Origin of the sequence: Paenibacillus piscarius, from assembly GCF_022234545.1 — a bacterium.
Classification (GTDB): Bacteria; Bacillota; Bacilli; order Paenibacillales; family Paenibacillaceae; genus Paenibacillus_AQ; species Paenibacillus_AQ piscarius.
Window position 1 is genome coordinate 1 of sequence record NZ_JAIEUI010000017.1, and the last position, 57,671, is coordinate 57,671.

Annotated in this window: 42 protein-coding genes (1 of these 42 running past the window's edge); 32 read left to right on the plus strand and 10 right to left on the minus strand. The window is 56.9% G+C overall.

Going from position 1 to position 57,671, the window contains the following annotated elements; genetic code table 11:
- Positions 1-250: 250 nt before the first annotated feature.
- Positions 251-1,258 (plus strand): glycoside hydrolase family 130 protein, encoded by a 1,008-nt coding sequence (locus K1558_RS23045; protein WP_238654093.1) that lies wholly within the window; start codon positions 251-253, stop codon positions 1,256-1,258.
- Positions 1,259-1,472: 214 nt separating this feature from the next.
- Here the strand turns inward: K1558_RS23045 and K1558_RS23050 are convergent, their stop codons facing one another.
- On the minus strand, positions 1,473-1,889 hold the full coding sequence (locus K1558_RS23050) for a hypothetical protein (protein WP_238654095.1): 417 nt from the start codon (positions 1,887-1,889) through the stop codon (positions 1,473-1,475).
- A gap of 51 nt (positions 1,890-1,940) precedes the next feature.
- Here K1558_RS23050 and K1558_RS23055 point away from each other — a divergent pair, with 51 nt between their 5' ends.
- The 6 genes from K1558_RS23055 (at position 1,941) to K1558_RS23080 (ending at position 9,872) form a co-directional block, all read left to right on the plus strand.
- Positions 1,941-3,755, plus strand: a complete 1,815-nt coding sequence (locus tag K1558_RS23055) for a cache domain-containing sensor histidine kinase (RefSeq protein ID WP_238654097.1) — start codon at positions 1,941-1,943, stop codon at positions 3,753-3,755.
- Between the two features lie 3 nt (positions 3,756-3,758).
- A complete protein-coding gene (locus tag K1558_RS23060; protein ID WP_238654099.1) occupies positions 3,759-5,390 on the plus strand; it encodes a response regulator in 1,632 nt (543 codons plus the stop codon).
- A gap of 171 nt (positions 5,391-5,561) precedes the next feature.
- Positions 5,562-6,947: an ABC transporter substrate-binding protein gene (locus tag K1558_RS23065; protein ID WP_238654101.1), complete on the plus strand. Its 1,386-nt coding sequence runs from the start codon at positions 5,562-5,564 to the stop codon at positions 6,945-6,947.
- Between the two features lie 105 nt (positions 6,948-7,052).
- Positions 7,053-7,955, plus strand: a complete 903-nt coding sequence (locus K1558_RS23070) for a carbohydrate ABC transporter permease (RefSeq protein WP_238654104.1) — start codon at positions 7,053-7,055, stop codon at positions 7,953-7,955.
- Positions 7,956-7,969: 14 nt separating this feature from the next.
- Complete coding sequence (locus tag K1558_RS23075) at positions 7,970-8,806, plus strand: carbohydrate ABC transporter permease (RefSeq protein WP_238654106.1); 837 nt, start codon at positions 7,970-7,972, stop codon at positions 8,804-8,806.
- A gap of 70 nt (positions 8,807-8,876) precedes the next feature.
- A complete protein-coding gene (locus K1558_RS23080; RefSeq protein WP_238654108.1) occupies positions 8,877-9,872 on the plus strand; it encodes a glycoside hydrolase family 130 protein in 996 nt (331 codons plus the stop codon).
- Between the two features lie 343 nt (positions 9,873-10,215).
- Here K1558_RS23080 and K1558_RS23085 read toward each other — a convergent pair whose 3' ends face one another.
- Positions 10,216-11,415: an ROK family protein gene (locus K1558_RS23085; protein WP_238654110.1), complete on the minus strand. Its 1,200-nt coding sequence runs from the start codon at positions 11,413-11,415 to the stop codon at positions 10,216-10,218.
- A gap of 168 nt (positions 11,416-11,583) precedes the next feature.
- Positions 11,584-12,039 carry a CBS domain-containing protein gene (locus tag K1558_RS23090; protein ID WP_238654112.1) on the minus strand — a complete coding sequence of 152 codons (456 nt, stop codon included), beginning with the start codon at positions 12,037-12,039 and terminating at the stop codon, positions 11,584-11,586.
- Positions 12,040-12,131: 92 nt separating this feature from the next.
- On the opposite strand from K1558_RS23090, the gene K1558_RS23095 reads away from it, so the two are divergent.
- Entirely contained in the window at positions 12,132-12,596 is a 465-nt protein-coding gene (locus K1558_RS23095; RefSeq protein WP_338019725.1) for a MarR family winged helix-turn-helix transcriptional regulator, read from the plus strand.
- Between the two features lie 354 nt (positions 12,597-12,950).
- On the opposite strand, the gene K1558_RS23100 is transcribed toward K1558_RS23095, so the two are convergent.
- Together K1558_RS23100 and K1558_RS23105 are read right to left on the minus strand one after the other, a co-directional pair.
- On the minus strand, positions 12,951-14,456 hold the full coding sequence (locus K1558_RS23100; RefSeq protein WP_238654114.1) for an amidase: 1,506 nt from the start codon (positions 14,454-14,456) through the stop codon (positions 12,951-12,953).
- A gap of 108 nt (positions 14,457-14,564) precedes the next feature.
- Positions 14,565-15,146, minus strand: coding sequence for an LOG family protein (locus K1558_RS23105; protein ID WP_238654116.1), 582 nt, complete (start codon positions 15,144-15,146; stop codon positions 14,565-14,567).
- A gap of 142 nt (positions 15,147-15,288) precedes the next feature.
- Here K1558_RS23105 and K1558_RS23110 point away from each other — a divergent pair, with 142 nt between their 5' ends.
- Positions 15,289-15,966, plus strand: coding sequence for a YukJ family protein (locus tag K1558_RS23110; RefSeq protein ID WP_238654117.1), 678 nt, complete (start codon positions 15,289-15,291; stop codon positions 15,964-15,966).
- 456 nt (positions 15,967-16,422) lie between these two features.
- On the plus strand, positions 16,423-17,682 hold the full coding sequence (tyrS, locus tag K1558_RS23115; protein WP_238654293.1) for a tyrosine--tRNA ligase: 1,260 nt from the start codon (positions 16,423-16,425) through the stop codon (positions 17,680-17,682).
- Between the two features lie 775 nt (positions 17,683-18,457).
- Here the strand turns inward: tyrS and K1558_RS23120 are convergent.
- Positions 18,458-18,946, minus strand: a complete 489-nt coding sequence (locus K1558_RS23120; protein WP_238654118.1) for a YfbM family protein — start codon at positions 18,944-18,946, stop codon at positions 18,458-18,460.
- A gap of 81 nt (positions 18,947-19,027) precedes the next feature.
- A complete protein-coding gene (locus tag K1558_RS23125; protein ID WP_238654119.1) occupies positions 19,028-19,213 on the minus strand; it encodes a hypothetical protein in 186 nt (61 codons plus the stop codon).
- Positions 19,214-19,448: 235 nt separating this feature from the next.
- Here K1558_RS23125 and K1558_RS23130 point away from each other — a divergent pair, with 235 nt between their 5' ends.
- Positions 19,449-20,480: an FIST signal transduction protein gene (locus K1558_RS23130; protein ID WP_238654120.1), complete on the plus strand. Its 1,032-nt coding sequence runs from the start codon at positions 19,449-19,451 to the stop codon at positions 20,478-20,480.
- A 146-nt stretch (positions 20,481-20,626) separates the two neighbouring features.
- On the plus strand, positions 20,627-21,631 hold the full coding sequence (locus K1558_RS23135) for a methyl-accepting chemotaxis protein (protein WP_238654121.1): 1,005 nt from the start codon (positions 20,627-20,629) through the stop codon (positions 21,629-21,631).
- Positions 21,632-21,904: 273 nt separating this feature from the next.
- Here K1558_RS23135 and K1558_RS23140 read toward each other — a convergent pair whose 3' ends face one another.
- Positions 21,905-23,893 carry a beta-galactosidase gene (locus K1558_RS23140; RefSeq protein ID WP_238654122.1) on the minus strand — a complete coding sequence of 663 codons (1,989 nt, stop codon included), beginning with the start codon at positions 23,891-23,893 and terminating at the stop codon, positions 21,905-21,907.
- Between the two features lie 486 nt (positions 23,894-24,379).
- On the opposite strand from K1558_RS23140, the gene K1558_RS23145 reads away from it, so the two are divergent.
- The 9 genes from K1558_RS23145 to K1558_RS23185 all read left to right on the plus strand — a co-directional run bounded on the left by K1558_RS23145 (position 24,380) and on the right by K1558_RS23185 (position 38,558).
- On the plus strand, positions 24,380-25,351 hold the full coding sequence (locus K1558_RS23145) for an ABC transporter permease (protein WP_420800465.1): 972 nt from the start codon (positions 24,380-24,382) through the stop codon (positions 25,349-25,351).
- A gap of 17 nt (positions 25,352-25,368) precedes the next feature.
- Positions 25,369-26,253, plus strand: a complete 885-nt coding sequence (locus K1558_RS23150; RefSeq protein WP_238654123.1) for a carbohydrate ABC transporter permease — start codon at positions 25,369-25,371, stop codon at positions 26,251-26,253.
- A 43-nt stretch (positions 26,254-26,296) separates the two neighbouring features.
- Positions 26,297-27,904 (plus strand): extracellular solute-binding protein, encoded by a 1,608-nt coding sequence (locus tag K1558_RS23155; protein ID WP_238654297.1) that lies wholly within the window; start codon positions 26,297-26,299, stop codon positions 27,902-27,904.
- 90 nt (positions 27,905-27,994) lie between these two features.
- A complete protein-coding gene (locus K1558_RS23160) occupies positions 27,995-30,361 on the plus strand; it encodes a helix-turn-helix transcriptional regulator (protein ID WP_238654299.1) in 2,367 nt (788 codons plus the stop codon).
- Between the two features lie 118 nt (positions 30,362-30,479).
- Positions 30,480-33,278 carry an exo-rhamnogalacturonan lyase family protein gene (locus tag K1558_RS23165; protein ID WP_238654125.1) on the plus strand — a complete coding sequence of 933 codons (2,799 nt, stop codon included), beginning with the start codon at positions 30,480-30,482 and terminating at the stop codon, positions 33,276-33,278.
- Between the two features lie 147 nt (positions 33,279-33,425).
- Positions 33,426-34,121: a DUF1961 family protein gene (locus tag K1558_RS23170; RefSeq protein WP_238654126.1), complete on the plus strand. Its 696-nt coding sequence runs from the start codon at positions 33,426-33,428 to the stop codon at positions 34,119-34,121.
- A gap of 55 nt (positions 34,122-34,176) precedes the next feature.
- Entirely contained in the window at positions 34,177-34,977 is an 801-nt protein-coding gene (locus tag K1558_RS23175; protein WP_238654128.1) for a polysaccharide deacetylase family protein, read from the plus strand.
- Between the two features lie 111 nt (positions 34,978-35,088).
- Complete coding sequence (locus K1558_RS23180) at positions 35,089-36,285, plus strand: FG-GAP-like repeat-containing protein (protein WP_238654301.1); 1,197 nt, start codon at positions 35,089-35,091, stop codon at positions 36,283-36,285.
- Positions 36,285-38,558 (plus strand): glycoside hydrolase family 88/105 protein, encoded by a 2,274-nt coding sequence (locus tag K1558_RS23185; RefSeq protein WP_238654130.1) that lies wholly within the window; start codon positions 36,285-36,287, stop codon positions 38,556-38,558. The genes K1558_RS23180 and K1558_RS23185 overlap by 1 nt, the downstream gene beginning before the upstream one ends.
- 470 nt (positions 38,559-39,028) lie before the next feature.
- Here the strand turns inward: K1558_RS23185 and K1558_RS23190 are convergent, their stop codons facing one another.
- Positions 39,029-39,208 carry a hypothetical protein gene (locus tag K1558_RS23190; protein ID WP_238654132.1) on the minus strand — a complete coding sequence of 60 codons (180 nt, stop codon included), beginning with the start codon at positions 39,206-39,208 and terminating at the stop codon, positions 39,029-39,031.
- 64 nt (positions 39,209-39,272) lie between these two features.
- Complete coding sequence (locus K1558_RS23195; protein ID WP_238654134.1) at positions 39,273-41,765, minus strand: GH39 family glycosyl hydrolase; 2,493 nt, start codon at positions 41,763-41,765, stop codon at positions 39,273-39,275.
- 228 nt (positions 41,766-41,993) lie between these two features.
- Here K1558_RS23195 and K1558_RS23200 point away from each other — a divergent pair, with 228 nt between their 5' ends.
- The 11 genes from K1558_RS23200 to K1558_RS23250 all read left to right on the plus strand — a co-directional run.
- Positions 41,994-43,517, plus strand: coding sequence for a sugar ABC transporter ATP-binding protein (locus K1558_RS23200; protein WP_238654135.1), 1,524 nt, complete (start codon positions 41,994-41,996; stop codon positions 43,515-43,517).
- A gap of 19 nt (positions 43,518-43,536) precedes the next feature.
- Positions 43,537-44,490, plus strand: a complete 954-nt coding sequence (locus K1558_RS23205) for an ABC transporter permease (RefSeq protein ID WP_238654136.1) — start codon at positions 43,537-43,539, stop codon at positions 44,488-44,490.
- Positions 44,491-44,523: 33 nt separating this feature from the next.
- Positions 44,524-45,654, plus strand: coding sequence for a sugar ABC transporter substrate-binding protein (locus K1558_RS23210; RefSeq protein ID WP_238654138.1), 1,131 nt, complete (start codon positions 44,524-44,526; stop codon positions 45,652-45,654).
- A gap of 39 nt (positions 45,655-45,693) precedes the next feature.
- Positions 45,694-46,680: an ABC transporter permease gene (locus K1558_RS23215; RefSeq protein ID WP_238654140.1), complete on the plus strand. Its 987-nt coding sequence runs from the start codon at positions 45,694-45,696 to the stop codon at positions 46,678-46,680.
- A gap of 36 nt (positions 46,681-46,716) precedes the next feature.
- Positions 46,717-48,420, plus strand: coding sequence for a glycoside hydrolase family 3 protein (locus tag K1558_RS23220; RefSeq protein ID WP_238654142.1), 1,704 nt, complete (start codon positions 46,717-46,719; stop codon positions 48,418-48,420).
- 21 nt (positions 48,421-48,441) lie between these two features.
- Positions 48,442-49,323 carry an alpha/beta hydrolase gene (locus tag K1558_RS23225; RefSeq protein ID WP_238654144.1) on the plus strand — a complete coding sequence of 294 codons (882 nt, stop codon included), beginning with the start codon at positions 48,442-48,444 and terminating at the stop codon, positions 49,321-49,323.
- The gene (gene pgmB / locus K1558_RS23230) at positions 49,320-50,003 is read left to right on the plus strand and encodes a beta-phosphoglucomutase (RefSeq protein ID WP_238654147.1); all 684 of its coding nucleotides are present in this window, start codon (positions 49,320-49,322) and stop codon (positions 50,001-50,003) included. The genes K1558_RS23225 and pgmB overlap by 4 nt, the downstream gene beginning before the upstream one ends.
- 313 nt (positions 50,004-50,316) lie before the next feature.
- Complete coding sequence (locus tag K1558_RS23235) at positions 50,317-51,702, plus strand: MATE family efflux transporter (protein ID WP_238654148.1); 1,386 nt, start codon at positions 50,317-50,319, stop codon at positions 51,700-51,702.
- Between the two features lie 211 nt (positions 51,703-51,913).
- A complete protein-coding gene (locus K1558_RS23240; protein WP_238654150.1) occupies positions 51,914-55,870 on the plus strand; it encodes a glycoside hydrolase family 10 protein in 3,957 nt (1,318 codons plus the stop codon).
- 193 nt (positions 55,871-56,063) lie between these two features.
- A complete protein-coding gene (locus K1558_RS23245; RefSeq protein WP_238654152.1) occupies positions 56,064-56,942 on the plus strand; it encodes a response regulator in 879 nt (292 codons plus the stop codon).
- Positions 56,943-57,101: 159 nt separating this feature from the next.
- Positions 57,102-57,671, plus strand: the start of a protein-coding gene (locus K1558_RS23250) for an S-layer homology domain-containing protein (protein ID WP_238654153.1). It continues 5,097 nt past the right edge of the window; only the first 570 of its 5,667 coding nucleotides appear in the window; its start codon is at positions 57,102-57,104; its stop codon lies beyond the right edge, outside the window.

A 57,671-nucleotide genomic window follows, 5' to 3' on the forward strand; every position in this document is an offset into this window, starting at 1 on the left:
CGGATCTGTGAGGGGTAGGGGCACAATCCACGATGGAGAGGCCCCGCCTACTCGACCAGTTACTATCGTTCCAGCGCCTGCATACAACTATCGCCGAACACCCGGTTCAAAGCTCAGACACTCTACTAGCTGAAAAAGGAAGATTTCACCTGAACATTCTATAGATTAACTATGCAAGATGATGCATAATAGGGATGCAAAGACACTGGTTGCGCTTTCATTTATTAACTTACAGAGGGGAATCTGCACAATGAACGATCTGACGACAGGCACGCTGACTTCAAGTCCGGTGATGGTCCGGCACCCGCTTAACCCGATTCTGAAGCCTTCGGATGTACCCTATGGACCGGCGATGGTATTCAATGCCGGGGTGACGAAATTCAAGGGCAGATATGTCATGGTGTTCCGCAATGACTACGGCGATGAGAGCAAGGGAATCGTGGCTCCCCATAATACGACCAATCTGGGGCTTGCCTTCAGCGATGACGGTGTAAGCTGGGAGGTACAGCCGGAGCCCTGCTGGTCCTGGCATGATGAAGAGGTGGTCCGGGTATACGACCCGCGACTGAGCGTGATTGGGGACCGCTGCTATATGTGCTTCGCGGTTGATACGCGTCACGGGCTGCGCGGCGGGATTGCCGTCACTGACGATTTCCGGTCGTTTGAAGTGTTGAGCCTGTCGCTGCCGGACAACCGCAACATGGTACTCTTCCCGGAGATGATCGGAGGCAAGTATATAAGGCTGGAGCGTCCGCTTCCGGTATACAGCCGGGGCGGCCGCGACCGCTTCGATATGTGGATGAGCGATTCCCCCGATCTGAAGTACTGGGGAAATCATAAGCTGCTGCTGGCCGTGGAGCAAGTGGCCTATGCCAACGACAAGGTTGGTCCAGGTGCGCCGCCGGTGAAGACGGACAAGGGCTGGCTGACCACCTTCCATGCGGTGGATCTCGACCCTGCCCGGGGCAAGAACGGCTGGGAGGACACCTGGAAGAAGCGCTACACCGCCGGAATTATGCTGCTGGACCTCGAAGATCCCAGCAAGATTATCGGCCGGGCGGAAGCTCCGCTGCTGGTGCCGGAGGCGGTATATGAAACTTCGGGCGGCTTCCGCAACGATGTGATTTTCCCCGGCGGGATGATCTTGGAGGACACCGGAGAGGTTAAAATCTATTACGGTGCTGCCGATACGGTGGAATGTCTGGCGACGGCCCATGTGGACGATCTGCTCCGGCTCTGTCTGGAGCCGAAGGGTTGATAATTAGACCGGTTATATAGGCAAGGGGCCTTCCGTTATGCGGGGAGCCCCCTGCCTTTTTTGGTTATTGGTAAATTATGGTTTTTGTCCGATGTTGATAAGTTGTACATAAACTTGGGGATAAGTGTCCTGGGGCATCGCCAGTATGACTATATTCTGGATCAGTGATAGGAATGACTTTGCTGATTTCACCGGACACATGGATAGCGCGTGGTCATTCTGTGCCGGATGTGGTCGAAAAACCGACTACATTCGGTGCGGCGAAGGTGTGAGGGCCGGATGTGGTCGAAAAACCGACTACACTCGGTGCGGCGAAGGTGTGAGGGCCAGATGTGGTCGAAAAACCGACTACATTCGGTGCGGCAGAGGTGCGAGGGCCGGATGTGGTCGAAAAACCGACTACATTCGGTGCGGCGAAGGTGTGAGGGCCAGATGTGGTCGAAAAACCGACTACATTCGGTGCGGCGGAGGTGTGTGAGCCGAATGCGGTCGAAAAACCGACTACATTCGGTGCGGCGAAGGTGTGAGGGCCGGATATGGTCGAAAAACCGACTACATTCGTTGCGGCGAAGGTGCGAGGAATGGATGTACTTGACGCCGGGCCGGAGCAGCCGTATGTTACAAGGGACAAGAAGCGACAACCAAAGGGAGGTACAAGGTACATGCTTCAGAAGGAAAAGCTATGAATACATTCACAACCTATGGCCGGCAGCTCCGGCAGCGGATCGCCGGCAGGTATTACCGGATATCCATCAAACAGAGGATTCTGTTCTCGTTCATCGTGCTGATCACGCTGTCCATCGGTGCAATGGGCACGTTCTCGTATTGGATTGCTGCGCAGGAGATCGAGGATAATGCCTACGCCGGCAGCCGGGAGACCGTAAGCAAAACGGCCCAGCTCCTGGATTCCCGCCTGAATGATGTCTCGCTGTCTGTGCAGTCCCTGATGCTGAGTGATGCGTACCGCAAAATGATGCTTGATGTGTTCAGCCATGAGGTGTCGAATTACTATGTACATCTGTCCGATCTGCAATATGTCCTCTCGCAGGCCATGTTCAATCAGCCGATCATTGAGAGTGTGCTGATCGTTACTCCGATTGGCGATTTCTATCCCACTACGCAGATCCGGGCGCAGGACAACTCATTCTACGGCTCGGAATTATATGATCTGAGCAAAGAGCAGCCGGGCGGCTACTGGGCCAAAGGACATTATGACCGGTTGTTCACGGGCAGCCAGCGGGTGGTCTCCTTCGTAGTCCGGGGGATTTATGAATACCCTTACACGCCGATCAGCAATGTATTTATTGTGGTCAATATCCGGGAGAGCCGGATCGACGAGCTGCTGAATACCGGCGGAGAACAAGCGGGAAGAAATTATTATCTGGTGAACGGGGAAGGAGAGGCGGTGGTGGAGTCACGCTGGCCGTTCCGGGGCAGGTTCCCCTGGAAGCCGGTGCTTGCCGAAGCCGGGAAGGGGAAGGTGGCCAATCCGCAGGATCATTATTACAGCTATGGCGGCAAGGAATATCTGGTGAATTATACAAGCTCAGCGGTATCACCCGACTGGATCATCTCAGGTATGCAGTCGCGGGACCAGCTGCTGGGTAAGCTGCAGCGGGTGCAGCGCATTACCCTTTATGTAATCGTTATCTTTTTGCTGGCGACCTGGCTGATCTCCAATAAGCTGACCTCTGTGCTGCTGAAGCCCCTGTTCAAGCTGCGGCGGCTGATGCGCAGAGTCGAAGAGAATCAGCTCAGTGTGGTATATGAGAGCCGTTATGAGGACGAGATTGCCCAGGTCGGCTTTCAGTTCAACCGGATGATGTCGGAGATTAAGACACTGATCGCGGATGTGAAGACGAAGGAGAAGGACAAGCGTCATGCAGAGATCCGTGCGCTTACGGCGCAGATGGAGCCGCACTTTCTGTACAATACGCTCAATACCATCTATTGCAAGTCGGTCATGGGCGAGAATGACGATGTGAATGAGATGATTCTGTCATTGTCGCAGATGTTCCAGATCGGGCTCAGCGGCGGCAAGGATCTGATTACCCTTGCGGATGAGCTGTCCCACATGCGGCAGTATTTCGCCATTCAGCAGAGATGCTATGAAGGGCTGTTTGAATACACGGTGACGGTAGAGGAGGAAGCCTTGCTGTCCTGCCTGCTGCCGAAGATTATTCTGCAGCCGGTGGTGGAGAACAGCATTCAGCATGGCTTCAGCGACCGGACATTAGGAGGAAGGATAGACATCAGGGTCGGCCGGGAGCAGGGGCTGCTGCATATATGCATTACCGACAATGGACGGGGGCTTGACGCTGTACAGGTTAAGCAGGGGATGGCTGCGGCTCCGCAGTCGAAGAAAGGTTATGCCCTGTTCAACATCAGGCACCGGCTGGCGCTCTATTACGGGGACGAAGCCCGTATGGAGGTTAGCGGCGAGCCGGGTAAGGGATCGCGGACGGATCTGTGGATTCCGCCCAGGGAGGAGAGTTGAAGGATGGAACGGAAGCTGGAACCCGAAAGGTTCAAATTATGTGTAATCGACGATATCAAAAGTGTGGTGGAGATGGTCTCGCGCAAGCCGCCGTGGCCGGAGTACGGTATTGAGGTCGCCGGTACGGCGCTTGACGGCGAAGCGGGGCTGCAGATCATCCGCGAGACCCGGCCGGACATTGTGCTGACGGACATCCGGATGCCAAGAATGGACGGCCTGCAGATGACGCGGGCGATACTGGAGGTGCTGCCGGACTGCAAGATTATTATCCTCAGCGCCTACTCAGAGTTCTCTTATGCCCAGGAAGCGATCCGGCTGGGGGCGCTTGATTTCGTGAAGAAGCCTTTTTCCCTGGAGGAGATTGTGAATGCAGTGCTGAAGGCCAGGGAGCTGTGCCGGGAGGAGCGTCAGGAGACTGCCAGACTTGCTGTGATGGAGCTTAGAATCAGAGAGAGTCTGCCTATCCTCCGCCAGGAATACCTCACCTTCCTGCTGCACCACCAGACGACAGAGGCGGATGCCCGTTCCCGCTGGGCCTATCTGGATATCCCGCTGGACCAGCAGGATTTCTTCGTGTTTGTCGCCGAGATCGATCATTTCGCGGAGAAGCTGGGCGGCCAGCCTGTGCAGGAGGTCGAGCTGCTGAGGTTCAGCCTGCACAATATTCTCGAAGAGACAATATCCGCCTGGACCCGCGGCGTGATTATCCGGGAGGCGACAGACCGGTACATCTGCATTATGAACGGCTCGGACCCGGAGACCGCCGCGCTGATTACGGAGGCCTGCTGCACGAATGTAAGCCGCTTCTCGCGTCATACCATTTCAATTGGCGTGGGACTGGGCACGGCGGCGATTCAGGGGCTGGGCACGGCGTACAGACAGGCGCTTAGCGCGCTGGGGTATCATTTCTATACCGGGGGCAATGGGGTATATCATTACAGCAATATCGAGAATAAGCCGCTCTCGCTCCACAGCTATTCCGCCGCCGCCGAGCAGGAGCTGCTGTTCGCCCTGCGTTCAGGCAATGCCGCCAAAAGCCTGCAGGTGCTGGACCAGCTGTTCGCGGAGCTGCTGGACAGCGGGCTGTGGCCTGAGCCGCGTTATGTGGAAAGTGTCGGCTATGAGCTGAGCTCCCGGATCTGCCGGGTCCTGCTGGAGCAGTTCCCTTACGGGCAGGTGGAGCCGCTGGAGCTCCGGATTGCCGCTATGAAGAACCAGGTGCATCCTTCCCTTCAAGATATCCGGGACCTGCTGTCCTGGCTGTGCCGGGAGGCCTGTGCACTGGTTACAGAGGCCCGTTCCCAGGAGTCCACGCGGATTATCCGCCAGGCCGTCGATTATATCCATAGTCATCTGGATACGGGGCTGTCGCTGGAGCAGATGGCGAAGCAGATTAACCTTAGCCAGGGGTATTTCTCCAATCTGTTCAAGAAGGTGCAGGGAATTTCGTTCCAGCAGTATGTGATGCATGAGAAGATGGAGAAGGCCAAGGCGATGCTGATCAGCGGCCGGCAGGTTCAGGAGATCGCCCAGGATCTCGGGTATGAGCACAGGCGCTATTTCAGCGAGGTGTTCAAGAAATATACCGGCATGACCCCGTCCGAGTTCAAATTGTATTATCTTGGAAAAGAATAGCAATCAGCAGGGGAGGGAGTTCCGCAGGGCGGAGATTCCTCCCTTCTTTGTATAGAACTCCTGCAGAAATCTGCCCTTAATGTGGGCTTACCCGCCTTATCCGAAGGCGCCTATCAAACTATAATCAGGTTGTAAGTAAATACAGCAGGGATACATAAGGGGGCACTACTAATGATGAAGCGTACGCTAATGACATCTCTGAGCCTGGTCCTGGCACTTGGCTTGGCAGCCTGCGGCAACGGCAACAATGGCGGCAATGCAGCTGAAGGCAAGGGAGAAGGGGCGAAAGCCGGTTCGGGGGAAAAAACTAAAATCAGCTACTGGACAGGCGACCGCCACGATGCCGATTTTATAAAGGAGAAGGTAGCCGAGTTCAACGCATCCAATAAGGACGGGATTGAAGTAGAGCTGGTCGTCAAGGGCGATGACTTCGATACTGCGCTCGATCTGTCCTTCCAGACCTCCGATGCACCGGATGTGATCCGGGTGAAGGAGAATACCGTCCAGACCTTCTACAAAAAAGGCTTTCTCGCTCCGATTGACGAGTTCCTGAGCGATGAGATGAAGACGAAATTCCCGGCCATGCCGGATCTGAACGAGTTCGACGGCAAGCGTTACAGTCTGCCGAACTTTGGAACGACCATGCGTCTGGTGTACAACAAGGATCTGTTCGCCAAAGCAGGCATTGAGCATCCGCCGACTACGCTGCAGGAGCTGGTGGATACCGCCAAGAAACTGACCGCAGCCGGCAAAGCGGACGGCGCTTACGGCTTCGCCCTTAACTTCAAGAATCCCGGCAGTGCGTTCGCACGTTCGGCGCGGGTGGTGGCGGAGATGAGCGGCTATGGCGGCTTCGGGTATGATTTCAAGACGGCCCGCTTCGACTTCAGCGGCTTCGAGCCGATCATCAATGCCTTTAAGCAGATCAGGGACGACGGAAGTATGCTGCCGGGCGTAGAATCGCTGGATATTGATCCGCTGCGGGCGCAGTTTGCGGAAGGCAAGATCGGGATGTACATGTCCTACTCCTCAGAGCCGGGCGTCTACAAGAATCAGTTCCCGGCCAAAATTGACTGGGCGGCTGCTCCGGTTCCTACTATCGACGGCAATGTGAAGGGGGCTTCCGGCTTCCTCGGGGGCCAATGGCTGGCGCTCAGCTCGAAATCAGAGCATAAAGAAGCAGCCTGGAAGTTCATCGAGTTCATGTACGGCGATCAGGTGCTGACGGATTATCAGGAAAAAGGCTTCGGCATCTCCATGGTTCCATCCATCAGCGCAGCAGCCAAGACACCGGATGTGAACGGCATTGAAGGCTTCCTGCCGAACAAGAACGATGGGGTGTGGCCGGTCTATCCGTCTGTAGCACCGGAAGGCATGAAATCGGATGACGCCTTCTTCAAATATATGCTGAACGGCGGCGACCTGAAGGCAATTATCGCAGATCTGAACAAACGCTATAATGCTGCACTGGACAGTGTGATTGCGAATGACGGCGTGAAGGCCGAGCCGGATGCCGGCTTCGATCCCGCCGCTCTGGGCGGCAAGTTCGCCAAATAGACAGAAGGCTAGAGATAAGGATATAGGCCGGGTAACGGGGGATGAGGGAGCAGCTTCCTCATCCCTCTGCTCTGGCCGCAAGGGAGAGGAGCCGGAAGAAACCAGATGAACAAAACCAAACATGCCTTATTTTCATACAGCTTTATCTTTCCAAGTGCCTTGCTCACGCTGGTCCTCGGAATTTACCCGATTGCCTGGGCGTTCCGCTATATGTTCTATGATTACAAAGGGTTCGGAACGGCCCGGTTTACCGGCCTGGCCAATTTCAGCCGGATTCTGAAGGACACCCAGTTCTGGGATTCGGTGGTGAATACGTTTGTCTATGCAGGCGGCAAGCTGCTGATTACCATTCCGCTGGCCCTGCTGCTGGCCGCCATATTGAACCGGGGGCTGCGGGGCAGACAGCTGCTGCGGGGAATTTTCTTCATGCCAACCGTCATCAGTACCGCCGTAATGGCCGTAGTCTTTTTCACAATCTTCAACTCGTATAACGGAATTCTCAACCAGTTCCTGATCCGCTCGGGCCTCTCTGATTCCGGTGTGGATTGGCTGGGACCGAAATATGCCATGCTCACTGTCATTCTGGTTGCGGCCTGGGGGGCGGTCGGTAACTATATGCTGCTCTTCCTCGCCGGTCTGCAGAATATTCCCGAGGATGTGTACGAGGCCTCTTCCCTGGACGGGGCAGGCAAAATCCAGCAGTTCCGCTATATCACCCTGCCGATGCTCGGGCCTGTCATGCAGATGGTTATTATGCTGGCGATCATTACAGCCCTGAAGGGCTACGAGAGCATCATGGTACTGACGGAAGGCGGTCCTGTAGGCAAGACGGAGGTCATGTTCCTGTATTTGTACAAATTATTTTTCCCTGTCGGCGGGGGCAGCGCGGGGGTTCAGGTCCAGGAGTTCGGATACGGCAGTGCGGTCGCCTTTGTGTCTGCAGTCATTGTAGGGATGATATCACTCATTTATTTCTACGCATCCAGACGCATGAATCAGACCGATTGAGGAGAGAGGCTATTATGAGACTAAGAACCATACTGGGCAAAATCATCCTGTGGATTTTTTTGCTGGCCGTTGCGTTTATCACCCTGATTCCGGTCGTGATCACTATCCTTGGCTCCTTCAAGACCAATGCTGAGCTGACTGCGGGGGCAACCTTCCTGCCGGAGAGCTGGCACTTCTCGAACTATGCCGAAGCCTGGTCGCAGGCCAATTTCTCCAGGTATACCCTGAACAGCCTGATTGTCTCCCTGGCGACAGTGGTTGGCACGCTGCTGGTGTCATCGATGGCGGCTTATGTGGTGGACCGGATGGATTTTATCGGCAAAAAATTGTATATCGGACTGCAGTCCTTCACCATGTTCGTGGCTGTAGGGGCGGTTGTACTGCGTCCGCAGTTCGATCTGATGGTTAAGCTTCATCTGCACAACAGCCTGTGGGGCGTTATATTGATTCTGATCTCCGCCCATGCTTCGATCTTCTTCATTCTGTTCAGCTTCATGAAGGGGATTCCCCGCGAGCTGGACGAGGCGGCGCTGATCGACGGCTGCTCCCCGGGCCGGACCTTCTGGCGGATCATTCTGCCGCTGCTCGGACCGGGACTTGGCGTAGGTGCCCTGTTCACCTTCCGCGGCGCGTGGAATGAATATCTGCTGCCGCTTGTGTTCACGATGACGAAGCCGGAGCTGCAGACGCTGACCGTCGGGCTGGCGAACCTGAAATACGGGATTTCGGCCGCTTCCCAGACCCACTACATGATGGCAGGTGCCTGCTTGTCCATTCTGCCGATTCTCGTCGCCTATCTGTTCGCCAACAAATCCTTTATGCAGATGACGGCCGGTTCCCTCAAGGGGTAGCTGTCCGGTTCTGCGCAGACTATAGACAACATGAAACACGCAACATTCAACATTTAAGGAGGTACACCCCATGACACTACACATTCCGGCGGTTCTGCAATCCGCCCCGTGCATCCGGCGGTATCCGGGCAATCCGGTGCTGGATGCAGCGAAGGTTCCTTATCCTACCGCACTGGTATTCAATGCCGGTGTAACGAAATTTAACGGCAAATATGTGATGATCTTCCGCAATGATTACGGCTCACTGGCCGATCAGACGCTTGCGCCGCACCACACCACGGATCTCGGCATTGCCTATAGCGATGACGGGCTGAGCTGGACCGCCGGCCCGAAGCCGGTGTTCAAAATGCATGACGAGGAGATTACCCGCGCCTACGACCCGCGCCTGACCGTGCTCGGCGGCCGTTGTTATATGTGTTTTGCGGTGGATACGCGCCATGGCATCCGCGGCGGGATTGCCGTTACCGATGATCTGGAGCACTTCGAGGTGCTTAGCCTGTCCACACCGGACCTGCGCAATATGGTGCTGTTTCCCGAGTTGATCGGCGGCAAATATGTCCGGCTGGAGCGTCCCTTCACGGTATACAGCCGGGGCGGCCGCGACCGCTTCGATGCCTGGATCTCCGAGTCGCCGGACCTCGTGCATTGGGGCAGCTCCAGCCTGCTGCTCGCCGTCGAGCAGGTGCCGTTTGCCAATGACAAGGTCGGTCCGGCTGCACCTCCGGTCCGGACAGACAAGGGCTGGCTGACCACCTTCCATGCGGTGGATGTGGACCCTGCCAGAGGCAAGCACGGCTGGGAGGATAGCTGGAAGAAGCGATACACCGCAGGGATTATGCTGCTGGATCTGGAGGACCCCCGCAAGGTGATCGGCATGAGCAAGCAGCCGCTGCTGGCACCGGAGACGGATTATGAGATTAGCGGGGGCTTCCGCAATCATGTGATTTTTCCCGGCGGGATGGTTCTTGAGGATGACGGCGAGGTCAAAATCTATTACGGCTCTGCGGATACGGTAGAATGCCTGGCGACTGCGCATGTGGATGATCTGCTCCGGCTCTGTCTGTAGCCGGGGGAATAAGGAAGGTGGGAAGCTAGTTGGCTGAAGGCGGGAATGTGGAGCGGCAGTGGTGGGATGGTGCATTAAGCGCAGCAATGTTAGCTTGATAGGAGCGGCTGGCGCGGAAATCATGCATAAAGTGCAACAATGCAGCTCAATGGAAGCAGCCAGCGCAGGAATCCTGCACAAATTGCAACAACACCGCTCTAACTAGCACCGGATCGCCGAAATTCCTGCAAAAGCTGCAACAATAGCTCCACAGCCAGTAACCAATGTAGAGAAATCCTGCAAAAGGTGCAACATTGCCGGAACCCAGCCAGCGCTGCTATCCGAAAGCGGGCGCTGGGCCCTCTCAGCTCGTCAACTGGTGCAGCACCAGCGCACATGCGCCTGTTGCGACCGCACGCTCGCCCAGGCTGCTCCGGGTGAAGCGGACGTTATACTGTCCGCGGTAGTAGGTCCGCTCCAGGGCGATCCGGGTAGCGGTCTCGTAGAAATTTGCGGCGAGGAACAGCGGGCCGCCGAGGATGACCTCCTCCGGGTGGAGGATGTTGATCAGATTCGCCAGCCCGATACCGCAGGCCACCGCCATCTCATCAAATAACCGAACCATCACCGGATCGCGCTCCCGGAGCGCTTCCAGCAGATGGACGAACTCCAAAGCCTCCGCCTGCTCTGCCAGAGCGCGGAGGCTTTGACTGCTGCCCAGCCGCCAGGCTTCGCGGGCCTGCCCCTCCAGTGTCTGCACCGACACATAGCTCTCCCAGGCCCCGGCGTTGCCGCCGGGAATCTGCGGCGGCACTCCCGGGCGGTCAATGATCATCTGTCCGACGGCCCCTTCGGTATCGGTCATGCCGTAGAGCAGCCGCCCGTCGTTCATGATCGCTGAGCGCAGGCCGATTCCGGCATGAAGGTAGAGCAGATGATGCTGCATCCGGCTGCGGCTGGCCCAGTATTCGCCGAGCAGTGCCGTATTGGCCCCGTTATCCAGGTATACCGGCACCTGAAGCCGCTGCTCAAGCTGCTCCTTGATGTGAACCTGCGACCAGCCCGGCGCAGGGAAACGGGCCGGATTCAGAATGACTCCGGCGGCGCGGTCCAGCGGGCCAACAGCCCCGATGCCGAGTCCCGCTACCCGGCTGAAGCTGAGCGAGGCGGCTTCAAGCAGCCGCAGGGCTTGCTCCTCAAGGGAAGCCATCAGGTATTCAGGGGTAAGCGCGGCGTCCATGCTCCAGGTATATTCGCCCAGCAATTGCAGATGGAAGTCCGTCAGCACCAGCTTGGCACGGGTACGTGAGATCTCAAGCCCCAGCAGATAAGCGTAGGCCGGATTCGTCTCATACAAGGTTGGGCGGCGCCCTCCGGTAGATTCACCGAAGCCTGCTTCTACCAGAAGCTCCTGGGCCAACAGCTCCTCCAGGATCCGGGTCAGAGTGCTGATCGTCAGGCCGCTCTCCTCCAGAAGGGTCTGCTTGGAGACGGTGCCATGTCTGCTCACTGTATGATAGATGTCCCTGGCTTTGGGGTTTGCGATGATATGTTGAAGCAGCACAGACGGTCCTCTCCTTTATGTACTCAATCTGCTTATACAATGACATAAATAGGAGAGGGCCGCAACCGGCAGAGAAGCATTTTGGGATTTAGCGGTACCGGGCGGGTCCGCCCGGGGACAGGGTGGAAGATAAGGCAGCTGTATAGCAGACAGACCGCTACCCGTCTGCTAGAGCATCGCCTTGAAGGAGTGGCGGATCACATCGCCCCGGCTGATGATGCCGACCAGCACATGATTACGCTCGACGGGGACTTTTTTGATCTGTTTTTTGCCGAGGATGGTAGCGATCCGTTCAATGTCTTCTTCAGCGTGCACCGTGATGACCTTCTTCTTCGCAATGGCCATGACGTTCAAATTCAGCAGCTTCCGCGCCCGCTCCTCAAACAGATCATTATCCCCGACGAACACATTAATCTGGAAAAAAGAATCCACAATCAGATCCTCATGTCTGCCGATATAGCGCATAATATCCCCGTCGCTGAGGTAAGCAACAATCTCGTTCCGGTCATTCACGACAGGCATTCCGCTGATCCGGTGGGCGATACACTTCTCGATAAAAGTCCGCACAGTGTCCTCCTGCTTGACCTTGTAGACCTGGCGGATCATAAATTCATGGGCCTTCATGGACGTTCCCCCTGAAATATATCTCTTGCACATAAATAAGTTGTATCATGAAAGTATATACTTGTATTATACAAGTGAAAAGAGTAAAGTCAATGAATAAAAGACAAGAGGGGGCCACCGGCATGAACAACCATTCGATTGAGACCATAGAGCTGGAAATGGCGGTTCTGTTCCGCCGGCTCACTTCGCTTACCACGTCTAGAAGGATCGGCAATCTGGATCGTGCGGCCTACCTGCTGCTGCATCAGATTATGTCCCATAACGGCACGGCCGGGGTGAAGGCGATCTCTGACGAATTCCAGCTAGATATCTCTACCGTCAGCAGACAGGTGGCCGCGCTGGAGAGCAAGGGATACATCACCCGTGTACCGGACCCGATAGACGGGCGCGCATACTCCCTGACGATTACGAAGCCGGGCAGAGAGGCGCTGGAGGAGAACCGGCAGGTCCGGCAGGAGATGATCGAACAACTGCTAAAGGGCTGGTCGGAGGAGGAAGGACATTTGTTCGGGGAGCTGCTGCGGAAGTTCAATGCCGCTTTTCTGGAAGAGAGCTGATGAGTATAGGTGGCGCGGAAGGTAACAGAAGCTGCTTATGGGCTGCGTGCTGGGGGCATGAGGGGAAAAGAACCGGGCCAGGGAGAGCCTGAAAGAGCCTGGAAGTTGCCCGGCCCGGAAGAGTTCTATTGTATTTTGTACAGTCAGATGAGGTGGGAAAGCCTCCATCTCAGTCTCCTGTTGCACTTTGTACATTAGATTTTTGCAGTACGGCCTGAACCGGGCGGATTTGCAGAATTCTATTGCAGCAAATACAGTAGAATGTGTTTTTAAAGGCTTTTGCGCGGATTCTGCTGTATAAAATACAATCACCTGTTTCATTCCGCCCTGGGTTCGCACTGGCATCAGTCGAACTCAGGCGAACCCCGGGTTCCCCGTCATCCCCACCCACAGCGGAGACTGCTCCAGAGCAGCGGCGAGCTGCAGCAGCAGGTCCTCGCGGCCTTTGGCGGCCATGACCTGGACGCCAATCGGCATTCCCTCGGGCGTAAGATGCAGCGGCACGCTCATGGCCGGCTGGCCGGTCAGATTGGCCAGCTGGGTGAACGGCGTATACGTCAGGCTCGGCTCGAACATGTCGTAGATCATCCGCCGCTGCGCGTCCTTCGGCAGCCTGCTGATCTGGAGCAGCTCTGCGGCCTCCGCCGCAGTCTGGGTCAGCTCGCCCACCTTCGGCGCGGAGTCGGCATTGGCCGGGGTAATGTACAGGTCGAAGCGGTCCATCAGCGCCGCCATCTGGGCAGCGGCCACGTCCCATTCGTGCAGACTGTGCACGAATTCTGCGGCCGAGACCTGCTTGCCGGCTTCGGCGAGCACCCAGGTGACAATATCCACTTCCGTTGCGGCAATCGGCCGGCCCATGGCGCTCTCCAGCGAGAGGAACATCGCGGAGACCTCTCCGGCGTTCATCGTATAGTAATTGTCCATCAGCCGCACCCCGTTGACCGGGCTTAGCTTCTCCTCGACCTCGCAGCCTTCGGCCTCCAGCCACTTGACCGTCTTCAGCAAGGCCTTCACCGCCTCGGCGGATACCGGTGTGCCCACCGGCGAAGCGGTGGTGAAGGCGATCCGCAGTCTGCGCTGTGCCGGCTTGCGCAGATCGTCCAGGTAGACGCCCGGATACAGCGGCGTCTGAAATGCCGCTTCCGGCTGCACCACCTGCAGCAGATCCAGCATCGCCGCGCTGTCCCGCACGGATCGCGTCAGCGCGAAATCAATGGACGCCCCCTGCCACTGGCGTCCGACCCCCGGGCCGACTGGCGTGCGCCCGCGCGTCGGCTTCAGTCCGAACAGGCCGGTGAACGAGGCCGGTATGCGGATGGAGCCGCCACCGTCACTGGCTCCGGCGGCCGGAACGATTCCGGCGGCCACTGCGGCGGCCGCACCTCCGCTGGACCCGCCTGGTGAACGGGCCGGGTCCCAGGGGTTGCGCGCCGGGCCGTGGAGCAGGGGCTCGGTGATGTTTTTGAGCCCGAATTCGGGCGTATTCGTATGGCCCAGCGGAATGAAGCCGCCGCGCCGGATGCGGGCTACATAATTGGAGTCCCGCTTCGCAATATTGTCCTTCATCAGCAGCGCGCCCGAGGTCAGCGGTTCGCCGCCAAGCGCCTGGGAGATATCCTTCAGCAGGAAGGGGACGCCTGCGAATGGCCGGGTGGGATCGCCTGGATCGACGGGCATCTCCTCAGCTTCCTGCAATGCAGCCTCCCGGCGGGTGCGGACCACCGCATTCAGCAGCGGATTCACCTCATCCATCCGGGCGAAGGCGGCTTCCACAAGCTCCCGGGGAGATACCTCCCGCGATTTCACCAGGCCAGCCAGCCCGAGGGCATCATAACTGGAATAAGCAGACAACGACATAAGAATAACCTCTTTCTGGCAGGAACCGGCAGGCTAATAAGCGGTTAAGCTATAGCTGCAGTCTCGCGGTTATATTAGTAAGTTGCGGTACAGGGTGACAGAGGTTTTTCAAGTGCGGTCTTCCGTCAGATATTGTTTGACCGGGGGAGGGGTGTAGTCTGCCATCTGGCGCAGAATGCCCTCCGGGGTGGTATCGTTCAGCATAATGGCGTGATGCTTCTCCTGCATGAATTGTTCCCGGGCCATGTTGCCGAAGAGGCTGATCAGCGGATCATAATAATGATTCACATTGAGCAGTCCGCAGGGCTTCTGATGCAGGCCGAGCTGGGCCCAGGTGAAGATCTCGAAATACTCCTCCATCGTGCCCGGTCCGCCCGGCAGGGCGATGAATCCATCGGCCAGCTCAGACATCTTAAGCTTCCTTTCGTGCATGGAGTCCACCATGATCAGCTCTGTCAGGCGGGTATGCTCAATTTCCCGTTGCTTCAGAAAATGCGGCAGCACCCCGATCACCTGACCTCCGGCCTGCATCACACTATCTGCCACCGCGCCCATCAGGCCGACAGTCGCCCCGCCGTAGATCAGCGTAAGGTTACGTGCGGCAAGCTCCTTGCCGAGTTGAATGGCACATTCCTTGTATACGGGCGAAGCCCCTTCACTGGAGCCGCAGAAAACGGCTATACTTTTCATATGATGCTGACACTCCTTCGCCAAAGTTTGTGTAACTATATCCAAGATACCACACCAAGCCATGCGGTTGAAGGAGGGATACCCCGGGAAAGATAGAATAGACGTCATAACTGCTGAACCGACATTGAAGGAGATGATCATTATGCCGCTCAAATCTTATGGAGTGTTAAAAGGAACCATCATCCAAGGCATCCCTGCGCCCCCCTCGGGTAACCGCACTGCGCATTATCAGGCAGTGATCAAGGCCGCCGGAAATGTCTACAGGGCAGCTATCAACGTTCTGTCCAGGCAGAAGCCTTCGGAGCTGTTATATCTGATTGGCGATCAGTTCAGAGCGGAGCAGCTCACCCATCTGCAGAGTCTGGAGCACGGGGTCACGATCATTGATGAATCCAACCGCGGGGATATTGCCCTGGACTACATCCGCGGGGGATTGTTTGATCCCGCCAGGATGGTTGCCCTTCCCTACCACGCAGACGGTCCGGATAATGATCTGAATGAGAAGGTTGACACCTACCTTGAGCGCGCCATCCAAGATCAGACAGCCACTATCTACGTCTTCGGCGAAATGTTCCCGGGCGGTGTTCACGACATTCATATGAATCAAGGTAACGTTGAAAAATACAGAGCAGACGACGGCATCTGGCAGGATGGCGGAATGGTGATTCATTTAGGGCGGGAGGACAAATGGCAGGGCCTGTTCCTCGCCTTCCAGTCACAATCCTGGTGCACCGATGCCCAGGGCCACAGGCTGCGTCCGGTCAGTGAATGCAATCACCTGACTCCAATGGCCGCCCAAGCATTCAGATCCGGCGGATAGCCGGCAGCTGCATTGACAACCATTTTAGAAGCGGCTATACTTTCTGTAATCTTATAGTTGGTATACGTTGAACGAGCCAGTAGCAGCCTTGTCCCTGTTCCCAGAGAGCCGGGGGTCGATGGAACCCGGTACACACAAGCGGACTGCGAATTACGCCTCGGGAGTATCTTGGGTAATGCCAAGCGGAGCTAAGCGAACGATAACTCGCCCGAGAGTGGTACGGACCTGCGTGCGGGTATGGGGTCTGTGCAATTTGGGTGGTAACACGGTTAATCCTAATCGTCCCTGTGTCTGAATAGACAAGGGGCGATTTTTTTGTGGGCTGTGTGGCGGGCTGATTACTGGCTTGGTACGTGTTCGGGCGTGGTGTGCGGGCTTCTGGGGCTGATGGGTATAGCTGCTGTTTTTTGACGGATACCAAGGGATATAGAACTAACACAAAAGGGGCTGTACATGTTGAACATTATCGACGAGCTATTGTGGCGTGAGGCCATTAACCAGCAGACGGATGCAGACGGACTGCGTGAATTGACAGAGAGTAAATCGGTATCGCTGTATTGCGGTGTAGACCCGACGGGCAACAGTATGCATATCGGCCACCTGATTCCATTCATGATGCTGCGGCGCTTCCAGCTGGCCGGTCACCGTCCGGTCATTCTGATCGGGGGAGCGACGGGAACGATCGGCGATCCGAGCGGGCGCCAGAGCGAGCGCTCTTTGCAGACGCTGGAGCAGGTGCAGGAGAATGTGGACGCCCTGACAGCGCAGATGAAGAAGCTGTTCATTACTGATGGCGACAACCAGGTCCGGCTGGTCAACAACTACGACTGGACCAAGGATATGAACGTCATTGATTTCCTGCGTGATTTCGGCAAAAACTTCAGCATTAACACGATGCTCGCCAAGGACGTAGTCGCCAGCCGTCTGGACAGCGGGATCTCGTTCACCGAGTTCGCTTACCAGATTCTGCAGTCCATCGACTACCTGCATCTGTACCAGCATGAGGATGTGCAGCTTCAGGTCGGCGGTTCGGACCAATGGGGCAATATTACGAGCGGCCTTGATCTGATCCGTAAAAAAGAAGGCAACGAAGCCAAAGCCTTCGGCCTCACCATCCCGCTGATGCTGAAGGCGGACGGTACGAAGTTCGGCAAAACCGCCGGCGGCGCCATCTGGCTCGATCCGAAGCAGACCACACCTTACGAGTTCTACCAGTTCTGGGCGAACACCGATGACCGCGATGTGGTCAAATACCTGAAGTACTTCACCTTCCTGAGCAAAGAGGAGATCGAAGCGCTGGAGGAGAAGGTAGCGACGGAGCCGCATAAACGTGAGGCGCAAAAAGCACTGGCCGAGGAAATGACCCGCTTCGTGCACAGCGAGGAGCTGCTGGAGCAGGCCAAGCGCATCAGCGCAGCGCTGTTCAGCGGCGATATCCGCTCCCTGACTGCGGATGAAATCGAGGAAGGCTTCAAGGAAATGCCGACCTTCACGGCAGGCAAGGAGACCAAGAACATTGTAGACTGGCTGGTAGAACTCGGCATTGAGCCGTCCAAACGCCAGGCGCGTGAGGACATCACCAAAGGCGCGATCTCGATCAACGGCGAGCGCGTGAATGAGCTGGAGACGGAGATTACCGCTGACGATGCCATCGGCGGCAAGTTCATCATCGTCCGCAAGGGCAAGAAGAACTACAGCCTGGTGAAGCTGGTCTAGGTGCTAGCTGCTGCCGGGTGCGGTGTTTCGGAAGGCTGGTAGAGTGGGCCGGATGATGAGCCGGATCTGGAGCGAGGCTGAGGGTGAGATGGAATGAGGTTGATGGTGGGTAGGCTGAGATGGATGAGTTAGGTTGGATTAGGTGAGCTAGGGTGAGTAGATGAGTGAATTTTGGCTAGATGAGCTAGTGTGAGTAGATGAGTGAGGTTGGGCTAGGTGAGCTAGGGTGAGTAGATGAGTGAATTTTGGCTAGATGAGCTAGTGTGAGTAGAGGAGTGAGATTGGCTAGATGAGCTAGGGTGAGTAGAGGAGTGAGATTTGACTAGTTGAGCCAGGGTGAGAATGGTGTTAAGTAACTTAGTGATTGGGCTATCCCGCTGTCAGCCGTGACGGGGATAGCCTTTTTTAATTGTGATTCCCCTTCCCCACCGACCACCGTTGGCCGAACGTGCTGCGCGGTGAAGTCTGAGGGATAAATCCCTCTGATATTGCTGGAAGTAAGCTAAATGAGCAAATGAAGTGTATAAATCCCTCAGATAACGCCGGAAGTGGGCTGAGTGAGCAAATCAAGTGTATAAATCCCTCATATTAACGCCGGAAGTGGGCTGAGTGAGCAAATCAACTGTATAAATCCCTCAGCGAGGCTGCCGGGTGGGAAGAGGTAGGCCAATGAGGTGCACAAGCAAGTGCACCCGAATTCGGCGCAGCACGCACCTTACCCGCCGGACACCCACCCAGTCCAGCCCAGCCCCACATCAGGTGGGCGAGTCAAGCTTTAAGACAAATAGAATATAGCGCCTTTGCCGGCAGCAGCAGTCTGGGTGTAGAACTGCCGGATGTCTGTGAAGAACTGGAGCAGGTAGGCGAAGAACTCGTCCGCGTCCTCATCGGCCACCATATCTGGGTCAAGCGGGTAGACTTCTTCCTCCGCCATCATCTGGAAATCGTACATCTGGCGCAGCTGCGCTTCATCCATCCCGGAGATCGCGTCAAGCGCTTCAGTTACTTGTTCCGCGCGCAGGGTGAAGGCTCCGTAGGTGCCGAACTCGACGCCCTGGTCCGAATGGAGCGGAACGACATATCCAAGCGGCGCCGGCCCGTCCGATATATCGCCGCAGAGCAGGTAGTGAATCGCTTCCCAGGACCGGTCGATGTCCAGCCCCGGGTATGAGTTCAGGTCGAGGCTCTCCAACTTGACGCTGTCTGCCACAATCTGCTCAACTAGCTCATCCTCCGCTGCAAAATAATATCCGCGTATCGCCATAGAGTCGCCTTCCTTCCATTATTGTGTGCTTAGTATTGTGCGTGTTGTGTGCTTAGTATTTTGAGTTTAGACATGAGCCGCCTAGTCCTCTAGCAGCGCAAGCTGGTCTTCCAGTTCAGCGATCTCCGCCCGGAGCGCAGCTGCCCGGGGTTCATCCTTAGCCTCCACCGCCATTGCCAATTTGTCCGCAGCCCGGCCGAGCTGATATTCCAGATACGTGTAATCCGATGCGGCGGCAGGGTGGCTGGAGCGCTGGGAATAAGTCATAATCAGGCTCATCCTTTCGGGGTTCTATGTTATATTCATAATACAGGCTTTACAGGAGCGGCTCAACTCCGCTTCAAGGATGAGAGGAGGCGGTAACGCCGCAGCCCTGCGACATTATTCACAGACAGCGGGCCGGGTTCTGGTTTTACCTTAGAAGGTATTGAAAATTAAAGCTTATTTTTTCAGTAACAGTATATGCGGGGCTTCATCCCGCAAAGGAAGGTTGATATACATAATGATTGCTGTATCGTTTGACACGCTGGACGAAGCCCGGCACCATCTGTCACAGCTGGATAGCAGCCTGGGGCTGGTGCTGTTCGCTTCGCCGGCATCCGTCCGCGAACTGTCGGCTCATGCGCCCTCCCGGGCAGTATTATGCTCCACCAAAGGCGAGTACACCCCGCAGGGCTACCGCAATGGCGTGGTCACAGGGTTTGAATATGACGCAAGGCTGGCGGAACTTGTGGAAATTCTGCATCCGCCTGTACTTAGCACCGCCTGTATGAAGGCCGCTTACCGCAAAGTACAAGACAATAAGAACGCCTTCCTCTTGCTCTTGTGTGACGGCACTGGCGGGATGGAGGAGATGCTGCTCTCCTCACTCTATTTCACCGCTCCGCAGTTCAAGGTTGCAGGGGGCAGTGCAGCAGATGACGGGGACGGTGAGACCTATATTTATATCGGGGACCGCCGGGCGCGGAATGTGGGGATCTTTTATGACATGCCAGCCCGCACGGCTCTTATTAAGGAGAATATCTATGTTCCGTCCGGGGAGACGCTGCTGGTGACAGAAGCCGATGTGTTCGGCAGAACCGTCTATTCCTTCAACGGCCGTCCGGCAGCGGAGGAATATGCCAGGGTACTGGGCGTGCCGGAGAAGGAGCTGGCCGCGCATTTCCTGAGCCGCCCCTTGGGTAGAAGATATGAAGACGACCTGATCATCGCCTCCCCGAAGGAGGTTCATACGGACGGCTCGGTCAGCTTTTACAGCCAGGTGATGTCCAGTACGTATGTGGAGGTGCTGAGTGCCGCCGATCCGTTGGCTGTGCTGAAAGAGACGCTTGGCGGCAGCCCGTTCAAGCCTTCCTTCGTCCTCAACATTAACTGCACGCTGCGGGACCAGCTATTCGGGCAGGAGGGCCTGTGGGCGGATTTTGACCAGGCTATGCTTGGTTTCTGCAGCAACACCACCGGCTTCATCAGCTACGGAGAACAATATTACACCAAGCATGCCAACCAGACGATGATTCTGCTGCTGGTTGAATAAGGGAGAGTTGAACAAGAATGCAGTGGTTAAGCAAGCTACGCACAGTCTGGGGAAGAGACACTTCTGCCGCAGGCGTTCAAAGTCACAGTAATGGGCAGAGCAACAATCATGAATCAGCAAAAACCGGTATGGCCGGGGGGATGACCATGCCAGAGGAAGCAGCTAACGCATCCGTACCTCAAAGCGCTCAAAGCGCACAAAACAGCAGCAACAGCGGCGCACCGTCCGCACACGAATCAGGCACTGTCTCCTACGGCGAACATGCTTATGCTCTGGCAGAGCAAATCCGCCTGGAGACCGGCGAGGTGCTGAAGGAGGAAGCCCGGATGGTCGAGGAATTTGAAGCCTTGCGGGCAGGCGGCGGGGAGTTGATCAGCCAGGTCGGCGGAACGCAGAAGCTGCTGGAGCATCTGAAGGCCAACAGCAATCAGACCGAAGACCTGATCAACGAGATGTACGGCAGCCTGTCGTATTCCTCCAACAAAATCGAATTCGCCAAGGAAGCCAATCTCCAGATCTCCGCAGAAATGCAGAAGGCCTCGGCCGTCTTCACGGAATTTGTGAGCTTGAACGAGGACTTGCGGCAGCATTTCCGCAGCATCGAGCAGCTGGCGAAGATTATCACGGAGATTGCCGAGCAGACGAATCTGTTGTCGCTGAATGCCGCCATTGAGGCCGCGCGGGCCGGGGATCAGGGGCTTGGCTTCGCGGTAGTTGCCACTGAAATCCGCAAGCTTGCCGACAGCACCCGCAGCCATGTGAAGGAAATTATAGGCTCGCTCACGGGAATGACCGCTGTAATGGAGGAGCTGCACAGCAAATCTGGTGACGGGACGGCGGCGATGAATGAAACCACGGCGAAGATCAGCGAATCTACGTTATACATGAATGAGATTGTAGAGGCGGAGGAGCAGGTCTTCGAGCATCTGGAGAAAATCCAGGAGTCCCAGGAGAGCAGCATGGAGGATGTCGAGCAGATCAACAATGACCTGCTGCGGATTCTGGAGAAATCGGGGCAGGATACGGAGCAGTTCCAGCTGCTCGTGCTCACCGTCCAGAAGAAGGCCGACCACTACCAGCGGCTGCTGAACCATCTGCACCAGATCGGGCTGCTCCAGCAGCAGGAAGAGGCAGAGAAGACTGGCGCATAAGCAGATACGGTACAAGAAAACACCCGGCGGCGGGAGATGCCTGCCGGGTGTTTTGGTGTGCTCGGATGCAGATAAGACGATGCCGAAGGCACTCTTTGTTATTTAGGAAATTATGATTTTCTACTATTGTGGATAAAAAATCCTGCACAATATGCAACAATGCTGCTCCTCACGAGCGACCGGTGAGAGAAGGCACCAGCATCCAACACCCGGAGGGTGATTTTGTTGCGTACAGACTGGCCTAAAAGGACATGAATAGCTCTTGTTCCTTGACTACAGCGCAATCAGCCTGTATTCATAAGCGCCAAGTGATAGTGCACCGGCGGGCACGGGAGTGCCGGTCAACACATCCTGCCCGCTGCGGGGCAGGGTGACGCTGCCGCCAAGCCCGTCCATGTTGACGAGCGTCCACAGCTCTCCGTCAGCGCCGCATCTCGGGCAGAGAATGGTGCCCGGCGTGACATCGCTGCGCCGGGTGACACCGGCGCGGGCAGCGTAATGCTCAATCAGCGCGCACAGCTGCTTGTCGCCCTCGCTGCCCGAGGGCAGGGAGCCGAGCATGACGATGGCTCCCCGGCCATAGGGCTGCTCGGTCAGGTAGGCCAGGCCCGGCGTCCGGCCTTCCGTAATGACGCCGGTCACGGAGGCTCCGCCCGGCAGCGGCTCGAACACCGCGCTCCACAGCGACAGCGGCGCGGAGCAGCCGAAGGCCTCCCCGATGCTGCCCGTCCCCTCCATCGGGTAGACGAACTTAGCGCAGACGCCGGCGAGGCGTTCCAGTTCCCCCAGCGCCGCATCCGTATGCAGCGTATGCTCCGCCGTGCGCCCTCCGCTAAGCGGGCCAACGATCCAGATGCCGCCGGCTTCAGCGAAGGCGAGCGCCTTCTGCATATATTCCGGCGACAGATAATGGATGTAAGGCGTGAACAGCAGCTTATAGCCGCTTAAATCGCCGCCTTCCGGCAGTACGTCACGGTGAATGCCCAGATCGAGAATCCGCCGGTAGAAGTCCCCGAGCAGGGAGCGGTAGTTCAGCTGCCGGTGCGGCTCCGTGGCCAGGAACGCCTTGGCCCGGTCCGAATAAGTAACCGCCACCTCGGCCTGCACCGGCCGGGTATTCAGCATGTGCGGCTCGATCTGCAGCCTGGCGGCGGAAGCCGCGCGCACATTGTCATACCCGAGTGCAGGCTGGCCCCACGCGCTGATGATCGAGCTGTGCGTCTGCTCGCTGCCCGTGCGCTGCTGCCGCCACAGCCAATAGCAGAAGGCGCCTGCCCCCAGCGCATAGGCGGCCACAGCTTCGGCGGTAAGATAGCCGTCCGGGTGCGGCTCGCCGTAGCTTGTCAGCGAAGCGGCATAGGCCGGGCCGGTCTCCATCAGCCAGAAATCCCGCCCGGGCTTGAAGCTGCGCCAGAGATCACAGTTCAGCAAATAAGCGTGCCTGTTGGCTTGCGAAGCATAGGTATCGAACGAAGCGAAATCAAGCTCCCGGAACAGCTCCTCATTGTCCAGATGGAAAGGTACATTACTGTTATGTGTGATCGGAGCCGCTGAATGGCGGCGGATAATCGCTGCCTGTTCTCCTGCGAACTCCGCGACCTTCTCCATCTGGAACAGCCGGTACTGGGTGACGAGCGATGAATTATGCAGAAAAGGCGTAGCCACCGGCTGCGGCACCTGGTCAAACCGTTGGTACGTTTGGCTCCACACGCCGGTTCCCCATGCATCATTCAGCTCGCCTATGCTGCCATAACGGTGCTCCAGCCACTCCTGCCACAAAGATCGGCAAGACCCGCACATGCATTCCGCCACATGCGCCTTCAGCTCATTGTCGAGCTGCCAGGCAACTAGACCCGGAAGCTGCCCCAACACCCGGGCCAGCTCTTCCGTGATCAGCGCCGCCCGCTGCCGGAAATAAGGGTTATTCGTGCAGACATGCTGCCTGGACCCGTGGCTCATCACCGCCCCGTCCGCCCGGATATGCAGGCGTTCCGGGTGCCCGTGGGTCAGCCAGACCGGCGGGGTCGCGGTCGGCGTGCACATGACCGTATCGATGCCGTGATCGTGCAGCTGCCGGATATATTCAGCGAACGGACTTACATCAATGGAGCCCTCCTCCGGCTCCAGCAGCGACCAGATGAACTCGCCCATGCGTACCAGATTAATCCCGGTCTCCTGCATGAGCTGAAGATCCTGCAGCCGCTCAGCCTCCCCCCACAGCTCCGGGTACCAAGCAGCACCGTAATATAGCTTTTGCTTCATTTTTTTGACCTCCTAGAAGAAGCCCCGCACGGGCTCTGTATGATCTTATCTTTCTATCCCCCATCCCTAAGCTATATAGTTTGAACTTGAAAACATAAATTTTGGGAGGAGTGGCGGAGGGGAATTTTGGAGCTGTAGGAGCGGTAGCGTCCGCCTTTGTATGCGGATTTCTACCGCGAACAGCGGTCTAATCAAAGAAATCTGCAGACAACAGCGGCCGGAAGCCCAAAACTTCTCTGGAGTCACGGCTATCCCATACTGAGTGTTTACAAGGTTTAATTTATATAGCGTCCGCCCCCCACAATCAATAGTAAACTTTTGCCGGCTTTGCACTTTATTGCGGAAGCGGCGCAAAGGCCGTACAAAGCGCCGTCCAAAAAGTCCGATTGCCGGAAAAACACCCGCCAACCATAATAGAAAGCGCAACCAAAGCAGTGCAGTTGCAAGGCTGCTGATCACTGCTTATCCATACGGAGGTGAATGTAAATGAAGCAAGGAGCGGCAATGGGGGCAGCAGAGATCGGTGCGGGTACAAGCTTCCGCCGCAGCAGGCGCGAGCAGCGCTTCAGACGGCTGAAGCGGGACAAATGGCTCTACATCCTGCTCAGCCCCGGACTTCTGTATTTTCTGCTGTTCAAATATGTGCCGATGTGGGGAATACTGCTTGCCTTTAAGGATTACCAGCCGTTTCTGGGCTTCTGGCAGAGCGGTTGGGTCGGCCTGGAGCATTTCCGCACCTTTTTTCAGAACCCTGATTTCTTCATGCTGCTGCGCAATACGCTGGTGCTGTCGCTGTATAACCTGGTGTTCTTTTTCCCGGCACCGATACTCCTGGCCCTGCTGCTGAATGAGATCCGGCTGTCCTTCTACAAAAGAACGATTCAGACGCTGATCTACGTGCCACACTTCATCTCCATGGTCATCGTCGCCAGTATCTCCTACGTGTTCCTTACGACACAGGGCGGTGCGGTCAATGAATTCCTCTACACGGTGACCGGGCGCAAAATCGATTTCCTCGCCAGTCCCGACTGGTTCCGCCCGATGATTATTCTGCAGACCATCTGGAAGGAGTGCGGCTGGGGGACGATTATCTTCCTCGCTGCCCTGGCTGGTGTCGATGTGGAGCAATATGAAGCTGCCGTGGTCGATGGGGCCAGCCGCTGGCGCCAGACCTGGCATATTACACTGCCCGCGATCCGCAGCACGATTGTCATTCTGCTGATTCTGCGGATGGGCACGATTCTGGATAACGGGTTCGAGCAGATCTATCTGATGATGAATGCGCTGAACCGTGAGGTGGCCGAGGTCTTCGATACCTATGTGTATGCGCTGGGGATTACCCAGGGGGCGTTCAGCTACAGCACCGCCGTCGGCTTGTTCAAATCGGTCATCGGGGTCGTGCTGGTGCTCGGCACCAACTGGCTGGCCAAGAAGTCGGGCGAATCCGGATTATATTGAAAAAGGAGGCCAAGAGTGTGGCTAAACGTTACCGCAGCGCCGGAGAGATCACCTTTGACGTCTTTAATTACGTGGTGCTGGGCATCATCGGGATCGCGGCCATTCTGCCGTTCCTGTTTGTAATCGCCGGTTCCTTCGCCACCGAGGCGGAAATTACGAAGCGCGCTGTGTTTCTGGTTCCGACGACGATCTCGCTGGACGCGTACCGGTTTATTTTCTCCACAGATACGATTGTCCGCAGTATTGGGGTGTCGCTGTACGTGACGGTGATCGGGACAGTAGTCAATCTGTTCTTCACGGTCACCATGGCGTATCCGATGGCGAAGCGGTACCTGATGGGCCGCAATCTGATCCTTAATCTGGTCATTTTCACCATGCTGTTCGGGGGCGGGATGATTCCCACCTATCTGGTGATCCGTGAGCTGCATCTGCTGGATACGCTGAATGCCTTGATTCTTCCGGGGGCGATCAGCGCCTTCAACCTGATTATTGTCAAAAACTTCTTCCAGGAGCTTCCCGCCGAGATGGAGGAGGCGGCCCGCATCGACGGCTGCACGGAGCTGGGGCTGCTGTGGAGAATCGTGCTCCCGTTATCGAAGCCTGTGCTGGCGACGTTCACCCTCTTTTATGCGGTCGGACACTGGAATAATTTCTTCTCGGCGCTGCTCTACATCAACGATCCGTCCAAGTGGCCGCTGCAGGTGATGCTGCGCCAGATCGTCATGCTGTCCCAGTCGGCAGCGGGGGATCTCAGCTCTATGGACCCGAATTTCGTGCAGCCGCCGGAGCAGGCGGTCAAAATGGCCGTTATCGTGGTCGGGACCCTGCCGATTATGTGCGTGTATCCATTTCTGCAGAAGCATTTTGCTAAAGGGGTGATGCTGGGTTCAGTCAAAGGGTAACCGGTTAGTCAACATACAACAGATCAAGGGAGGCCAAGTGATGATGAAGATGAAGCGGAGCCAAGGTACACGGTCTGCGAAAAAAGGGTTGTTCATGCTGCTGGCTATGATTATGATTCTAAGTGTATTGTCCGGCTGCGGCGGGAATGGGGAGAATGCGGGTGCGGGACAGAAGGAGCCTGCTGCTGACAGCGGGAAGGCGGACGGTACTGCCAAGGCGGAGAAGCCGCTTGAGCTGACGCTGATGCTGCCGATTTTCAAAACCAATTATCCGAAGGACGGCAGTCCGGTCGCCGCCAAGCTGGAGGAGCTGACGAATACCAAGATCCATTTCGAATGGGTGCCGAATGCATCCTATGCCGACAAGTTCAACATTACGCTGGCTTCCGGCAAGCTGCCTGATATTATGTATGTAGGTGACGTGAAAGCGTCCAGCTTCGTGAATGCGGCCAGATCCGGCGCTTTCTGGGAGGTGGGTCCGTATCTCAAGGATTATCCGAATCTCAGCGGGGCGAAGGAGGTCATTCTGAATAACTCGGCCATCGACGGCAAGAATTACGGCATCTACAGAGGGCGGGCGCTGGGACGCAACGGCGTGGTGTTCCGCAAGGACTGGATGGAGAAGCTTGGGCTTGAGACCCCGCAGACCGTGGACGATTTCTATTCGATGCTGCGAGCGTTCAAGGAGCAGGACCCCGACGGCAACGGCCAGGCGGATACGTACGGCATGGTGCTGGTCAAGTGGACCGGCCAGTGGGCCAGCGGCTTCGATACGATGAAGCTGTGGTTCGGCGCTCCGAACAAGTGGGGCGTGCAGGATGGGAAGCTGGTGCCTGAGCATGAATATCCCGAATATTTGGAAGCGCTTAAATTCATGAAAAAGCTGTACGACGAGCAGCTGATCAACGCCGACTTCGCGGTGATGGACAGCTCCAAATGGAATGATCCGGTCGTCAACAACAAGGCCGGTGTCATCGTTGATGTGGTTGATAACGCGGCCCGGCTGGACGACAAGATTCATGCTGCTCTCGAAAAAGAAGGCAAAGACGAGCCGGAACGCCATTATATGGATGTCATCGGCGGAGTGAAAGGAGCGGACGGCGCGCTGCATACCCTCCCGACCTCCGGCTTCTCCGGGATGCTGGCGATTCCGAAGTCCTCGGTCAAAACCGAGGAAGAGCTGAAGCGGGTGCTGATCTTCCTGGACCGGCTGAATGACGAGGATCTGCAGACGATGCTGAATTATGGCATTGAAGGAGTTCATTACAAGCTTGTGGATGGATATATCGAACGCTCCAGCGATACGGTTCTGCTGGAATCGGAAGTGGAAGGGTTGAACCAGATGCTGCCGTTCATCCCGGAGGACAAGGCGAAGATGGTGAAGCAGACCCCGCTGCGTGTGAAGCAGACCGAGGTGCAGAAGACGAATGAAGCAACGATTGTGACCAATCCGGCCGAAGCGCTGATCTCGGCAGTCTATACGCAAAAAGGCTCGCAGCTCGATAACGTAATCAACGATGCGCGTATTAAATTCATTGTCGGCCAGATCGATGAGGCCGGGTTGAAGTCTGCTTTTGAGGTATGGCGGAAGACTGGCGGAGATGAGCTGGTGAAGGAAATGAATGAATTGTACGCCTCAGGCGGCAAGTAAAGTCCGGTCCTGCTCCAGTCTCCGGCCGGTCTGTCCCCGCTGCGGCTGCATGGCGGCAACTCTAAACTAAGGATTCGGCTGGTGAAACGAATGGAGAATGAAGCGGCAGGAGCACGGAACAGGTATACCGGAGCCCGGGCGGGACGCAAGGGCCGTTATTACCGCAATAATCTCATTATTGTGCTGATCGTCTCGTCCATTCCCGGGCTGATCATCGGGCTGCTGGTCTATTTTATGGCCGGCGGGAGTCTGGAGAAGGAGCTGCTCCGTATGCATAACCGGCAGATTGAGCAGCGGGCGGACAACATTAATGAGCAATTGTCCAATCTGGAGCAGATGCTGGCCCACTGGGCCTTCGATCCGAAGTTTGACTATGGGCTGCGCCAGATGGATTTCATCCGGAATCATGAACGGGCCTGGGATATTACCAAGACGCTGGTCGTCATGCAGGGCTCGAATTCCATGGTCCGGCAGGTCGAGCTGTATCTGGCCGGCAATCCGCCGGTGCGCTTCGGCCCGGAGTACGGAACGCTGTCGGCGGAGGAGGAGGCGCTGTACGGACAACTGCTGAGACAGGAGCGGAGTACTTACTGGACCGAGTTCGCATTGGACCCGGAGAAGCTGGAGCAGAAGGAGCTGACGCTGGTGCACCATATCCCCGGCGGCAGTCTGGAGCCCTTCGGGGCTCTGCTGCTGCGGATGGATACAGAGAAGGTATCCGCGATGCTGCGGACCATGACCCCGTACAGCTCGGGAGAGGTGTTCATGGAGCAGACCACCGGCGGGCTGTTCATCTCGGGCAGCGGAATGGATGCGCCTACGCCGCTGGTTACGGCGCTGCGGGCTGCTATTGCAGCCAGAGGCAGCCAGAATAGCGGATCATTTCTGTATGACTGGAATGGGGTGACTTATGCGGTAACCTATGGCGATTTCTCGCGGATTGCCAGCGAATGGCGGTATGTGTCGGCTTCGCCGATCTCCAGCGTCACCTCTCCGGTGGTCCGGCTGTCCCGGATAATTATCCTGGTCAGCTTGTGCGCTCTGCTATTGGCGGCGGTCCTATCCTGGATTGCTTCCCGCCGGATCTATTCCCCGGTCCGCCGTCTGCTCCAGACGCTGCTCCCGGAGCATGCGGCCTCCGGGGACCGGGTGGATGAGCTGACGCTGATCGAGCGGCATTGGCAGAATCTGCACGGGCAGCAGCACGCCCTCCAGTACACGCTCTCGGAGCAGCTGCCGCTGGTGCAGCAGAGCTTCCTGCACCAGCTGTTCCAGGGATATCTGTACGCTTATTCCGAGCAGGACTTGCAGAGCCGGATGAAGCAGTATAAGTGGGAAGTGGAGAACTGTACGTTTGTGGTGCTGTATATCCAGCTGACCGGCATTTCCAGTCTGGAGGCCAAGTTCCGCAGCGGCGACGAGAGTCTGGTATCGTTCGCGGCCGTGAATATCACCTTGGAGCTTGCCCGGGAGCATTTCGTACGGGCGGAGACGGTCAATCTGCATGACCTGACCTCCGGCGTGCTGCTGATGGAGCCGGGAAACGGCCCGGACTCTGCCCGCGTGAGCGCCTTCGGTGAAGAGCTGGCGGCCACTCTGAGCCGGATGCTTAAGCTTCAGGCTACAGTGGCGTACAGTGCGGGGATCGGGAGCATCTCCGCAATTCCGCGGGTGTTCGAGGCGGCGAAGCAGGCGGCCAGCCACAGCAGATACGGGGGCGGGAACCAGATCATCAGCCTGGAGCAGCTGGAGCGGGAGGGGCAGGGCAACCCGCTGCCGCAGTATTCGTTCACGCTGGAGCGCGGGCTGATTCAGGCGCTGCGGACCGGCGAGGCGGAGGAGGCGGACCGGCTGCTAGAGGAATTTCTGGAGACGCTCTCTGCAGGCGGCGCGAAGGTGATCGACGTACAGCAGGGGATGCTGCATCTGCTCGGCGCGATCCTCCATGCGGTGCTGGAGGCCGGGATGGCCCAGAGCGAGCTGCTGCGCGGCAGGAATCTGTATGCGAGCCTCTCGCAGATCCATGAGCCGGCCCTGATTCTCGCCTGGTTCCGCACGCAGGTGACGGCCCCCTTCCTGAAGGAGCTGTGTGAACGGTCGGACGCCGGGATCAGACGGACGATCGATCAGGCGATGCTGTACATTCAGCAGCATTATATGGACAATATCTCGCTGGATAGCTGTGCGGATTATACGGGCACCAGCCCCTTTCTGCTCAGCAAGTCGTTCAAGCGGGTCACCGGGCAGAATTTCATCGATTACTTAACGGAATTACGACTTACCAAGGCGAAGGAGCTGCTGCGGGACACCGATCTGAAGATGAATGATGTCGCTTTGCAGGTTGGCTATCAGCAGAGCTATTTCAACCGGATTTTCAAAAAACAGGAGGACATCACCCCGACACGTTACCGTGAGCTGAGCCGGCAGGAGGGGGAGAAGGAGAACGGGACCCGCTAAGCGGGACCGGCTCCAGCATGACAACGGCTCACTTCCCGTCACCCCGGCGTCCGCAGGCCTCCTGCTCCGGTAACCGTTCATTCGTCCGGGTGATGTCCCATCAAGGAGATGACAGAAGATGACCTCTTTATCCTCAGTCTTGCCAGTCCGGCTACGGTGGCTGAACCCGCCTGCTGCGGCTGCGGGGGTGACCTGGGGGGTTCCCTGGTCCAAGGGCGATCTGAAGCGCGGCGAACTGGACGCGTTATGTCTTGGCAGCGGGGCTGAAGATGGCCCCCGTCTGCCGCTGCAGAGCCGCCCGGCGGCGTATTGGCCGGACGGCAGCATCAAATGGTCTTTGCATTCTGCCGTATGCCCTGAAGAGAGTACGGCAGAACCTGTAGGGAGTCCGGCAAAATATAGGCTGGAACGCTCTGCCGGGCAGAGCGTTATGCCCGCAGCCTTTCAGGTGTCCGTGGAAGAGACGGAGGAGGCTTATATTGTCGATACCGGCAGCATTCGTTGCACCGTGGTCAAGCATGGCCCGGGTGTGATCTCGCGGATTATCCGCCGGGACACGGCGGAAACCGGGGGAGTGGACGGGTATTATGGATATTGCGGAGCTTCGGAGGCGGGGTTAGGGACGGGGACGAGTGCGGGCGTGAGTATGAGCACGGTGGTTGGTGAGTGTGCAGGCGCTGAAGTGAGTGCAGATGCCAGTGCGGGTAAGCTGGTGTGCAGCGGAAGCGAGCTGGTCTGTCTCCGCGAGCAGCGGGACATCCTCAGCGGGGAGCTGACGCTGCGGCAGGAACGGTTCACCGGGGTGACGCTGAAGGCCAGCCTGGAGGAGCAGGGACCGGTGCGTGCCGTGATCCGGCTGGACGGGCGGCACAGAAGCACAAGGGGAGCAAGGGAATGGCTTCCTTATACTTTGCGGCTCTATTTCTATACCGGGCTTGCGTCCATCCGGCTGGTGCATACCTTTCATTATGACGGCAACCCGCAACAGGATTTCATCAAGGGGCTGGGCCTGCTGTTCAAGGTGCCGCTCAGCGGTCCGCTGTACAACCGCCATGTCAGGCTGGCGGGCAGCGGGGGAATCTTCAGCGAATCCCCCAAGACGCTCCAGACCCGCAGAACCCGGGGCAAATATGCCGAGATGTTCGCCGGGCAGCTTGAGGGACAGAGCCAGCACTTCGATCCCGTGGAGGATGCCTATTTCACCAGCCTGCTCCAGGATTCAGCGGTATGGGATGACTTCCGGCTGGTGCAGGATTCGTCCGAGCATTATGCCGTTCACAAGCGGACGGGGCCGGAATGCACCTGGATTAAGGGCGCTGAAGGCCGGAGGGCCGGAGGACTGGGCTATGTCGGCTGTGACGGCGGAGGTCTGGCTGCCGGAGTGAAGGATTTCTGGCAGAAGCATCCGTCCGGGCTGGAGATCAACGGGACCTCCGGTGCTGAAGCGGCGTTAACCGTCTGGTTCTGGACGCCAGAGGCGCAGGCGATGGACCTGCGCCACTATGATACGAAGACGCATGTCGAGTCCTCCTATGAAGGCGCGGAGGAATTGCGGGCTACCCCTTACGGCATCGCCAACACGAACGAGCTGACCTTGTGGTGTACGGCGAAGACGCCGGATTCCCGGCAGCTTCGGCAGATGCAGCAGCAGGTTAATGAACCGCCGCTGCTGGTCTGTGAGCCTGAGTATTACCACCGCAGCCGGGCGTTTGGACTCTGGAGCCTGCCGGACCGCAGCACCCCGGCCAAGGCCTACCTGGAGGAGCGGCTGGACGGGATTATTAGCTTTTACCAGAAGGAGATGGAGCAGCGGAAGTGGTACGGCCTGTGGGATTACGGCGACTTCATGCACAGCTATGATCCGGTCCGCCATGTCTGGAATTATGATCTGGGCGGCTGTGCCTGGCAGAATGCCGAGCTGGTGCCGAACATGTGGCTGTGGGTGAGCTTCCTGCGGACCGGACGCGCGGATATTTACCGGATGGCGGAAGCGATGACCCGGCATACCAGCGAGGTGGATATGTATCATTTCGGGGAATATGCGGGTCTTGGCTCCCGGCATAATGTCGTGCATTGGGGCTGCGGCTGTAAGGAGGCGCGGATTGCGATGGCGGGGCTGCACCGCTACTACTATTATCTTACCGGTGATGAGCGGACCGGCGACATCATGGACAGTGTGAAGGATGCGGATTATTCCACGGTGAATCTGGACCCGATGCGGGCTTATTTTGCGAAGGATGAATTCAAGACCCATGTGCGGGTGGGGCCGGACTGGGCCGCGTTCAGCTCCAATTGGATGACCCGCTGGGAACGTTATGAGGACACCTTCTACCGTGACAAAATCCTCACAGGCATCGGCTGCATCAAAGCAGCCAATCTGCGGCTGATCTCCGGGCCAACCTACGGATATGATCCCGCCACGGGAATTCTCAGTCCTATGGGCGATGACAACTGGGGACGGCATCTGGCGATCTGTATGGGCGGGCCGCAGGTGTGGTTCGAGCTGGCGATGATGCTGGAGGACCCGGAGTGGGAGGACATGCTGGCGGAGTTCGGTGTTTTCTATAACTTGCCTGAGGAAGAGCAGCAGCTTAGATCCGGGGGCGCGATTACAGGCAAGCAGCGCTTTGAGCATCCGGTATTGAGTGTCGCTATTGCCGCCTACGGCGCATGGGTCAAGGACGACCGGGCTACGGCAGAACGCTGCTGGAGCGTATTGTTTGAGAATCCGTTCGGGAAGCTCCGGCTGGAGGAGGAACTGAAGCGGGTGACGTATACGGAAGCGCTCGATGAGATTGACTGGATGAATACGAATGAAGCCTCGCAGTGGTCGCTGAACACGATCATTGCGCTGGAGCTGATTGCTGAAGCGCTGCCTGCACGGGATGGGCTTAGATGTAATTTTACACTTATTTAGCTAAGTGAAAAATGGAGGAATTGCTGGGCATGGCGCGTGAACTGGTGATAAGGCTGATTCATGAACTGGAGCAGAAGATAGGATTAGCGCGAGGGCCGGTGCCGGAGTTGACCATAATGCCGGTGCCGGGAAAGGAGAGGTGATTCAATGACTATGCTGCAGGGAGGAGCAGGCATTCCTGAGGGCTGGCGGGAGATTTACCGCAATACGCTGGAGGGGCCTGCGCAGGTGAATGGCTTCCGGATGGAAGGCGATGGTGCGGTTTCGTTTCCGCAGGGACGGCTAAGGCTGGAGAGCACCCGGGGGGCTGAGGAAGGGCAGAAGGCGAATGTGGTTTTCTGGTGCCCTGAGGTGTTCCCGGCAGAGCTTGCGATCTCCTGGAGGTTCCGTCCGCTGCGGGAGCCGGGGCTGGCGATTCTGTTCTTCGCGGCTGCCGGTGCCGGGGGCAAGGATTTGTTCGACCCGTCCCTGCCGGTCCGTATGGGCGAATATGACCAGTACCACCATGGGGAGATGGATGCCTATCATATCTCGTTTTTTCGCCGGATGTGGGAGGAGGAGCGGGCTTTTCACACCTGTAATCTGCGCAAAAGCTACGGCTTCCACCTGGTCGCCCAAGGCGCTGACCCGCTGCCGGATACCGCCGACATGACTGCGGACTACCGGATGCTGGTGGTGAAGCGGGGGGCTGACGTGACGTTTGCCATCAACGAATTGCCGGTGCTGCACTGGGTGGATGACGGCTCGTCCTTCGGTCCGCTGCTCGGCGGCGGCAGAATAGGCTTCCGGCAGATGGCCCCGCTGATAGCGGAATATAGCAACCTGGTCGTCTATGCTCCTTGAAGCTGGGATAGACGGCTGGGCGGATGATAAATCGTACAAAGGAGGTTTCACTGCAATGTCGGGAGTGTATTACTGCTACCCGCAAGGCCGTCATAAGGCGCTGACCATGAGCTATGATGACGGACGGCGGGCGGATGAACGTCTGGTCGGCCTGTTCAACCAGCACGGGATCAAGGGCAGCTTCCATCTGAATTCGGGGCTGCTTGGCGAAGGGGACCGTATCAGGGCAGACGAGGTAGCAGCTCTGTATCACGGACATGAAGTCAGTGTGCATACGCGGAGTCATCCGACGCTGGCGCGCTGCCCGCGGGAACTGGTCGTGGAGGAGATAATGGAGGACCGCAGGGTGCTGGAGGGGCTGGTCCGCCAGCCTGTGCGCGGCATGTCCTACCCGAACGGCTCCTATACGCAGGAGATCAAGGCGCTGCTGCCGTATCTGGGTATTGAATATGCCCGCACTGTGCAGTCTAGCGGCGGGTTCGCTCTCCCGGAGGACTGGCTGGAGTGGCAGGCGACCTGTCATCATAACCGGGAGCTGCTGGCTCACGGGGAGGCTTTTGTGGGGCTGCATAAGCGGCAGTATCTGTACCTGATGTATGTCTGGGGACACAGCTACGAGTTCGACAATGACAACAACTGGGACCTGTTGGAGCGGTTCTGCGCCATGGCGGGCGGACGCGGCGACATCTGGTATGCGACCAATCTGGAGCTGGTGGATTACATGAAGGCTTGCCGGGGGCTGCTGTTCTCGGCGGCGAGGGATTTTGTCTATAATCCGGGAGCGGCAGCTGTTTGGCTGGAGGTTGACGCTACGGTAGTCGAGGTGCCCGGGGGACAAACTGTGGATCTGGGCTGATACAGAACAGGATAGAGTGAAGGAGGATGAATTGTGAATCATACGGATCATAGTCAAAAGCTGCACCGGCTGGCCGGACTGGATATCTCCGCCGCCGGTCCAAGATGCAAAATGCTGCTCGGCGATCTGGACGGGGACGGCCGGGCTGAACTGCTGCTGGTGCAGCCGGATAACCGCCAGGATGTCCGTTATATTCCGCATCAGGTGCAGTGCCTGACGGCGTACAATCTGGACGGCCGTCTGCTGTGGCAGACGGGAACGCCGGACCCGGGCGCAGGCAGCCAAGGCTCCGATTATCCGGCGCAGATTGCTGATATCGATGGTGACGGCGCTATGGAGGTGCTGTGTGTGATGAAGGACCAGCTATATATTCTGGAGGGGGCGACGGGCAAAGTCAAAGCGGTTCATCCGCTGCCGGCGAAGGACGCTCACGACTGTATCATTATTGCCAACCTGTCAGGCGGGGATTATCCTTCTGACATTATTCTCAAAGACCGCTACCATCAGCTATGGGCGCTGGACCGGGACTTCCGGCTGCTCTGGACCCATCAGGGCAATGTGGGGCATTATCCCTGGGTGTACGATCTGGACGGTGACGGGCGCGATGAGGTGATGGCCGGATATGATCTGCTGAGCGCGGAGGGCAAGCTGCTCTGGAGCTGCAAGGATCTGGACGATCACGCGGATTGCCTGTGGGTTGGCGATGTGAACGGGGACGGGCTGCCGGAGCTGGTAATCGGCGGCAGTGTGACGGTGATGTACGACCGTGATGGACGCGAGCTGTGGCGGTATGAAGGCTCCGTTGAGTCGCAGCATCTGGCGCTCGGGCGGTTCCGCCCGGATCTGCCCGGCCTGCAGATTGCGGGCCTTGACCGCCTGGTCCGCGAGGATGACGGCAAAGGCCTGCGGGGCAAGGACGCTATGTTCCTGCTGGACCAGTCCGGCCGCGAGCTGTGGAAGGAAGAGCGCACCACCGCTGGCTGGCTGACCATTGTCGAAGCAGTCAGCCGGTTCTGGCCGGAGGCACCGGACTATATTCTGGCGTACCGCCGGGGTGAGTCCGTGCTTCCGGCCCTCTATGACGGCTATATGAATATCGTGGCCGAGTTCGCCGAGCAGGGCTATGCCGTGCACGGGGATCTGCTGGGCAGCGGAACCGAGCAGGTCATTATTTATACGGATGAGCTGGCCGCCGTTTATGCCGGTGAAGCGCTCCCGCTGCAAGCTGCTCACCCCGGGCAGCCGCTGCCCCAGCCGAAACGGCTGTACAGCTCCACCCTGTACCCCGGCGGTGAGGTGCCGTTGTGATGGGGGCCTATTTTCATCCGCGTCACTCTATCGTCCGCACAGCCGGAGAGCACACGGAAGCAATACTTGCCATCATAGCGAACCGCTATATTGGTGCGAATCCGCCGCAGCCTCCGGTCTATCGCGTGCATCTGGAAGACAGCTTCCCGCGGCTGGCGGATTGCCGGTACGAGATGAACCTGAAGGAGCGGCTGCCTGAGCTGGAGGACGGGGAATTTGTCTATGCCTGGGGGAAGCTGTGGAGCGATGCAGACAGCGAAATCCCGCTCGCGCTCAGCTGTTTCGGTCCGGTGACAGTCTATGTTGGCGGCGTTGCCGTGTTCGTGTCCAATCTGAACGACGATGTGTTCCCGGACCGTAAGGCGTTTTTTCGCACCGGACTGAAGGCAGGCTGGAATCACTTCCTGCTGGAATGCACCGCCGTCGGGACCGGGTGCGGCGGGATTTTTGGCACCGGGAGCGTGAAGGGGGCGCCGCTGCATTTTTTGGCCCCGACTGCGGAGCGCAGCGGCTGCGAGGGCTGGATCTACAGCGCGCCGCAGCGGAGCAGGTGGGCGCTGCAGCCGGAGGCTGGGGAGGCCGCCGAAGCTGTGCTGGCGGCCCGCTGTGTCTGGTATCCGGCGGCCGGATGGCCGGATACCCAGGCGCAGAGCGGGAACCTCGCGCGCGTGCTCGGCGCGGTGCCCGGCGCAGCGGCGCTGGCCTGGAGCCGGCTGGCGGTGAGCGCGCCGGGCGGCACTGACGTCCGGCTGAGTCTGCGCAGCCGGGATGTAGCGGCACTCATGGTCTATGTGGATGGCAAGCTTGCTGCCATCCACTCTGAGGAGAGTGCCGGCCTTGAGTGCCGGCTGCCGCTGAGCTTCGGCAGCCATGACGTGCTGGTCGAGGCCGTGTGCGGCGGCCACGACTGGGGCTTCCGCCTGGAAGCGGCGGAAGCAGCTCCCCGTGTCCCCGTAGGAGACACGGGGGAGGGCTCCACCAGCACAGTGAAGCTGGTGAGTCCCTACCCGGTGGAAGGGCAGACCGGACCATGGCTGTACCTGGGCCCTTTTCAGCAATCGGCGGCACCGCAGCCGCTGGAAGCAGCTTCTATGGATGCTCCCTTCGGGGAAGGGGCAGAGGAATGCTTTTGGCGGGTGGACCGTCCTGGCGGCGCAGTCAGGCCCTATCTGGAGAGTGTGCTGTACGGGCGCTGGAATTATCCGCTGGGGGTGACCCTTTATGGTCTGCTGCGTACCGGTAAGGCTCTGGGCGATCTTCATTATTCCGCTTATGCCAGAGAACATATTGAGCAGTGCACCCGGCTTCATGCGTATTCGCTCTGGGACCGCAGCCGCTACGGAGCTCCGGGGATCAACCAGCAGCTGGCACTTATGGATTCGCTGGATGACTGCGGCTCCTTCGGTGCTACGATGCTGGCGGCCCATGCAGAACAGCCGCTCCATGGAGCGCCCGAAACAGCGGCGTATATCGCCCGGTACATTCATGCGACGCAGTCCCGCGATGAGGAGGGGGCGCTCTACCGGACACGGGGCACCACCGATTTCATGCAAGGCACGATGTGGTGCGATGATTTGTATATGAGCACCCCGTTCCTGAGCCGGTATTATCTGCTGACAGGAGATACCGCTTATCTGGAGGATGCAGTGTCACAGTTTCTCCATTACCGTAACCGGCTGTTTCAGCCGGAGCTTGGCATTATGCATCATGTGTATGACTACAAATTCGGCAAGCCGAACGGAGTAGCCTGGGGCAGAGGCAACGGCTGGGTGCTGTTCTCGCTGACGGAGCTGCTGGAGGTACTGCCCGAGCAGCATCCGCAGCGCGAAGAACTGCTGGATTACTACCGGCGGCTGTGCGAAGGGTATATACGGCTGCAGGACGCCGCAGGATTATGGCATCAGGTGCTGACTGATCCCGAATCTTATGCGGAGGCATCCTGCTCGTCGATGTTTGTGTATGCTTTTGCCCGCGGCGTGCGCAGAGGCTGGCTGACAGAGCCAGACCCATATGTCGAAGCAGCGCTGCGCGGCTGGACGGCGCTGGCCGAATACTGCATCGACGATCAGGGGAACGTCTATGGCGTCTGCCGGGGCTCGGGGTATTCCTTTAACCAACTATATTACAAGGAACAGCTCACCTGGCAGCTCAACGATACTCACGGAATCGGCATTGTGCTGCTGGCCGGTATTGAAGCGCTTGAGCTCAGGCGGGAGCTGGAGGCCGAAATGAAAGGGATAAATCCCATTGGTGCAGCTAAAAGTAGGCAGTGAGCAGAAATGAAAGGGATAAATCCCTCTGAAACAGCTGGGAATGGGCAATGGGCCGAAATCAAAGGGATAAATCCCTCTGAGCCGTCAGCAGGAGGAGCACAAGTGCACCTGAATACGTGAATAGTTGGCAGAACGAGCGAATGAAGCGAATGAAGGGCATTAGTGCACCAGAATTTATGAATAGTTGGCGGAATGAGCGAATGAAGAGCATTAGTGCACCAGAATTCATGAATAGTTGGCGGAACGAGCAAATGAAGAGCATTAGTGCACCAGAATTCGAGAATAGTTGGCTGAACGAGCGAATGAAGAGCATTAGTGCACCAGAATTCGCCATACCATAGCTGCCATAGCAGCCATAGCCACCACGCAAAAACCCCGCAGGAGAGAATCCTCTTCCTGCGGGGTTTTTGCAATCGATGTTTGCAATCGATGTGTACCTTACAAATATGTAGCAGAGCCACGCAGTACAGTTAATCCTTATCGATCAGCTCCAGCTTTTCAAGGATCTTGAGGGTGGTTACCGCAGACAATTGAACAGCCAATTGGATGCTGGCCTGACTGCTCTCATTCTGCTCCAAGGCAGCTTGGTTCTCGGATAACACTTCTTCCGTCACCTGCTGGATCAGACTTTTGACGATCTCATTATTCATTACAGGCTCCTCCTTCCGAAATAAATAGTCTCATCCTATATTTCGGCCGGTTCCAGGATTTTACTTAGCTACATGGGCCCGTCAGCTCAATCAGCCGGATCTCGAACGGCTCCAGGACCGCCTGGACGGGAAGGGTGCCCGAGGCCTGTACCCGTTGTCTGCCCAGCTTGGGGATGGAGATGCTGCGCAGGTAATCCATTTCCTCTGCAGAATTGCCCATCGCGCCGCCGAAGCTGCTCTCATTGTCGAAGGCGCTGCCGTGTTGCTGATTGACCAGATGCTCCACCAGCTCATACGTCCCGTGCACCGGTGATAATTCCAGGTTGAATTCCTTACGTGTCTTCGCCGGGAAGTGGGAATAGCGCTCATAATAGGAGATGCTCAAGGATACCCCCTGGGCGTACACGTCGTCATAATGATGATAATTATGCAGCAGAATTTGATAGCCGGTCTGGGATCGGGTAATGAAATACCCGTCCCCGCTTGCGATCAGCTCATCACCCAGCCTGTTCAGGAACGTGAACGCATGATAGGACGGCTTCTTGATATTGTTGTAAGTGAACAAGCCAAGCCCTCCGTGAAACAGCTGCGGCGGCAGCAGATTCTCTTCATGCAGATCGGTCAGCAGCCAATAGCCGAAGGCATCCAGACGGTCGTAATTCTCGGTCAGGTTCTTGATGATATAGGACGACTTGAAGCAGGTATCGCTCATCAGGTCTTTGTGGGAGACGGTGGAGTTCCATTCCGTCAAATACACCGGCAGCGCGTCCAGCCCGGACTCCAGCAGCCGCTGCTTCAGCCGGTCAATGAACTCCGTGAAGGAATGGCTCACCGGGCTGAGGTTCAGCTGGTTATCCTGGCCGTTGTAATTCCACAGATCGATATCATAATAATGAATCGTAATGAAATCCGGCGTGCAGCCATGCTCCTTGCTGAAGGCGAGGAACTGAAACAGCCAATCCTCATTCTTATTGTAGGTAGAGAAGGCCGCAGGTCCCCCGAAGGGAATGGCCGGATCAATCTGCTTCACGGTGTCGTAGGTATTCTGATACAGCTCGTTGAAAATCCGGTCATTGCTGAACCCGAACAGCAGATTGGAGGAGCTGGGCTCATTCCATACACAGAACAGCCAGCTTCGGACCTCCTCCAGACCGTACCGCCGGATCAGATGGAGCGTAAGCGCCCGGATCAGCGCATTCCATTTGTCCATGCTTTTCGGGGGGCTGGTGTTAATCGAATGATAGAATACGGTCTTCTCCAGGTTGCTGGCCAGCTGCTTCGGCATGAAGGAGAACTGGACCAGCGGCTTCAGGCGGATCGAGAGCAGGAAGTCAAACACCATATCGATAAAATAAAAATTGTAGCTAACCCGCCCCTCGGCATCCTCGCTGTATACCATCATGTCATCATCCAGCAGGCTGTGCATCTTGATGTACCGGAAGCCAATCTCCTCCTGCGCCGTCCGCAGCGCCTGCTGTACTCCGGCCAGCAGCACCTCCTTGGCCCGGCTGACCCCGATGAAGTTCTTGAATGTGTGACGAAGCGTCACACCCGGCTCCGCCGCCGGAACCTCAATCACGGGGGTTCTGCTGCTCCCCACATGCTCCGGCAGCTGAACCGGCGCTGCCTCCAGATTCTCCTCAATGAAGGCATGGATGTCTTCATAATACGAAAGTGGTTCATCCTGATAATAATTCACCGATTTCTCCTTGGTCGCCTCGATGCTTCCCAGCGTTACGCCTGCGTTCTTCTTCCTCCAGGCACTGGGCAGCTCCCCGTATTTCTCGGTGAAGGCGACCACGAAGGAGCGGACATTGGGGAAGCCGTTCTGGGCGGCCACCTTATCGATGGTCAGCGCCTCGTTCAACAGGTCGTTGACGGCATGATGCAGCCGGATGTCCTTCAGATAATCGCTGAACGACATCCCCATGCTGTGCTTGAAGTACTTCGATAAATAGGGTACGGACAGGAATTCGGCTTTGGCCATGCTCTGCAGCGAAATCGGGTCCCCGTACTTGCTGTTGATGTAGTCAAGAATACGGCTGATCCGGTCCAGGTTCTCCTGGGAATAGCTCTGGACATCCTTCTCGTCACTGCTGAAGCTGGAGCACAGCTCGTAGATCAGCTCATAGACAAGAGAGACATTTTTCAGATCGATATATTCGTTGGAATGGATATTGTATTTGAGAATCTTAGCCACGATCCGCTTCAGGTTCTGAAACCGTTCGGGGTTGCCGGAGCGGGCTGAATTGCAGTCGTAGTAGATTTTCTGAATATCCATGGTCACTTCCTTCAGCAGCTCCAGCTTGATCTGCAGGGCGATCATCGTTGCATTCTCGGCATGAAGCTCATGGACCGCATTGGAATTAATCAGAATAATATCGCCGGGGCCAAGCTCGTAGGTCATGTTATTAACGGTAATCTGCACCTGGCCCTTCATGTTGACGATCAGCTCCAGGGACTGGTGCCAGTGACGGTTGACATGTCCAATCCGGTGCAGGAAGAATTTAATCGGCAGATGCTTGGGGAAGGATATGACTTCGTGGCGGTATTCCATGAAAGCTCTCCTTGGGATAGATGTATTTTTTAATCTGATGCAGGTTCAAGAGGTGCAAATATTTAATTAGAATACTCCGAATTTTAAGTATAATGCACTGTTTCCATCATTATAGGTTAAAAATATGCTCAAATCTAGTTAAGACGTACAGTTAAGATTAGTGATGGGACATGTTACGATAGGTGCATGGGAGGTAAGCGATATCATATGGCAAAAGGGATGTTGGACATGGAAAAGCAAGTGTTTCTCGAGGCCAGGCAGTTAAGCAAACGCTTCAATGAGGTCACCGCTGTGAATCAGGTCAGTCTGAGCATCAGGCGGGGGGAGATTCGCGGACTGATCGGTGAGAACGGTTCAGGTAAGTCTACCATATCGGCGATGATCAGCGGGTTGCTCCCGGCTTCCGGCGGTGATATGCGGATCGAAGGCGCTGCTTACCAGCCGAAGAGCTCGCTGGATGCCAGAGCACACCAAATTTCAATGATTGTGCAGGAGACAGGTACGATTCCCGAGCTCTCGATCGCAGAGAATATTTTTCTGGGGGAAGAGAAACGGTTTGTGAAGCGGGGGATGGTTGATCATAGACAGATGAACCGGGAGGCGCAGCGGGCGCTGGCCTCCATCGGGCTTGAGGAGATGGATGTCACCCGGCCGATGGCTCTGCTGGGCTTTGAACAGAGGAAGCTGATTGAGATTGCAAGGGCTTTGTATTATGAACCCTCCCTCTTTATTGTCGATGAGACCACAACAGCATTGTCCCATGAAGGCAGGGTGCTGATCCACCAGATCATGCGCAGGCTCAGAGACCAGAACAAGGCCGTATTATTTATTTCCCATGACCTCCCTGAGCTGATGGATGTGTGTGATGTGTTGACGGTCATGCGGGACGGCAGTCTGATTACTTCTATTGATAAATCCGAATTCGATGAAGAGCATATCAAGCAGTCGATGGTGGGCCGGGTGATTGAAGGGAACTATTACCGGACCGATGATGACGGCTCCTATGGCAGTCAGGTGATGATGTCCGTCAAAAATGTCAGCGCTTCTATTCTTCAGGACATTGAGCTTACGCTGCATGAGGGCGAGATTCTGGGCATCGGCGGACTGTCGGGCAGCGGAATGCATGAGCTGGGCAAATTAATGTACGGCGGGCTGAAGCCGGAGCGCGGAGAGGTCCTAGTCTATCACCGGGAAGAGGGAGGAGGTCCGCTGGTTCCCCGGGTGCTGAACAGCATGAAGACTGCGATCGACTGCGGAATCGGATATGTCTCCAAGGACAGGGACAAAGAGACACTGATTATGGAAGCCTCGATCAAGGACAACCTGGTGCTGTCCGCGCTGGACCAGCTTTCGCGGTTTGGCCTGATCCTGCCCGGAGCCGAGAAGCGTTTTGCCGGGAAGCAGATGGAGGAGCTGAAGATCAAGGCCAGCAGCATGAACCAGCGGGTCGGAGAGTTATCGGGCGGGAACAAGCAGAAGGTCTCTTTTGGCAAATGGATCGGAAATCAGTCAAGGATTCTGATTCTGGACAGCCCTACCCGGGGTGTGGACGTAGGGGTGAAGACTACGATGTATCAGCTGCTCTATTCGCTGAAGCTGGAGGGGTACTCTATTCTGATGATTTCGGAGGAGCTGCCTGAGCTGATCGGCATGAGCGACCGGATTCTGATGATGAAGGACGGCCGGATCCGCAAGGAATTCTCCCGGACCGAACCACTCACGGAAGCGATGCTCATCGGGCACATGATTTAGAACAAAAGGCGGGTTCTTAATGAAACAGGTCTTGAACAAACACAAACATACGCTTATCCAGTACGCAGGCTTGGCGCTGGTCATTATCATCTTTGCAGCCTGGACCGGGGGCGACCTGCTCTCCGGCTTCAATCTGCGGACCATTATCAAGCAGCTGGCAGTATTATTTACCATTGCGGTAGGGTTGGTTTTTATTTTCTCGCACGGGGGCATGGATATCTCGGTTGGCGCAGTGATGGCGCTCAGCTCGATGGCCGCTATCTTTACACTGAATGCGGGTGCGCCGCTCATCATCGGAATTCTGGCAGCGGTTGCCGTATCGGTCCTGTGCTACCTGCTGAATATTCTGATTGCGATTCAGTTTGGTCTGATGTCAGTCATTGCCTCGCTGTCGGTCATGTTCATTGCCAGGGGGCTGGTAACCTACCAGGTATCGACGGCTACGGAGAAGCTTGGCGTGAAAGATTCGGAGCAGCTTCGGATGCTGGGCCGGAATATTCCGTTTATCCTGATTCTTCTGGCCGTGATCGGTATAGCGGGGATCGTGCTGTTCCACTACACCAAGATCGGCAAGCACAGCCGGGCGGTCGGAGATAATCCGCAGGCAGCCATGCAGAGCGGAGTCCAGGTGCGGAAGACCAAGATTACCGGCTACGCTATCGCAGGCCTGCTGGTGGGCTTCGCCTCCATATTATCGCTGGCCCGTTCCACCGTCATCAGTGAGAATACAGGGGCTGGCATGGAGATGGATGTCATTGTGGCCCTGATCCTTGGCGGACTGTCGCTGAACGGCGGGAGTAAGGCGAGGATGAGCTCGGCAATCGTCGGCAGTATTACGTATATTGTGCTCAACAATGGTCTGGTTATGGTAGGTGTGCCGACGGAGGTGGTGTCTTTGGTGAAGGGAGTCGTCTTCCTGCTTGTGGTCTTCCTGCTGCTGAAGCGGCCGTCATCTGAGGTCATGCCCCGGTAAAGTCATATATTTTATATAAAAGAGGGATCAATCATGAGAAAACGTAAAATAACCGCCCTGCTGGGCGCACTGATGCTGCTGGTTGGAATCATTCTTACAGGCTGCGGCAGCAAATCAGGCAACGAATCCGGCAAAGGCAAGGATGTCATTAACCTCGGCGTGATGCTCTACAACTATACGGATATTCAAGGGCAGGAGATTAAATCGTACGGCTCTTATCTGGAGAGTCAATTCAATGTGAAGTTCAACTATGCGATGGTTGGCTCCAGTGAGGAGGACCATATCAAGGGGCTGGAGAATCTGCTGGCTTCGGGCGTGGACGGCATTATCAGCGGCTATGATACGGCACTGGAGCAGAGCGTAAACCTGGCAGAGGAAGCCGGCGTCTACTACGCAGTAGCTCTAGGGGCGGTCAACGGCTCTGTAACCAGCGACTATCTGGTCGGAGGCATCAAGCAGTTCGGGGACAATCCCTCTGATCTCGGCGCGTTATATGCAGAGCAGGCCTACAAGGCCGGAGCGAGAAAAATCGGAGTGACGTCATTCCCAGAGTTTGCTTTTACAGATGCGCCGGCTATTATCTCGGGATTCACTGACAAAATGAAAGAGCTGGACACCAAAGGGGAGACTGAGATTTATCCGACGGAATATCATTCCTTCGCACCAGAGAATGCCAGCGATGCCGTGACCAAAATTATCTCCGGGCACCCTGAGGTGGATACAATCTTCGGCCTGGGCTCAGGGATGGACTTCGTCTACCCGGCCATTCTGAACAGCGCGAACCCCGGCATCCGTCTGCTTGCGCTGGGATACAACAATTCTACAACCGCCGGTCTGCAGAACGGCAATATTATGATGGCCGGAACCAACAACTATACGCAGATTATGGCCAACGCCTTCGCCCAGCTGTATGACCGGATTCAAGGGCACAAGTACCCGGACTGGCAGCTTAACGGCAAAGTCAGCTATGTGACGCTAAGCTCTCCTGATGAGGCGAAGCAGTTCAATACGTATGTGATTCCCGCTGATAAATCCAAGGGCTCGGTTACGGCGGATGAGCTGAAAAAAGTGATGGTCTCGTTCAACGAATCCGCGACCTGGGAGTCGCTTCAGACCCTGACCAGCCGGACGCTCACGGAGATTGCTGCGGCCAGACAAGAATAGATCCGGGCATAGCCTGCCCTATTGTAACGGAGTGAGGAAATGAAGAAGCTTATCGTTAAAAAAGTACCGGGCCTGCTCCAGACCTTCTTGTTCCCTGTGGCGGTATATCTCATTCTGCTGCTGATTACCCTGATGATGGACCGTTCAGGGTATGCAACGTCTGGGGCCTTCGACCGGATCATCCGCAGCAGCGTCTTGACCACGATTATTGCCTATGCCATCGCCTTGCCGCTCTCGGGAGGGCGGTGGGACTTCGCACCGGGGATCATCATCGTGCTGTCAGGGATCATCGGCAGCAACTTAGCCATCGACGCCGGGGGCGGACCGCTCCTGCTGCTGCTGCTGACGGTAGCCGTTGCCGTGGTGCTCAGTCTGGTGGAAGGCGCGCTGTATCTGGTGGTCCGGGTGCCGACCATTATCGTCTCCCTGGGGATCGTCATGGTCTATGAGGCACTGTCAGGCGTAGTGTTCGGCGGAGGCGGCACACAGCTCTACATGCATTCCGGGCTGACGGTATTTGCCCGTGCTCCATGGGTCTACCTGGTGCTGGCTGTCATTATGGTCCTGTTCTATATCCTGCTGGGCCGGACCCGGTTCGGATATGACACGCGTTCTCTGGCCGCAAATCCCCGCCTGGCAGTCACTATGGGCGTGAACGAGAAACGTAATATCATGCTCACATACCTGGTTGTCGGCGTATTGCTGGGTGTCGCGGCTGTAATCAATGCTTCTACCGTGCTGGTGTCGCCGGCCAACAATCTAAGCTCGACAGCCCTGATGTTCTCCTCGATGGGACCGGTGCTGGTTGGACTCTATCTGGCCAGGTTCTCGAATCTTCCGCTTGGCATTTTTGCCGGAGCGTTAGGGATGAATGCCTTGTCCTACGGGATGGTCATCCTGGGCATCGACAGCTCGATCCAGACGGTGAATCTCGGCGTATTCATTGTAGCCTTCATGGGATACACCTCCAATTCGGAGAGAATCCGCGGATTCTTCAAGAAATTCAAGACCCGTACCCAGGCGTAAGACCCTGGGGCGGAAGCAGGAAGAGGTAGGGGATAAATGGAGATTCAACGTTTAAGAGAGAAGCCGTTCAACCTGAACGACCAGGATATAGACTGGGTGAAGACAACCTTCAGGCAAATGACGGTCAGTGAGAAAATCGGCCAATTGTTCTTCATGGTCGGCTATAAGCAGGATGAGCCGTTCCTGAAGTCCATTGCTCAAGATATCGGTATCGGCGGCCTGATGTGCCGATCCATGGCCAAGGAGGAAGTAGTTGCTGCCGTTACTACTCTTCAGGAGACGGCCCGGATTCCGCTGCTGATCGCCGCCAATCTGGAGGCGGGCGGCCAGGGTATTACCAGCGATGGCACCAAAATCGGTTCCAATATGGCCATTGCAGCAACCGGCAATCCGGAGCTGGCCTATGAGCTGGGAAGAATCTGCGCGGTTGAAGGCGGCGGTGTCGGGGCGAATTATGCTTTTGCTCCGGTGGTCGATATTGACTATAACTTCCGCAATCCGATCACCAATACCCGGACCTTCGGCAGCGACCCGCAGCAGGTGGCCGAGCTGGGTGCCGCTTATGTGCGGGGCTGCCAGGAGCAGGGGATGGCTGTATCCATCAAGCATTTCCCCGGAGACGGTATCGATGAACGGGATCAGCATCTGGTGACCTCGGTGAACGATCTGAGTCCTGAAGCGTGGGATCAATCCTACGGAGCGGTGTACCGCCAGTTGATTGAAGAAGGCGCCAAGACGGTCATGGTCGGCCATATTGCGCTGCCTGCATACTCCAAGCTGCTGAACCCGGCGCTGAAGGATGAAGAGATTCTTCCGGCTTCGCTGGCACGTGAGCTGCTCGGCGGACTGCTGCGGGAACGGCTGGGCTTCAACGGGCTGATTATTACCGATGCCACCACGATGGCCGGAATGAATCTTGCCATGCCAAGGAATGAGCTGGTGCCGCTGGCGATTGAGAACGGCTGCGATATGTTCCTGTTCACCAAGAATCTGGACGAGGATGTAAGATTCATGCGGGAGGGGCTGGAAGCAGGCCTGCTCACTGAAGACAGACTGAATGAGGCCGTGCTGCGGATTCTGGGGCTGAAGGCTTCGCTCAGGCTGCATGAACGGGACAATGTCCCCGTGCTTGCCCGGGCGGAGGCGCTGCTGAGGCAGGACAGTCATCTGGAAACGGCCAGAGCGGTTGCCGATCAGTCGATCACGCTGGTCAAAGAGGAGGCCGGTGTCCTTCCGGTTACTCCTGCCCGGTATCCGCGTGTGCTGCTCTATGATATCGAGAGCGAAGCGAATGCGCTGGGATACAACAAGACCAGCGGCCTGGCCGCCTCCTTCATTCCGCTGCTGGAGCAGGAGGGCTTCCAGGTGACGCGTTTTGAACCGGCCGGAGTCTATGAAGGGCTGCAAAGCTCGTTCACCGAGATGAAGAACAGCTATGATCTGATTCTCTATCTGTGCAATCTGGCGACCAAATCGAACCAGACGGCTGTACGGATTGAATGGCTGAATCCGATGGGCGTCAATGTGCCGAATTATATCCATTCGATTCCGACCTTGTTCATCTCGACGGAGAATCCGTATCATCTGCTCGATGTTCCGCGCGTCAGAACTTATATTAATACTTATGGCGTGAACGACTATACACTGCCCCTGCTGATCGAGAAGCTGAAGGGAGCTTCGCCGTTCAAGGGCAGCAGTCCTGTTGATCCGTTCTGCGGCAAATGGGATACCAGATTATAGATTATAGAAAGGGGCATACCCGTGATTCATCAAACGATCCGGCTGCTGGAGAATTCAGCGGCCACACTGACTACTTATATTCTCGATGACGGGGAATTCGACCGGAAGAACATTGTACGGCCGGCTGTCCTCATCTGCCCCGGCGGAGGCTACACCGTAATCTCCCAGAATGAAGGAGAGCCTGTAGCAATGGCTTATGCCCGGATGGGCTATCAGGCGTTTGTCCTGACCTATTCAGTCAAAATTGAGCATCCATTCCCGGCCGCGCTACAGGAGCTGGCCCATGCGATGGCACATATCCGCAAGAATGCGGAAGCATGGCGGGTGGACCCGGATAACATTTCGGTCATCGGCTTCTCGGCAGGCGGCAATCTGGCGCTGAGCCTGGGCATTTATTATAATCAGCGGCTGCTCACCGGCAGCACCGGCCTGACCGCTGAGGAGATGAAGCCGAATCAGCTGCTGCTCGGCTATCCGGCGGTTACGCTGGAGCCGCGTTCGGAGAAGACTCCCGACTTCATCCTTGAGCTGATGGAGAAGGGTCTGATGCCGGATATGCGCGGGCCGAACATCCGCGAGATTCTGCTCGGCAAAGAGAATCCGACGGAGGAAGAGAAGGCGTCGCTGAATCTGCTGCCGAAGATTCATTCCAATTTGCCGCGCACCTTCATCTGGGGCACCTATGAGGATACTGTCATCCTGCCGACCGATCTGTTCGGTCTGGCCGAGGCACTGTTCCGCCACGGGGTGCCGTGTGAGCTGCATATGTTCGAGAAGGGCCAGCACGGCATGTCCCTGGCCGATGAGACGGTGAAGGCCCGGGAGCAGGTAGAGCAGCTGCACCTCTCCGAATGGTTCAGCCTGAGCGTGAAGTGGCTGAAGCAGGGAGCGGCTGCACAATGATTCTTTTACCTCAAGCAGTAATCTTCGATCTGGACGGAGTGCTCACCGATACGGCTGAGTACCACTATCTGGCCTGGAGGGAGCTGGGCGCCGAGCTGGGCATTGAAGTGGACCGCGGGCTGAATGAGCAGCTGAAGGGTGTCAGCCGGCTGGAGTCGCTGGAGCGGATCATCGCCTCTGCCGCGCAGCCGCCCATCCTGACGGAGGCCGAGCTGGCGGCGCTTGCGGCCAGGAAAAATACCCGCTATACCGAGCTGATTGCCTCGGTTACGCCGGAGGATATCCTGCCCGGTATCGCCGAATTGCTGGCGGAGCTTCGCGCCGCCGGTGTGAAGCTGGCGGTGGGCTCAGCCAGCCGCAATGCCGGGTTCGTGCTGGAGCGGCTGGAGCTGACCGGCGCCTTCGATTATGTGGTCGATGCCGGCAAGGTGAAGCACGGCAAGCCGCACCCGGAGACGTTCCTCAATGCCGCCGAGTATCTGAAGGTCTCCGCCAGCGAGTGCGTAGGAGTTGAGGATTCTGCGGCAGGGGTTGAAGCGATCCAGCGTGCGGGCATGTTCGCCGTTGGCATCGGCTCGCCGGAGACGCTGGGGCAGGCGGATGTTCTGGTGCCCTCAACCGGGCAGCTTAACATGAATGAGCTGGTGTCTGCCTATAGCAGGTGGAATGGCGGGAATTGACAGGGGAATAGCATAGTATGAAGCAGAGCAGGTCTCCGGAATGCGGGAGGCTGCTCTGCTTTTTTGCGCGGACTGAATATAAGCCGAATGTATGCGATAAACCGAATACAATCGCAATAGGCCCCCGCAAAGGTGCATGAGCTGAAATTACGGGTATAAGTGCACTAGCAACAGTTACCAGTAAGGGTGATTATATTCCGCATAACCGGAACAAATCCGCACTTAACACAGACTTTGAGCTCAATCTGTAGTAAACTGGAAGGAATGTATAGTAAGCCTGCAATTATTCTACAGAAAAGAATGTGATCCTTGTATGCAGCTTCAAGCGTCTCAACCGGCCAGGAAGTGGCTGGAGAAATATCTGTCCGGGCAAAGTATGGATTACCGGCAGATTATTGCCTTGTTTATCCCGATTCTGATTGACCAGGCCTTCATTATCGGGCTGAATCTGGTCAATACCGCGATGATCAGCTCGTCCGGGATGGCGGCGGTCAGTGCGGTGAATATGGTGGATTCGCTGAATATTTTCCTGGTGAATGTGTTCGTCGCGATTGCGACCGGAGGGACGGTCGTGGTTGCTCAGTATAAAGGCAGCGGCAATGACCGGATGGTCTCCCAGGCTACAGCCGGCTCGGTCACCTCGGTCTCGCTGATTGCAGTCGGCATCGGGCTGCTGCTCATGTCCTTCCATACGCCGATTCTGAATCTGCTGTTCGGGACAGCGTCCGCCGATGTGCTGGATAATGCCCGGGTGTATATGATCGGCAGCAGTATCTCTTACCTGGGGATAGCAGTGGTCCAGGCCGTATGCGGCGCGCTGCGCGGTGTGGGGCGGACACGGGCTTCGCTGATGCTGTCGCTGATGATGAACCTGCTGTATGTGCTGTTGAACATTGTCTTCATTAACCTGCTGAATATGGGTGTACTGGGCATGACGCTGGCAGTCAACATCGCACGTTACTCGGGGATGATCTTCGCCCTGGTGTATCTGTTCAAAATGGATACCGTGCTGCGTGTGCGGGTCAAGGATCTGTTCCATGTGCCGATGGAGATGCTGCGCAGAATCATGTTCATCGGCCTGCCGTTCGCGGCGGAGCAGATGTTCTTCAACGGGGGCAAGCTGCTGACCCAGATCTTCATTGTCAGCATGGGGACATATGCGATTGCCACCAATGCGATTGCGGGTTCGCTGGCGATGGTCTTCCAGATTCCGGCCAGCGCCATGTCACTGACTATTGTCACCGTAGTCGGCCAGTGTATCGGACGGGGGGATGTGGCCGATGCGCGGAAGTTCATCAAGTCCTTCCTGTGGCTCGGCTCCGCCTCTTATGTTCTGATCGCCCTGATCCTGATGCCTATGTTCTATCCGCTGGTGTCGATTTTCTCGCCGCCTAAGGAGATTATCGGTGATCTGTTCGTCGTGCTGCTGGTGAATGCGATTGCCCAGATTCCGCTATGGGCGTTCAGCTTCATTCTGCCGTCCGCGCTGCGGGCAGCGGGAGATTCCCGCTTCACCTCGATCGCTTCGATGCTGACCATGTGGCTGTTCCGGGTGGTCTTCGGCTATATTCTCGGTGTTGTGCTGGGCTACGGGGTGCTCGGCGTATGGCTGGCGATGAACTGCGAATGGGCCGTCCGCGGAGCAGTGTTCCTGTGGCGCTTCCGGGGCACGAAATGGTATGCGCACAAGCTGATATAGATTCTTCCGGCACGAAGACTCCTGATGCAGGGGTCTTCTTTGCTGTGCAGTAAAACAGAATCACCTATAAAAAGTACGATACAACCTTTAGTTTCAGGTAAGACGCGTTTTTTCCCGTATGCTACGATTTGGGTGGTGAAGGGGGAGGCTTCCACATTAACTGTAAGCGCTTAACTCATTGAACCTAAATTCATACAGAGGAGTGCAACGCATGAAGAGAATAATCAAGCAAGTCTCTCTGGTGCTGCTGGCTGCCCTTTTGCTGCTTCCGGCAGGCGGGTATCTTCCGGCGGCTCAGGCGGCGGAATCAAAAACCACGGTGTATCATGAAACGTTTGCGAATGGCATAGGCAAGGCAGTCCAATCGGGCGGTGCCAAGCTAGAGGCGGTTACGGGCGTTGTTTTTGACGGAAATAGCGACGGGGCAGCGCTGCACGTAAGCAACCGGGGGAACAGCTGGGATGCCGCCGATTTCAACCTCTCGGATATGGGGATGAAGAAGGGCAGCACCTATACCGTAACAGCTGTGGTCTACGTGGATGAGGGTGTAGCTGTACCGGAAGGCGCACAGGCAGTGATGCTAACGCTGGATGGTTATGGAAATTACGCCGCTGGCGCATATCAGGCGGGCCAAGCCGTGACCCTGACCAAGACCTTCACGGTGGACGCAGAGAAGAAGCTGCGTATCCAGTCAGACGATAAGGGTGCTACAGTTCCCTTCTACCTTGGCGATCTGCTGATCACGACAGAGGATACAACAGGCGGCGGGGAAGAGCCGGTGCGTGAACCGGCATTGCCGTTCAACACCATTACCTTTGAAGACGGAAAAGACGGCGGCTTCACCGGCAGAGCCGGAACCGAGACGCTGACCGTAACGAATGAAGCCAATCATACGGAGGACGGGTCCTATTCCCTGAAGGTGGAGGGCAGAACCACATCCTGGCACGGCCCTTCCTTACGCGTGGAGAAATATGTGGACAAGGGCAGCGAATATACAATTTCGGCCTGGGTGAAGCTGATCGAGCCGGCCAGCGCGCAGCTCCAGCTCTCGACACAGGTAGGCACGGACAGCAGTGCAAGCTATATTGCGCTGTCTCCCAAGACGATCAGCACCGCTGACGGCTGGGTGAAATACGAGGGAACCTACCGCTATAACAGCGTAGGCGGCGAATATCTGACCATTTACGTGGAGAGCTCCAATAATGCAACGGCTTCCTTCTATATCGATGATATCAGCTTTGTGAATACGGGCAGCGAACCGGTGGATATCCAGCGCGATCTGCTGCCGCTCAAAACGGTCTACCAGAATGATTTCCTGATCGGCAACGCACTCTCTGCCGAGGATCTGGAAGGCGTGCGGCTCGACCTGCTGAAGCTGCATCACAATGCGGCGACCGCAGGCAATGCCATGAAGCCGGATGCGCTCCAGCCGACGAAAGGGAATTTCACCTTCACAGCTGCGGACGCGATGGTTGACAAGGTGCTGGCCGAAGGCATGAAGATGCACGGGCATGTGCTGGTCTGGCATCAGCAGTCACCTGCCTGGATGAATACAGCCGCGGACCAGACTCCGCTTGGGCGTGAGGAAGCGCTCGCTAACCTCCGGGATCACATCCGGGGTGTGATGGAGCATTTCGGGGACCGGGTCATCTCCTGGGATGTCGTTAACGAGGCGATGAATGATAATCCGTCCAATCCGGATAACTGGCAAGCGGCGCTGCGCAAGGCTCCGTGGTATGAAGCGATCGGGCCGGACTATCTGGAGCAGGCCTTCCTGGCAGCCAGAGAGGTACTGGATGATCATCCCGAATGGGATATCAAGCTGTATTACAATGATTACAACGATGATAACCAGAACAAAGCCCAAGCCATCTACAGCATGGTAAAAGAGCTGAATGACAAGTACGCGCTGACCCATCCGGGCAAGCGGCTGATTGACGGCATAGGGATGCAGGCGCATTACAATATCAATACCAACCCTGATAATGTGAAGCTGTCGCTGGAGAAATTCATCTCCCTTGGCGTGGAAGTCAGCATTACTGAGCTGGATATTATGGCCGGCAACGGGAACGTGCAGACGGAGAAGGAACGGATTGCCCAGGGCTATCTGTATGCGAAGCTGATGGATCTCTACAAGGCCCATGCCGACCATATCGCGCGGGTGACCTTCTGGGGCATGGACGACCGCACAAGCTGGAGAGCGGAGTCGAGCCCGCTGCTGTTCGACAGGGAATTGCAGGCGAAGCCGGCTTATTACGCGGTTATTGATCCGGTCAAATTCATGGCCGAGCATAAGCCGGATACGGCAGAGGCCAATGTGTCAGAGGCGGTCTACGGCACACCTGTCCTGGATGGGACAGCGGATGAACTCTGGGCCTCAGCGCCGGAGATGGCTGTGAACCGTTACCAGATGGCCTGGCAGGGCGCAAGCGGAAAGGCCCGTGCCCTGTGGGATGACGAGAACCTGTATGTGCTGGTTCAGGTCAGTGACGCCCAATTGGACAAGAGTAATGCCAATGCCTGGGAACAGGACTCTGTCGAGATTTTCGTGGATGAGAATTTCGGCCGCACAACCTTCTATGAGGATGATGACGGACAATACCGGGTCAATTATGACAATGAGGCCTCGTTCAGCCCGGCAGCCATCGGTGCAGGCTTCGAGTCGGTGACCAAGGTTAACGGAACCGGCTATACGATCGAAATGAAGATTCCGTTCAAAAAGATTACCCCGGCCGGAGGCGCCAAAATCGGCTTCGATGCCCAGATCAACGATGCCAAGAGCGGCGTCCGCCAGAGCGTGGCCGCCTGGAATGATACCACCGGCAACGGCTATCAGGACACCTCTGTCTTCGGCGTGCTGAAACTGAAGGCTAAGGACGGCGGTGAGCCGTCAACGGAGCCGACGCCAACGCCGACTCCGGCACCAACGCCGGCACCAACATCAACTCCGGCATCGGATTCCGGCGGCACCAGCTACAGCAGCAGCACACCAGCGCCTAAGCCTGCACAGCTCGATGTCAAGGACGGCGTAGTGACGCTCAGACCTGAGGTGAAGACCGAAGGCACAGCGGCAAAAGCTAAGATTACGGGCGAGCTGTGGCAGCAAGCCCTGAAGCAGGCGGCTCCGGCAGCCGACGGACGCAAGCAGATCGTCATTGATCTGGCGAAGCAGACCGGCGCAGCCTCTTATGAAGCCCAGTTGCCGCTTCAAGGCCTGAAGACGCAGGAGAAATACCTGCTTGTTCTCCGCAACGGACTGGCCACGCTGTCTATTCCGGGTGAGCAGTTCGCGGGGGTTACAGCGACCACTGATGATATCAGTATCCGGGCTGGAGTAGCCGAAGGGCTAAATGACGCTGCCCTCCAGCAGACCGGCAGCCGGCCGGCGGTAGAGTTGAGCCTGCTTGCAGGCGGGCAGAAGCTGTCCCTGCCGGGCACCGGCAAGCTGACCATTGCTATTCCTTACCAGCCCTCAGCGGAAGAGCGGGGCAGCCTGGAGTCCCTGCTGGTCCGTTCGCTGAGCGGAAGCGGCAGTCTGTCCGCTGTGGTGAACAGCCGCTATGATTCGGCGCAGGAAGCTCTGGTGTTCCGCAGCGCAGAACTCGGCACCTTCGCTGTTGCCTACGCGCCGCTGACGTTCACTGATCTTGGCAGCCTGTCCTGGGCTAAGCCGGCAGCTGCTGCCATGGCCGCACGCGGCATTATCCCGGCCGGGAACAGCTTCTCTCCTGCGGCCCCTATGAACCGGGCAGACTTCACCGCCTCCCTGGTGAAGGTGCTGGAGCTGAAGACTGCTGCTGAAGCAGGTGCAGGCTTCAGCGATGTCCAGAGCAGCGCTGCCTACAGCACAGAGCTGGCCGCCGCGAAGCAGCTCGGCATCGTGACCGGCTACGCGGACAATACTTTTAAGCCTGCCGCCTCAATCTCCCGCCAGGAGATGATGGTGCTTGCAGTGCGCGGTTTGAAGGCGGCAGGAATTGAGCCGCAGGGCAGTGTAACGGCAGCGGTATACACCGATGCCGGTCAGGTTTCCGCTTATGCCAAGGACGGCGTATCCACCCTGCTGAAATACGGCGTGGTGAACGGCAAGAACGGCAAGCTTGCTCCCGGGGATACACTCTCGCGTGCGGAGGCAGCGGTGATTCTGTACCGGATCTGGAAGCTGTAGCCCGGGTGAAACGCTGAAGCTTCTGAAGAAAGTAACCGGACAGCGGTGCTCCGATTGCGGGTGCACCGCTGTTTGGCATGAATGGAGCCTTTATTAGCCCTTTCGGTTGATTGACGGATAACATGCGGTATGATAATTTGTGAATGAATTGTGAAGGATCCGCGAAGGGTTGGGAGCCGGGAGGAGCAAATAGATGCTGCAGGTGATACTGGTTGATGACGAGCCGTCTATACTGGAGGATCTCGAAATCATGCTTGGAAATTGCAATGAAGTTGAAGTCGCCGCCACTTACACTGACCCCTTCAAGGCGCTTGAGGAGATGGAGCTGCACAGGGCTGGCGCTGCGTTTCTGGATATTGATCTGCCGGGAATGAACGGCATTGAGCTGGCCGAACGGCTGATTGCGCACAATCCGGAGCTTCAGGTTGTGTTCGTGACAGCGTATAACCATTATGCAGCCCAGGCGTTCGAGGTGAACGCCATTGATTATTTACTGAAGCCGATCCGACCCGAACGGCTGGAGCAGACGGTGAACAAGCTGCTGAAGCGGCTTGCGGTGAATCCTGTGCCTGCACCTTCAAGCTGCCGGATCCGCTGCTTGGGCAGCTTCGAGATATCGGTCGACAATCAGGTGCTGAAATGGAACCGCAACCGGGCGAGAGAGCTGTTTGCTTATTTTTTGCAGCATGAAGGCAAGTGGATTTCCAAATACAAGCTGTGCGATGATCTGTGGCCGGATTCCTCACCCGAGCGGGCTCAGACGTATCTGCAGGTGTGTCTGCATGCGCTCCGCAAAAATCTGAAGGATGCCGGAAAATCACGGATTCTTCTGACGTACAGCAACGGCAAATACGCTCTGACCGTCAGTGACGTGGAATGGGATGTCAGACAATTTGAAGAGGCGTACCAGCGCTTCAAAGCGTCGAATTCGTCCGATGCGGCGAAGCAGGCCTTGAGCTGTTACGGCGGCGAATATCTGGAGAGCGAGGATTGGCTCTGGTCCGCTTTGCGGCGGGAGGCATACATCTGTCAGTATGACGAATTAATGTTGGCCGCCGAGGATATTTCATAATTATAATATTTACGCAACATCCGTCTGCCGATAGGCAGGCTTTTTTATTTTCAGCCCGAATGGTGTCGAAATTTGTAATTGGTTTGTAATTGGGCCCGTCTATAATGAACGCAGATCTAGGCACGTCTAGAATACTTACGATGAGGGGATGGATTTGGGATGAAATGGAGAAGGTTCAACCGTTCTCTTGCGTTGCTGCTATCCGTTGTGATGGCCTTCAGCCTGCAGATTGGAGGAGGCGGCACAGCGTTTGCAGGGGCTGCGAGCAATGTTATTGAGAACACAACCACCGGTGTCCGGTACACCGATGTGGGGACAGCGCTGAGTGCGGCGGCAGACGGCCAGACCGTGGCCCTGATCGCGAATGCATTCCTTGCAAATGCGGTTACCTACAGCCGTCCAGGCGTTGGGGTAACGCTGGATCTGAACGGCTACCGGATGGTCCGCGAGGTATATGGCGGCGGGGAGACCGGCACAGACGGGGCGGTCTACGTCTCGGCCGGGGTATTGACAATCTGTGATACCTCAGCCGCAGCGGATGGATATATAGAGTATCTGAATTTAGCAGGCTACAGCGGGAGCGGACTTAATCTGGGAGCGGGCGGGACAGTTAAGCTGCTGTCGGGAGGTATCCTGGGGACAGGCCAGAGTGTGTACGCCCATGATGCAGGCAGCCGCTTCGAGATGAGCGGCGGCGTGGTGTACGGCAGCGGAGCCCATTCAGGCTCG

What these genes read in the sequence shown, in the direction of transcription:
- K1558_RS23045 (WP_238654093.1), top strand. Translation starts at nt 251, where the DNA reads ATGAACGATCTGACGACAGGCACGCTGACTTCAAGTCCGGTGATGGTC.
- K1558_RS23055 (WP_238654097.1), top strand. Translation starts at nt 1,941, where the DNA reads ATGAATACATTCACAACCTATGGCCGGCAGCTCCGGCAGCGGATCGCC.
- K1558_RS23060 (WP_238654099.1), top strand. Translation starts at nt 3,759, where the DNA reads ATGGAACGGAAGCTGGAACCCGAAAGGTTCAAATTATGTGTAATCGAC.
- K1558_RS23065 (WP_238654101.1), top strand. Translation starts at nt 5,562, where the DNA reads ATGATGAAGCGTACGCTAATGACATCTCTGAGCCTGGTCCTGGCACTT.
- K1558_RS23070 (WP_238654104.1), top strand. Translation starts at nt 7,053, where the DNA reads ATGAACAAAACCAAACATGCCTTATTTTCATACAGCTTTATCTTTCCA.
- K1558_RS23075 (WP_238654106.1), top strand. Translation starts at nt 7,970, where the DNA reads ATGAGACTAAGAACCATACTGGGCAAAATCATCCTGTGGATTTTTTTG.
- K1558_RS23080 (WP_238654108.1), top strand. Translation starts at nt 8,877, where the DNA reads ATGACACTACACATTCCGGCGGTTCTGCAATCCGCCCCGTGCATCCGG.
- K1558_RS23090 (WP_238654112.1), bottom strand. Translation starts at nt 12,039, where the DNA reads ATGAAGGCCCATGAATTTATGATCCGCCAGGTCTACAAGGTCAAGCAG.
- K1558_RS23095 (WP_338019725.1), top strand. Translation starts at nt 12,132, where the DNA reads ATGAATAAAAGACAAGAGGGGGCCACCGGCATGAACAACCATTCGATT.
- K1558_RS23100 (WP_238654114.1), bottom strand. Translation starts at nt 14,456, where the DNA reads ATGTCGTTGTCTGCTTATTCCAGTTATGATGCCCTCGGGCTGGCTGGC.
- K1558_RS23105 (WP_238654116.1), bottom strand. Translation starts at nt 15,146, where the DNA reads ATGAAAAGTATAGCCGTTTTCTGCGGCTCCAGTGAAGGGGCTTCGCCC.
- K1558_RS23110 (WP_238654117.1), top strand. Translation starts at nt 15,289, where the DNA reads ATGCCGCTCAAATCTTATGGAGTGTTAAAAGGAACCATCATCCAAGGC.
- K1558_RS23120 (WP_238654118.1), bottom strand. Translation starts at nt 18,946, where the DNA reads ATGGCGATACGCGGATATTATTTTGCAGCGGAGGATGAGCTAGTTGAG.
- K1558_RS23125 (WP_238654119.1), bottom strand. Translation starts at nt 19,213, where the DNA reads ATGACTTATTCCCAGCGCTCCAGCCACCCTGCCGCCGCATCGGATTAC.
- K1558_RS23130 (WP_238654120.1), top strand. Translation starts at nt 19,449, where the DNA reads ATGATTGCTGTATCGTTTGACACGCTGGACGAAGCCCGGCACCATCTG.
- K1558_RS23135 (WP_238654121.1), top strand. Translation starts at nt 20,627, where the DNA reads ATGCCAGAGGAAGCAGCTAACGCATCCGTACCTCAAAGCGCTCAAAGC.
- K1558_RS23140 (WP_238654122.1), bottom strand. Translation starts at nt 23,893, where the DNA reads ATGAAGCAAAAGCTATATTACGGTGCTGCTTGGTACCCGGAGCTGTGG.
- K1558_RS23145 (WP_420800465.1), top strand. Translation starts at nt 24,380, where the DNA reads ATGAAGCAAGGAGCGGCAATGGGGGCAGCAGAGATCGGTGCGGGTACA.
- K1558_RS23155 (WP_238654297.1), top strand. Translation starts at nt 26,297, where the DNA reads ATGAAGATGAAGCGGAGCCAAGGTACACGGTCTGCGAAAAAAGGGTTG.
- K1558_RS23160 (WP_238654299.1), top strand. Translation starts at nt 27,995, where the DNA reads ATGGAGAATGAAGCGGCAGGAGCACGGAACAGGTATACCGGAGCCCGG.
- K1558_RS23165 (WP_238654125.1), top strand. Translation starts at nt 30,480, where the DNA reads ATGACCTCTTTATCCTCAGTCTTGCCAGTCCGGCTACGGTGGCTGAAC.
- K1558_RS23170 (WP_238654126.1), top strand. Translation starts at nt 33,426, where the DNA reads ATGACTATGCTGCAGGGAGGAGCAGGCATTCCTGAGGGCTGGCGGGAG.
- K1558_RS23175 (WP_238654128.1), top strand. Translation starts at nt 34,177, where the DNA reads ATGTCGGGAGTGTATTACTGCTACCCGCAAGGCCGTCATAAGGCGCTG.
- K1558_RS23180 (WP_238654301.1), top strand. Translation starts at nt 35,089, where the DNA reads ATGCTGCTCGGCGATCTGGACGGGGACGGCCGGGCTGAACTGCTGCTG.
- K1558_RS23185 (WP_238654130.1), top strand. Translation starts at nt 36,285, where the DNA reads ATGGGGGCCTATTTTCATCCGCGTCACTCTATCGTCCGCACAGCCGGA.
- K1558_RS23190 (WP_238654132.1), bottom strand. Translation starts at nt 39,208, where the DNA reads ATGAATAATGAGATCGTCAAAAGTCTGATCCAGCAGGTGACGGAAGAA.
- K1558_RS23195 (WP_238654134.1), bottom strand. Translation starts at nt 41,765, where the DNA reads ATGGAATACCGCCACGAAGTCATATCCTTCCCCAAGCATCTGCCGATT.
- K1558_RS23200 (WP_238654135.1), top strand. Translation starts at nt 41,994, where the DNA reads ATGGAAAAGCAAGTGTTTCTCGAGGCCAGGCAGTTAAGCAAACGCTTC.
- K1558_RS23205 (WP_238654136.1), top strand. Translation starts at nt 43,537, where the DNA reads ATGAAACAGGTCTTGAACAAACACAAACATACGCTTATCCAGTACGCA.
- K1558_RS23210 (WP_238654138.1), top strand. Translation starts at nt 44,524, where the DNA reads ATGAGAAAACGTAAAATAACCGCCCTGCTGGGCGCACTGATGCTGCTG.
- K1558_RS23215 (WP_238654140.1), top strand. Translation starts at nt 45,694, where the DNA reads ATGAAGAAGCTTATCGTTAAAAAAGTACCGGGCCTGCTCCAGACCTTC.
- K1558_RS23220 (WP_238654142.1), top strand. Translation starts at nt 46,717, where the DNA reads ATGGAGATTCAACGTTTAAGAGAGAAGCCGTTCAACCTGAACGACCAG.
- pgmB (WP_238654147.1), top strand. Translation starts at nt 49,320, where the DNA reads ATGATTCTTTTACCTCAAGCAGTAATCTTCGATCTGGACGGAGTGCTC.
- K1558_RS23235 (WP_238654148.1), top strand. Translation starts at nt 50,317, where the DNA reads ATGCAGCTTCAAGCGTCTCAACCGGCCAGGAAGTGGCTGGAGAAATAT.
- K1558_RS23240 (WP_238654150.1), top strand. Translation starts at nt 51,914, where the DNA reads ATGAAGAGAATAATCAAGCAAGTCTCTCTGGTGCTGCTGGCTGCCCTT.
- K1558_RS23245 (WP_238654152.1), top strand. Translation starts at nt 56,064, where the DNA reads ATGCTGCAGGTGATACTGGTTGATGACGAGCCGTCTATACTGGAGGAT.